The organism is Catellatospora methionotrophica (assembly GCF_011297335.1).
In the GTDB taxonomy this organism is placed as follows: Bacteria; Actinomycetota; Actinomycetes; order Mycobacteriales; family Micromonosporaceae; genus Catellatospora; species Catellatospora methionotrophica.
This window is the reverse complement of record NZ_JAAOTJ010000010.1, coordinates 1-57,671: the sequence shown is the minus strand read 5'-3', so window position 1 is coordinate 57,671 and position 57,671 is coordinate 1. Positions and strand designations below refer to the sequence as shown.

Annotated in this window: 47 protein-coding genes, 1 rRNA gene and 4 pseudogenes; 16 read left to right on the top strand and 36 right to left on the bottom strand. The window is 72.6% G+C overall.

Features of this window, described 5'->3' with window-relative positions; all coding sequences use genetic code 11:
• The first annotated feature begins 21 nt into the window (after window positions 1–21).
• The 4 genes from HAV40_RS22120 (at window position 22) to HAV40_RS22105 (ending at window position 4,231) form a co-directional block, all read left to right on the top strand.
• On the top strand, window positions 22–1,260 hold the full coding sequence (locus tag HAV40_RS22120; protein ID WP_166384259.1) for a sensor histidine kinase: 1,239 nt from the start codon (window positions 22–24) through the stop codon (window positions 1,258–1,260).
• Window positions 1,257–2,033 (top strand): LytR/AlgR family response regulator transcription factor, encoded by a 777-nt coding sequence (locus HAV40_RS22115; protein WP_166384257.1) that lies wholly within the window; start codon window positions 1,257–1,259, stop codon window positions 2,031–2,033. The genes HAV40_RS22120 and HAV40_RS22115 overlap by 4 nt, the downstream gene beginning before the upstream one ends.
• Before the next feature lie 201 nt (window positions 2,034–2,234).
• The gene (locus HAV40_RS22110; RefSeq protein ID WP_166384255.1) at window positions 2,235–2,591 is read left to right on the top strand and encodes a DUF485 domain-containing protein; all 357 of its coding nucleotides are present in this window, start codon (window positions 2,235–2,237) and stop codon (window positions 2,589–2,591) included.
• Window positions 2,588–4,231 (top strand): solute symporter family protein, encoded by a 1,644-nt coding sequence (locus tag HAV40_RS22105; RefSeq protein ID WP_166384253.1) that lies wholly within the window; start codon window positions 2,588–2,590, stop codon window positions 4,229–4,231. The genes HAV40_RS22110 and HAV40_RS22105 overlap by 4 nt, the downstream gene beginning before the upstream one ends.
• 57 nt (window positions 4,232–4,288) lie before the next feature.
• Here the strand turns inward: HAV40_RS22105 and HAV40_RS22100 are convergent, their stop codons facing one another.
• Both HAV40_RS22100 and HAV40_RS22095 read right to left on the bottom strand, forming a co-directional pair.
• The gene (locus HAV40_RS22100; RefSeq protein WP_166384251.1) at window positions 4,289–4,720 is read right to left on the bottom strand and encodes a CBS domain-containing protein; all 432 of its coding nucleotides are present in this window, start codon (window positions 4,718–4,720) and stop codon (window positions 4,289–4,291) included.
• A gap of 62 nt (window positions 4,721–4,782) precedes the next feature.
• Window positions 4,783–5,415, bottom strand: a complete 633-nt coding sequence (locus HAV40_RS22095) for a nucleoside/nucleotide kinase family protein (RefSeq protein ID WP_166384249.1) — start codon at window positions 5,413–5,415, stop codon at window positions 4,783–4,785.
• A 217-nt stretch (window positions 5,416–5,632) separates the two neighbouring features.
• On the opposite strand from HAV40_RS22095, the gene HAV40_RS38045 reads away from it, so the two are divergent.
• Both HAV40_RS38045 and HAV40_RS38040 read left to right on the top strand, forming a co-directional pair.
• Window positions 5,633–5,923, top strand: coding sequence for a hypothetical protein (locus HAV40_RS38045; RefSeq protein WP_203672121.1), 291 nt, complete (start codon window positions 5,633–5,635; stop codon window positions 5,921–5,923).
• Window positions 5,913–6,803 (top strand): NUDIX hydrolase, encoded by an 891-nt coding sequence (locus HAV40_RS38040; RefSeq protein ID WP_203672124.1) that lies wholly within the window; start codon window positions 5,913–5,915, stop codon window positions 6,801–6,803. Before HAV40_RS38045 ends, HAV40_RS38040 begins: the two co-directional genes overlap by 11 nt.
• Window positions 6,804–6,861: 58 nt before the next feature.
• Here the strand turns inward: HAV40_RS38040 and HAV40_RS22085 are convergent, their stop codons facing one another.
• Entirely contained in the window at window positions 6,862–7,680 is an 819-nt protein-coding gene (locus HAV40_RS22085) for an inositol monophosphatase family protein (protein ID WP_239087024.1), read from the bottom strand.
• Window positions 7,681–7,906: 226 nt separating this feature from the next.
• Here HAV40_RS22085 and HAV40_RS22080 point away from each other — a divergent pair, with 226 nt between their 5' ends.
• The 4 genes from HAV40_RS22080 to HAV40_RS22065 all read left to right on the top strand — a co-directional run bounded on the left by HAV40_RS22080 (window position 7,907) and on the right by HAV40_RS22065 (window position 12,548).
• Complete coding sequence (locus HAV40_RS22080) at window positions 7,907–9,577, top strand: stealth family protein (protein ID WP_166384245.1); 1,671 nt, start codon at window positions 7,907–7,909, stop codon at window positions 9,575–9,577.
• Window positions 9,578–9,579: 2 nt separating this feature from the next.
• Window positions 9,580–11,574, top strand: a complete 1,995-nt coding sequence (locus tag HAV40_RS22075) for a PIG-L family deacetylase (RefSeq protein ID WP_166384244.1) — start codon at window positions 9,580–9,582, stop codon at window positions 11,572–11,574.
• Window positions 11,571–12,173, top strand: coding sequence for a TIGR03086 family metal-binding protein (locus HAV40_RS22070; RefSeq protein WP_166384242.1), 603 nt, complete (start codon window positions 11,571–11,573; stop codon window positions 12,171–12,173). The genes HAV40_RS22075 and HAV40_RS22070 overlap by 4 nt, the downstream gene beginning before the upstream one ends.
• A 75-nt stretch (window positions 12,174–12,248) precedes the next feature.
• Window positions 12,249–12,548, top strand: coding sequence for a hypothetical protein (locus HAV40_RS22065; RefSeq protein ID WP_166384240.1), 300 nt, complete (start codon window positions 12,249–12,251; stop codon window positions 12,546–12,548).
• 66 nt (window positions 12,549–12,614) lie between these two features.
• Here the strand turns inward: HAV40_RS22065 and HAV40_RS22060 are convergent, their stop codons facing one another.
• Window positions 12,615–13,622 carry an ArsR/SmtB family transcription factor gene (locus HAV40_RS22060; RefSeq protein WP_166384574.1) on the bottom strand — a complete coding sequence of 336 codons (1,008 nt, stop codon included), beginning with the start codon at window positions 13,620–13,622 and terminating at the stop codon, window positions 12,615–12,617.
• Between the two features lie 61 nt (window positions 13,623–13,683).
• Here HAV40_RS22060 and HAV40_RS22055 point away from each other — a divergent pair, with 61 nt between their 5' ends.
• Window positions 13,684–14,967, top strand: coding sequence for an MFS transporter (locus HAV40_RS22055; protein ID WP_203672127.1), 1,284 nt, complete (start codon window positions 13,684–13,686; stop codon window positions 14,965–14,967).
• Entirely contained in the window at window positions 14,954–17,434 is a 2,481-nt protein-coding gene (locus tag HAV40_RS22050) for a DEAD/DEAH box helicase (protein WP_166384236.1), read from the top strand. Before HAV40_RS22055 ends, HAV40_RS22050 begins: the two co-directional genes overlap by 14 nt.
• A 154-nt stretch (window positions 17,435–17,588) precedes the next feature.
• Here the strand turns inward: HAV40_RS22050 and HAV40_RS22045 are convergent, their stop codons facing one another.
• Window positions 17,589–18,818, bottom strand: a complete 1,230-nt coding sequence (locus tag HAV40_RS22045; protein WP_239087032.1) for a threonine/serine exporter family protein — start codon at window positions 18,816–18,818, stop codon at window positions 17,589–17,591.
• A gap of 141 nt (window positions 18,819–18,959) precedes the next feature.
• On the opposite strand from HAV40_RS22045, the gene HAV40_RS22040 reads away from it, so the two are divergent.
• Entirely contained in the window at window positions 18,960–19,199 is a 240-nt protein-coding gene (locus tag HAV40_RS22040) for a hypothetical protein (protein WP_166384232.1), read from the top strand.
• Between the two features lie 31 nt (window positions 19,200–19,230).
• Here the strand turns inward: HAV40_RS22040 and HAV40_RS22035 are convergent, their stop codons facing one another.
• Complete coding sequence (locus tag HAV40_RS22035) at window positions 19,231–19,863, bottom strand: alpha-ketoglutarate-dependent dioxygenase AlkB (protein WP_166384230.1); 633 nt, start codon at window positions 19,861–19,863, stop codon at window positions 19,231–19,233.
• Between the two features lie 222 nt (window positions 19,864–20,085).
• Here HAV40_RS22035 and HAV40_RS22030 point away from each other — a divergent pair, with 222 nt between their 5' ends.
• Window positions 20,086–22,230: a protein kinase domain-containing protein gene (locus HAV40_RS22030; protein ID WP_166384228.1), complete on the top strand. Its 2,145-nt coding sequence runs from the start codon at window positions 20,086–20,088 to the stop codon at window positions 22,228–22,230.
• Between the two features lie 33 nt (window positions 22,231–22,263).
• Here HAV40_RS22030 and mscL read toward each other — a convergent pair whose 3' ends face one another.
• The 8 genes and pseudogenes from mscL to HAV40_RS21990 all read right to left on the bottom strand — a co-directional run bounded on the left by mscL (window position 22,264) and on the right by HAV40_RS21990 (window position 29,223).
• The gene (gene mscL / locus HAV40_RS22025) at window positions 22,264–22,698 is read right to left on the bottom strand and encodes a large conductance mechanosensitive channel protein MscL (protein ID WP_166384226.1); all 435 of its coding nucleotides are present in this window, start codon (window positions 22,696–22,698) and stop codon (window positions 22,264–22,266) included.
• A gap of 55 nt (window positions 22,699–22,753) precedes the next feature.
• The gene (locus tag HAV40_RS22020) at window positions 22,754–23,782 is read right to left on the bottom strand and encodes an NAD(P)/FAD-dependent oxidoreductase (RefSeq protein WP_166384224.1); all 1,029 of its coding nucleotides are present in this window, start codon (window positions 23,780–23,782) and stop codon (window positions 22,754–22,756) included.
• Complete coding sequence (locus tag HAV40_RS22015; protein WP_239087025.1) at window positions 23,779–24,297, bottom strand: isoprenylcysteine carboxyl methyltransferase family protein; 519 nt, start codon at window positions 24,295–24,297, stop codon at window positions 23,779–23,781. The genes HAV40_RS22020 and HAV40_RS22015 overlap by 4 nt, the downstream gene beginning before the upstream one ends.
• The gene (locus HAV40_RS22010; RefSeq protein ID WP_166384222.1) at window positions 24,294–25,376 is read right to left on the bottom strand and encodes a type III polyketide synthase; all 1,083 of its coding nucleotides are present in this window, start codon (window positions 25,374–25,376) and stop codon (window positions 24,294–24,296) included. Before HAV40_RS22010 ends, HAV40_RS22015 begins: the two co-directional genes overlap by 4 nt.
• A gap of 198 nt (window positions 25,377–25,574) precedes the next feature.
• Complete coding sequence (der, locus tag HAV40_RS22005; protein ID WP_166384220.1) at window positions 25,575–27,002, bottom strand: ribosome biogenesis GTPase Der; 1,428 nt, start codon at window positions 27,000–27,002, stop codon at window positions 25,575–25,577.
• Between the two features lie 76 nt (window positions 27,003–27,078).
• The gene (cmk, locus tag HAV40_RS22000) at window positions 27,079–27,747 is read right to left on the bottom strand and encodes a (d)CMP kinase (RefSeq protein ID WP_239087026.1); all 669 of its coding nucleotides are present in this window, start codon (window positions 27,745–27,747) and stop codon (window positions 27,079–27,081) included.
• 243 nt (window positions 27,748–27,990) lie between these two features.
• Window positions 27,991–28,564, bottom strand: a pseudogene (locus HAV40_RS21995) (endonuclease V).
• A 116-nt stretch (window positions 28,565–28,680) separates the two neighbouring features.
• Complete coding sequence (locus HAV40_RS21990; protein ID WP_166384218.1) at window positions 28,681–29,223, bottom strand: NUDIX hydrolase; 543 nt, start codon at window positions 29,221–29,223, stop codon at window positions 28,681–28,683.
• A gap of 216 nt (window positions 29,224–29,439) precedes the next feature.
• On the opposite strand from HAV40_RS21990, the gene HAV40_RS21985 reads away from it, so the two are divergent.
• Complete coding sequence (locus tag HAV40_RS21985; RefSeq protein WP_166384216.1) at window positions 29,440–30,309, top strand: hypothetical protein; 870 nt, start codon at window positions 29,440–29,442, stop codon at window positions 30,307–30,309.
• A gap of 42 nt (window positions 30,310–30,351) precedes the next feature.
• Here the strand turns inward: HAV40_RS21985 and HAV40_RS21980 are convergent, their stop codons facing one another.
• From HAV40_RS21980 to steA, 14 genes and pseudogenes are all read right to left on the bottom strand, one after another.
• The gene (locus HAV40_RS21980) at window positions 30,352–31,125 is read right to left on the bottom strand and encodes a TIGR03089 family protein (RefSeq protein WP_166384214.1); all 774 of its coding nucleotides are present in this window, start codon (window positions 31,123–31,125) and stop codon (window positions 30,352–30,354) included.
• Between the two features lie 194 nt (window positions 31,126–31,319).
• The gene (locus HAV40_RS21975) at window positions 31,320–32,126 is read right to left on the bottom strand and encodes a pseudouridine synthase (RefSeq protein ID WP_166384212.1); all 807 of its coding nucleotides are present in this window, start codon (window positions 32,124–32,126) and stop codon (window positions 31,320–31,322) included.
• Window positions 32,113–33,441, bottom strand: a complete 1,329-nt coding sequence (gene scpB, locus HAV40_RS39230) for an SMC-Scp complex subunit ScpB (protein WP_166384210.1) — start codon at window positions 33,439–33,441, stop codon at window positions 32,113–32,115. Before scpB ends, HAV40_RS21975 begins: the two co-directional genes overlap by 14 nt.
• Window positions 33,434–34,525, bottom strand: a complete 1,092-nt coding sequence (locus HAV40_RS21965) for a segregation and condensation protein A (RefSeq protein ID WP_166384208.1) — start codon at window positions 34,523–34,525, stop codon at window positions 33,434–33,436. Before HAV40_RS21965 ends, scpB begins: the two co-directional genes overlap by 8 nt.
• 52 nt (window positions 34,526–34,577) lie before the next feature.
• The gene (locus tag HAV40_RS21960; RefSeq protein WP_166384206.1) at window positions 34,578–35,507 is read right to left on the bottom strand and encodes a ParA family protein; all 930 of its coding nucleotides are present in this window, start codon (window positions 35,505–35,507) and stop codon (window positions 34,578–34,580) included.
• A 244-nt stretch (window positions 35,508–35,751) separates the two neighbouring features.
• Window positions 35,752–36,864 (bottom strand): alanine dehydrogenase, encoded by a 1,113-nt coding sequence (gene ald, locus HAV40_RS21955; RefSeq protein ID WP_166384204.1) that lies wholly within the window; start codon window positions 36,862–36,864, stop codon window positions 35,752–35,754.
• 228 nt (window positions 36,865–37,092) lie between these two features.
• Entirely contained in the window at window positions 37,093–37,683 is a 591-nt protein-coding gene (locus HAV40_RS21950; RefSeq protein ID WP_239087027.1) for an NUDIX domain-containing protein, read from the bottom strand.
• Between the two features lie 79 nt (window positions 37,684–37,762).
• Window positions 37,763–39,466 carry a CTP synthase gene (locus tag HAV40_RS21945; protein WP_166384200.1) on the bottom strand — a complete coding sequence of 568 codons (1,704 nt, stop codon included), beginning with the start codon at window positions 39,464–39,466 and terminating at the stop codon, window positions 37,763–37,765.
• Between the two features lie 40 nt (window positions 39,467–39,506).
• Window positions 39,507–41,828 carry a hypothetical protein gene (locus tag HAV40_RS21940; RefSeq protein WP_203672138.1) on the bottom strand — a complete coding sequence of 774 codons (2,322 nt, stop codon included), beginning with the start codon at window positions 41,826–41,828 and terminating at the stop codon, window positions 39,507–39,509.
• Window positions 41,794–42,991 (bottom strand): annotated as a pseudogene (locus HAV40_RS21935) (glycosyltransferase family 4 protein); the annotation flags it as partial. The pseudogene HAV40_RS21935 and the gene HAV40_RS21940, both read right to left, overlap by 35 nt.
• Window positions 42,988–44,628, bottom strand: coding sequence for a murein biosynthesis integral membrane protein MurJ (gene murJ / locus HAV40_RS21930; RefSeq protein ID WP_166384196.1), 1,641 nt, complete (start codon window positions 44,626–44,628; stop codon window positions 42,988–42,990). The gene murJ and the pseudogene HAV40_RS21935, both read right to left, overlap by 4 nt.
• A 485-nt stretch (window positions 44,629–45,113) precedes the next feature.
• Window positions 45,114–45,941 (bottom strand): annotated as a pseudogene (locus HAV40_RS21925) (hypothetical protein); the annotation flags it as partial.
• A gap of 6 nt (window positions 45,942–45,947) precedes the next feature.
• On the bottom strand, window positions 45,948–46,877 hold the full coding sequence (locus HAV40_RS21920) for a copper transporter (RefSeq protein WP_166384194.1): 930 nt from the start codon (window positions 46,875–46,877) through the stop codon (window positions 45,948–45,950).
• A 27-nt stretch (window positions 46,878–46,904) separates the two neighbouring features.
• A complete protein-coding gene (gene steA / locus HAV40_RS21915; protein ID WP_155391790.1) occupies window positions 46,905–48,083 on the bottom strand; it encodes a putative cytokinetic ring protein SteA in 1,179 nt (392 codons plus the stop codon).
• Between the two features lie 161 nt (window positions 48,084–48,244).
• Here steA and HAV40_RS21910 point away from each other — a divergent pair, with 161 nt between their 5' ends.
• A complete protein-coding gene (locus HAV40_RS21910) occupies window positions 48,245–48,568 on the top strand; it encodes a DMT family transporter (RefSeq protein ID WP_166384192.1) in 324 nt (107 codons plus the stop codon).
• 210 nt (window positions 48,569–48,778) lie between these two features.
• Here the strand turns inward: HAV40_RS21910 and recN are convergent, their stop codons facing one another.
• The 8 genes and pseudogenes from recN to rrf form a co-directional block, all read right to left on the bottom strand.
• On the bottom strand, window positions 48,779–50,524 hold the full coding sequence (gene recN / locus HAV40_RS21905; protein WP_166384190.1) for a DNA repair protein RecN: 1,746 nt from the start codon (window positions 50,522–50,524) through the stop codon (window positions 48,779–48,781).
• A 104-nt stretch (window positions 50,525–50,628) separates the two neighbouring features.
• Complete coding sequence (locus HAV40_RS21900) at window positions 50,629–51,534, bottom strand: NAD kinase (protein ID WP_166384188.1); 906 nt, start codon at window positions 51,532–51,534, stop codon at window positions 50,629–50,631.
• Complete coding sequence (locus HAV40_RS21895; RefSeq protein WP_166384186.1) at window positions 51,535–52,356, bottom strand: TlyA family RNA methyltransferase; 822 nt, start codon at window positions 52,354–52,356, stop codon at window positions 51,535–51,537.
• 5 nt (window positions 52,357–52,361) lie between these two features.
• Window positions 52,362–52,586: a hypothetical protein gene (locus tag HAV40_RS21890; RefSeq protein ID WP_166384182.1), complete on the bottom strand. Its 225-nt coding sequence runs from the start codon at window positions 52,584–52,586 to the stop codon at window positions 52,362–52,364.
• Entirely contained in the window at window positions 52,583–53,632 is a 1,050-nt protein-coding gene (locus tag HAV40_RS39105) for a hypothetical protein (protein WP_203672140.1), read from the bottom strand. The genes HAV40_RS21890 and HAV40_RS39105 overlap by 4 nt, the downstream gene beginning before the upstream one ends.
• A 90-nt stretch (window positions 53,633–53,722) precedes the next feature.
• Window positions 53,723–54,523: pseudogene (locus HAV40_RS21880) on the bottom strand (HAD-IIA family hydrolase); the annotation flags it as partial.
• Window positions 54,520–57,456 (bottom strand): hypothetical protein, encoded by a 2,937-nt coding sequence (locus HAV40_RS39225; protein ID WP_420837237.1) that lies wholly within the window; start codon window positions 57,454–57,456, stop codon window positions 54,520–54,522. The gene HAV40_RS39225 and the pseudogene HAV40_RS21880, both read right to left, overlap by 4 nt.
• Window positions 57,457–57,546: 90 nt before the next feature.
• A 5S ribosomal RNA gene (gene rrf, locus HAV40_RS21860) occupies window positions 57,547–57,663 on the bottom strand.
• Window positions 57,664–57,671: the final 8 nt, after the last annotated feature.

Here is a 57,671-nt window from a genome sequence, read left to right as displayed (position 1 = left end):
GGGCGTGGCACGATCGCTGCCATGTACCCAGCGCTGGGCGCCGCCGCCGTGGCGGCCGTCATCGCCGCGACCGCGGTGGTGATGATGCGCGGGCGGCGGCGCGTCGTGACGCCGGAGGAGCGGGCGACGTACCAGGTGCTGCACCTGGCGACGCTGGCCAGTGAACCGCTGCGGCAGGGGCTGCGCGACGAGACCGCGGCCGCCGCGCTCAAACACCTGCGGACACTGGTCGGGGCGGCGGGGCTGGCGCTGGCCGACGGCACCGGGTTCCTGGCCCACGACGGCGAGGGCGGCCACCACCGCGAGGCGCTGCTGGCCGCGGCGCAGCGGGCGCTGTCCACCGGGCGGCCGGTGCTGGTGCGGCCACAGGAGCTGACGTGTGTACGCCTGGACTGCCCGGTGCGCGGCGCGGTCGCCGCCCCGGTCTCCAAACCCGACGGGGGTACGGTCGGGGCGCTGGTCGCGGTCACCGAGGCGCGGCCGACGCCGGGCCTGGTCCGGGTGGTGCTGGAGACGGCGCACTGGGTCGGGTTGCAGCTGGAGCTGGCCGAGCTGCAGGAGGAGCGGGCCCGGACGGCACGGGCCGAGGTGCGGGCACTGCGCGCGCAGATCAGCCCGCATTTCGTGTACAACGCGCTGACGGCCATCGCCTCGTTCGTGCGCACCGACCCGGAGCAGGCCCGCGAGCTGATCCTGGAGTTCGCCGAGTTCACCCGGTACTCGTTCCGGGCGCACGGGGAGTTCACCACGCTGGCCGAGGAGCTGCGCTCGATCGACCGGTACCTGACCATCGAGCGGGCCCGGTTCGGTGAGCGGCTGCAGGTGCGGCTGCGGGTCGCGCCGGAGGTGCTGCCGGTCGAGGTGCCGTTCCTGTGCCTGCAGCCGCTGGTGGAGAACGCGGTGCGGCACGGACTGGCCCCGAAGCCGGGAGTAGGCACGATCCGGATCATCGCCGCGGACGCGGGCGCGGACTGCGAGATCATCGTGGAGGACGACGGCGTGGGCATGGACCCGGCGGTGCTGCTGAACGGCGACGGCACGGTGGACGGCGACGGCGGCCAGCACGTGGGGCTGGGCAACGTGGACGACCGGCTGCGGGCGGTGTTCGGGGACGCGTACGGCCTGGTCGTGGAGACCGCGCCGCAGGCCGGGACACGGGTGAGCCTGCGCATTCCGAAGTTCCGGGGCGGCGCGGTGATGAGCGAGCCGGCGATGCCGGGCGCGCGTCCGGCGGCGGCGCGCGACGGGCGGCGGGCATGACCGGCCGGACCCCGCCGCGGCTGCGGGTGCTCGCCGTCGACGACGAGCCCCCGGCCCTGGACGAGCTGCTCTACCTGCTGCGCAACGACCCGCGCGTGGAGTACGTGTACAGTGCCGCCGACGCGGCCGAGGCGCTGCGGGTGCTGCACGAGAACGACGTCGACGTGGCGTTCCTCGACATCCGCATGCCGGGCCTGGACGGCATGGACCTGGCCCGGGTGCTGCAGCGCTTCGCCCGCTCCCCCGCCGTCGTGTTCGTCACCGCGTACGACGACCGGGCAGCGGACGCCTTCGACCTGGGTGTCGTCGACTACGTACGCAAGCCGGTGCGCGCCGAGCGCATCGCCGAGTCGCTGCGCCGGGTGCTGTCCGAGCGCGCCGCCGTCGAGGAGCGTCCGGCCGCCCCACCCGAGGCCAGCCCGGCCGGCGGCGATCCGATGATCCCGGTGGAGCTGGGCGGGGTCGTACGGCTGCTGCCGCGCTCGTCGGTGTGCTGGGTGGAGGCGCAGGGCGACTACGCGCGCCTGCACACCACCGACGGCTCGCACCTGGTGCGGGTGTCGCTGACCCAGCTGGAGGAGCGCTGGACCGACGCCGGGTTCCTGCGCATCCACCGCTCCTACCTGGTGCGCCTGGACCTGGTCACCGAGCTGCGGCTGACCGGCTCCGGGTACGTCGTCACCGTCGGCGGGCACCAGCTGCCGGTGGCCCGGCGCCACACCCGCGTCCTCAAGGACCGCCTCATCCGGCCCGCGAAGCAGCACTGGGGCTGACGCACCCGCCGTTCGGCGCGTGGGAGCGCGCCGCTGGGCGCGGGAGGACGACCGCTCGGCGCGAACGGCGCACATGTCCCCTTCAGGCCGTTCACAGATCGACACGACGGTCCCTAGCCTGCGGGCAACCGCACTGTGACCCGTCGCACACACACGTCGACGTGCCACGTTGCTCCCTCCCCTCACCGAGGCTGGTGATTCATGAGCACCGACGCTCCCGACCGCTACGAGCGCATCGCGGAAAGCCCCGAGTTCAGCGGGCTGCGGCGCGCCCTGCGGCGCTTCGTGTTCCCGATGACGATCGCGTTCTTCAGCTGGTACGCCCTGTACGTGATCCTGTCGGCGTACGCGCGCGACTTCATGGGCCGGATCCTGTTCGGCAACATCAACGTCGCGCTGATCTTCGGCCTGCTGCAGTTCGTGACGACGTTCCTCATCGCCTGGCTGTACGCCCGCTACGCCGACCGCAAGCTCGACCCGGTCGCCGAGGACCTCAACACCCGCATCACCGCCGGCGAGTTCGACGCCGACGAGCAGCCGAAGGAGGTCGTCGCATGAGCTCTCGCACGCTAACGATCGTCCTGTTCGTGGTCTTCGTGGTCATCACGCTGGCGATCACGATCTGGGCGAGCCGGCAGACGAAGACCGCGGCGGACTTCTACGCCGGCGGCCGGTCGTTCTCCGGGTTCTCCAACGGCCTGGCGATCGGCGGCGACTACATGTCGGCGGCGAGCTTCCTGGGCATCGCCGGCATCATCGCGCTGTTCGGCTACGACGGCTTCCTGTACTCGATCGGCTTCCTGGTGGCCTGGCTGGTGGCGCTGCTGCTGGTGGCGGAGCTGCTGCGCAACTCGGGCAAGTACACGATGGCCGACGTGCTGGCGTTCCGGATGCGCCAGACGCCGGTCCGGGTGGCCGCCTCGATCTCCACCATCGTGGTGTCGATCTTCTACCTGCTGGCCCAGATGGTCGGCGCGGGCGCGCTGGTGGCGCTGCTGCTGGGCATCAAGCCCGGCGCGCACTTCCTGGGCATGGACGCCGACACCGCGAAGATCGCCACGATCATCTTCATCGGCATCCTGATGATCGTCTACGTGACCGTCGGCGGCATGAAGGGCACCACGTACGTTCAGATCGTCAAGGCGTTCCTGCTGATGGTCGGCGCGGCGCTGATGACCGTGCTGGTGCTGGCGGCGTTCAAGTTCAACCTGTCCGACCTGCTCGGCGAGGCCGCGACCAAGTCCGGCAAGGGCGCGTCGTTCCTCGAACCGGGCCTGCGCTACGGCAAGGAAGTGGCCGGGGACGCGGCACAGACCTTCTACAACAAGATGGATCTGCTGTCGCTGGGCATCGCGCTGGTGCTCGGCACGGCCGGCCTGCCGCACATCCTGATCCGCTTCTACACGGTGCCCAACTCCAAGGCCGCCCGTAAGAGCGTGCTCTGGGCCATCGGCATCATCGGCACCTTCTACCTGATGACCCTCGCGCTGGGCTTCGGCGCGGCGGCGCTGGTCGGCGGCGAGGCCATCACCGCCCAGGACAAGGGCGGCAACACCGCCGCCCCGCAGCTGGCACAGGTGCTCGGCGAGAAGTTCCTCGGCGGTGCCACCGGCGGCGCGGCGATGCTGGCCATCATCGCGGCGGTCGCGTTCGCCACCATCCTGGCCGTCGTCGCCGGTCTGACGCTGGCCTCGTCCAGCTCGCTGGCGCACGACATCTACGCCAGCGTCATCCGCAAGGGCCAGGTCAGCGAGGGCTCCGAGGTGCGGGTCGCCCGCATCGCGGCGTTCGCCATCGGCGCGGTCGCGATCGTGCTGGCCATCTTCGCGCAGAGCCTCAACGTGGCGTTCCTCGTCGCACTGGCCTTCGCGGTGGCGGCCTCGGGCAACCTGCCCGCGATCCTGTACTCGCTGTTCTGGAAGCGGTTCACCACCGCCGGGGCGACCGCCGCGATCTACGGCGGCCTGATCACCGCCGTGGTGCTGGTGTTCTTCTCGCCGGTCGTGTCCGGCAGCCCGACCGCGATGTTCCCGAACTCGGACTGGCACTGGTTCCCGCTGTCCAACCCCGGCATCATCTCGATCCCGGTCGGTTTCCTGTGCGGCTGGCTCGGCACCATCCTGTCCCGCGAGCCCGCGGACCCGCAGAAGTACGCCGAGCTCGAGGTGCGTTCGCTGACCGGTGTCGGCGCGCACTGACCATCCGGCACGTCAAGAGGGGCGCCCCGCATTCCGGGGCGCCCCTCTCCCGTCCGCTCAGCCGCGCGTCGGCGGCGCTGCCGTGATCGTGGCGACGAAATGCGCCAGCTTCTCGTTCGACAGGTGCTGGGCCAGGTCCGCCTCGCTGATCATGCCGATGATCTGGTGATCCTCGATCACCGGTACGCGACGGATCTTGTGCTGTTCCATGGTCTTGAGGATCTCGTCCTCGTCGGCCTTCGCGTCGACCCAGATCGGCGTGCCCTTGGCCATCTCGATGCAGGTCATCGTGTTCGGGTCGCCGCCCGACGCGATGCACTTGATCACGATGTCACGGTCGGTGATGATGCCGCGCAACTTGTCGTCGCTGCCGCAGATCGGCAGCGAGCCGACGCCCATGTCCCGCATCAGCTGCGCCGCGCGGGCCAGCGTCTCGTTCTCGGGCACGCACTGCGCACCCAGGTGCATGATCTGCTTAGCCGTGGTCATGATTACCCCCTGTAGCCAGTCCCCTGGGGTCATCCTGCGCTCTCGGCCCGTGGCGGCGCTGCCTAATCGACGGACATGATCGCCGGATGGCGGGCGTCGTCGACCTTCACCACCAGGTCCGCGAACGTCTGCGGGGCCACCTCGTCGGCATAACGGGCGTACGCGGGCAACGCCCAGTCCAGCTCCGGCGGGGTGTGCCGGGCCAGCGCACCCGCCGACATGACCAGGTGCGCGGTCAGCTCGAACGGCAGCCCAGCGCCGAGCAGCAGATCCCCGCTGACCAGCAACACCGCCCCCGGCGGCAGGGTCAGGTAGGCGGCGCGGGTCGCCCGGTCGCGCACCGGGTCACGCAGCGTCGGCAGCACCCGCCCGGAACCACCCGGCCCGAGCGGGTCGAGCACCTCCCGGCGCAGCCCCGAGTCGTCGAGCCAGCCCTCGTAGTAGGAGTCGGCGTTGGTCCGCCCGAACTCCCAGCGCACCGACTTCGGCCGCAGGAAGTCCTCGGTGCGTACGTGCAGCACCTCGTGTCCCAGCGCGCGCAGCGGCTCGACCAGCGCCTCGGCCAGCCGGTCCGGCCCGGCGGCGGGTGCCCCGTCCAGCGCGACCCGGGTGAACCCGTCCGGGTCCGCGATCGCCGCGATCCGCTCGACCAGCTCATCCACCAGCCCGTCAGGCGTCACCGACCGCACTCGCACCCGCTCACCCTACCGACACCCGCCCCGCCGCAGCCGCCCCGCCGGCACCCGCCCCGCCCGCCGCGCCCACCCCGCCCGTCATAGACGCTGGCCTATCTCATCGAATTTGACCTCCTTATTTTCGATGAGATAGGCCAGCGTCTATTAAAACCGGTGGGGCGGAGCGGGAGCCGGGCGGCAGGGCACGGCCACTGTGGACCGTGGGACGATCACCGGCATGGAGATCACGCGCGAGGTCATCCCCGTGTACGCAGGCGACCCGCCCCCGGACTCCTGGGCGGCGGCCCTGTTCCTCGCCGGGCCGACCCCGCGCTCGCCCGACGTCGCGTCCTGGCGGCCGCAGGCCGTGGAGAAGCTCCAGACGCAGTGGAAGGGTCCCGGCCGCCTGGTCGTGTTCGTGCCCGAGCGGCCCGAGGGCGGTATGCCGCACGGCTGGCTGGACCAGGTGCGATGGGAGGACGCCTGCCTGCACCTGTTCCGACACGGTCGTGTTCTGGGTGCCCCGTGACCTCGCCACACTGCCCGGCTTCACGACGAACGTCGAGTGGGGCCGCTGGGAGTCCAGCGGCCGGGTCGTGCTCGGCGCGCCCGCAGACGCCCCCGGCATGCGATACCTGGCGCACTATGCCCGGCTGCACGGCGCACCCGTCGCGGACACCCTCGACGGCGTACTCGCCGCCGGTCTGGCGCTGCTGCGCGGCGGGAGCACCCGGTCGGGAACGCACCGCGAGCTGCCCCTGCCACTGTGGCAGGACCAGACCGTACGCACCTGGCTGAGCGCGCAGGAGTCGGCGGGCAACCGGCTGCGCTCGGCCCGGGTCGTCTGGACGTGGCCGGGCGGGGACCAGCGACCGTTCTGGTGGGCGGCCCACGTCGGCGTCGAGATCGCCGCCGAGGGGCGCGTCAAGGACAACGAGGTGGTGCTCGGGCGGCCCGACGTGAGCGCGGTGCTCGCCTACCTGCCCGGCGATACCTTGGCGCAGACCCGGATCGTGCTGGTACGCGAGTTCCGATCCAGCGCCGTGACCACCGACGGCTACGTACACGAACTGCCCGGCGGTTCCCAGCCCGGCACAGCCGACCCACGGCAGACCGCCCTCGCGGAACTGGCTGAGGAGACGGGCCTGCACGTGGACCCGGCACGCCTGCACTCCCACGGCGTACGCCAGCCCGCGGCGACCGTGTCCGCGCACCGGATCCACCTGTTCAGCGTGCAACTGACCGAGGCGGAACTGGCCGCGCTGGAGACGGGCCCGCAGTCGCACGGCGTCACCGCCGACGGCGAGTCCACCACCCTGGAGTTCACCACCTACGCCGCCCTGCTGACCGACCCCGACGTCGACTGGACCACCATCGGCCTGATCACCGCCGCCCTCACGGCCCGCTGACCCGGCCCGGGCTCGGCGCGGCCGCAGAACCCCGAACCGGAGGACGCGGGCGCTCGGGTCAGGTGGGGTTGAGGGCGGAGAGGACGAGGCGGGCGGTTTCGGGGTCGGGGGCGACGAGGAACGGCAGGGCGTTGCCGCCGCCGATGCGGACCGGGCTGCCGTCGGCGGCCAGGGCGACGCCTCCCGCCTCGGCGTGCAGCAGCAGCCCGGCGGCGTGGTCCCAGGGCAGTTCCCAGGTGAGCACCATGGCGGTGCGCCGCCCGCTGGCGAGCTGGATGTACTCCAGCCCGGAGGTGTCGAAGAAGGACAGCGCCACGCCGCGCGCGCTGAGCCGGTGGAAGCCGTCGCGCTGCGCGGGTTTCCACCAGATCGGCGGGGACACGCTGACGTCGAGGTGGCGCAGCACCGGCTCGACGGGGCGCACCCGGACGCGCTGGCCGTCGACGTACGCCCCGCCGCCCGCGGTGGCGACCGCCATCAGGTCGAGCACCGGGGCGTACGTCCAGGAGGCCAGCAGGCGGCCGCGGTGGGCGAGCGCGACCAGGGTGGTGAACCGGGGGCTGCCGCTGACGAAGTTGTGGGTGCCGTCGATCGGGTCGACGATCCACACCGGGGCGTCGCCGTTGATCGCGGCCAGCAGCGAGGGGTCGGCGGCGACGGCCTCCTCACCGACCATGATCGAGCCGGGGACGGCGGCGGTCAGGTGTTTGGCCAGCTCCTCCTCGGCGGCCCGGTCCGCGACGGTGACGTAGTCGGTCTCGGAGGTCTTGAAGGCGATGTCGGCCGCGGTGAGGCGGCCGAACCTGGGCAGGATCTGCTCCTCGGCGACGCGGCGCACTGCCCGCTCGACCTCGGCCACCTCTGACGCGTCCAGCACGCCCCCACCCTCCCACCACCCCGCCACCGGCCTGCGGCCGCCCCCGGACGGCGTTGACAAGGTGCCCTTGCGGTACGGATAGCGATGGGAAGGTGCCCTTCCTTGCCATAACTCACAGGAGATGTACAGGCAGGCGTGGCGGATCGGTGATCACGATCGTTATTACGGCGTGATCTTCCAGGTGCCCGGACGGTCGGCCGTGTTGGCCGCGATATCCCGCAGGTCGGTGGACCTGCTCCTGCCGCGTGTCAAACGGGCCGGCGGACCGGCGGAACGGTGGGCGCGCTCGGCCGTGCGCTGGCACCTGACCAGCCGTTACGACACCAGCGAGCTGCGGCTCGTGCCGGGCCTGCACGGGCCGGTGCTGGCCCGTCCGCTGGCCGAGGCGACGCCCTTGGAGGCGCGGCGGCTCAACCTGGAGACGGTGCTGACGGTGCTGCGCGACGCGGGGGTGGACCACTTCTGCGTACGCGGCTACGACGACAAGGCGTCCGCGGTCGCCATCGGCTCGGGTGGGCGCAAGCAGGCGTGGGCGGCGCTGCGGCGCGAGGCGCTGCGGCGGCCGCTGTTCGTGGCCGCGGTGACCGAGCAGGGTGTGCAGAAGCCGATGCCCGCCACGTCGCACCACGCCTGGCGCACGCTGCACGGGCAGCGGGTGATCCGGCTGATCCAGTACGTCTGCGACCCGTCGGGCAACCTGCTGCTGGGTGAGGCGCACGGCTGTGACCTGGAGGTGTGGTCGCGTACCCCGCAGGGCCCGCTGCACGCGCCCCGGCCCAACCGGGTCGCCGACCGGGTCGCCGCCACCGGCCCGGCACGCACCCTCGACGAGTCCGCGTTCACCCGGATGACCTCGGCGTACGTGCCCGGCCAGCCGCAGCGCCCGACCCGGGCGGAGTTCGCGGGCACCCTGCTCGACGACATCACGTTCCCGGTCGACGTGGTCTACACCTGGGTCGACGACAGCGACCCGGCCTGGCAGGCCCGCCGTGACGCGGCGCTGGCCAGCGCGGACCGGCCGATGACGGCGCAGGCGGCGGGGGTGTCCCGGTTCGCCAACCACGACGAGCTGCGCTACTCGATGCGCTCGCTGCACCTGTACGCGCCGTGGGTGCGCCGGATCTGGCTGGTCACCGACGACCAGGTGCCGTCGTGGCTGGACGTGAGCCACGACCGGGTGCGGCTGGTCAGCCACAAGGAGCTGTTCGGCGACCACGGCCGCCTGCCGACGTTCAACTCGCACGCGATCGAGAGCCGGTTGCACCACCTGGACGGGCTCTCCGAGCAGTTCGTCTACTTCAACGACGACGTCTTCGTCGGCCGTCCGGTGAACACGCTGAAGTTCTTCCAGCCCAACGGGCTGTCCAAGCTGTTCCCGTCGCGCGGCAAGGTCGATCCGGGCCCGGCCGACGCCGCCGATCTCGCGCCGACGGTGGCGGGCAAGAACAACCGGGCGCTGATCGCCCGCGACTTCGGGCGGCACCTGACCTACAAGATGAAGCACGTGCCGCACGCGCTGCGCCGCGACGTGCTCGCCGAGATGTCCGACCGGTACGCCGAGGAGCTGGAGCGCACCGCGGGCAACCGGTTCCGGGACCCGACCGACGTCTCGCTGGTGTCCTCGGCGTACCACTACTACGCGCTGGCCACGGGCCGGGCCGCCATCGACCGGATCACCAGCACGTATGTGAGCCTGGCCGCGCCGGACACGAAACGTCAGCTGGCCCGGCTGCTGGCCGCCCGCAGCCACGACGTGTTCTGCGTCAACGACGAGGACGGCACGCCCGGGCAGCGCCAGTCGCGGCACGAGCTGCTGCGCGACTTCCTGACGGCCTACTACCCGGTCGCCGCGCCGTGGGAGCTGACCGCGCCGAACGGCGCGCGACAGGACGGTTGACCTTGCACCGTCGCACGGCACTGTCCGCCCTGCTGCTGACCGGCGGCGGGGTGATCGGGCTGGGCCTGACCCGGCCGTGGGAGCGGGTCTGGTCGGCGGCCGCGCCGCCGCGGCAGGCCGCGTTCCTCAACATCTGCGCGCACCCCGACGACGACCTGTACTTCCTCAACCCGGACGTGATGCAGGCCCTGGACCGCGGCAACGCGGTGACCAGCGTCTACCTGACCGCCGGGGAGGCCAACGGGGTCAACGCGCCGCTGGGTGACGGCCGCAGACCCGCGGCCGACTTCGAGGGGTACGCCGCGGCGCGCCAGTACGGGATCCGGTCGGCGTACGCGGCGATGGCGACCGGGAACCGGGACAGCGCCTGGCGACGGGAGGTCCGCCAGGTCGGCGGCGCGGTGTACGAGACCGCCACGCTGGCCGCCGCCCCGCACGTGACGCTGGGGTTCCTGAACCTGCGCGCGCCGCTGGACGGGCCGGGGTCGAACCGGCTGGAGTGGCTGTGGGACGGCCGCCGCGAGGCGCAGCCCTACCTGCGGCCCACCGACAGCCCGCTGGCCGCGGCCGGGGAGCTGACCCGCGCGCAGGTGCTGGCGATCCTGGCCTCGCTGCTGGACACGGCCGAGCCGACGGTGGTGCGCACCCTCGATCCCACGCCGGAGCACCTGAAGTACGCCGAGGGGCACGTCGACTACTCCGATCACACCGATCATCTCTACGCGGCCTGGTTCGCGTACGAGGCGGTGCGCCGCCACCGGCGGGCCGGTGCCGCCGTGCAGGTGCAGAGCTATCGGGGCTACTTCAACAAGTACTGGCCGCGCAACCTGAGCCCGGCGGTGTACGAACGCAAGTTCTCCTATCTGGACGTCTACGGCTGGGCCGACGAGCACCCGTGCGCGGTGCCGTACGGGTGCGGCGACCTGCAGGTGGGCACCCGCTCGCGGGCCAAGCGCTACGGCCGCAGCCAGACCCACCGGCACCCGGGCGGCACGGACTGGCTGATCCCGTACGGCGACGGGCTGGCCGCGTTCGCGGTGTTCGGCGGGACGGCGCTGATGTGGCGGCGCGGCGCGGACCCCGGTTCGTGGACCGCACCGGAGGCGATCGGCGGTGAGAACCTGCTCCCGCACCTGTGCGCGGTGTCCACGCCGGACGGCCGGACACACCTGTTCGGCGTACGCCAGGATCTGTCCGCGAGCGGCCCGCGCCTGGCCGTCGTGCACGGCGAGCAGGCCGCACCGGGCGGGTCGTTCACCTGGGCGGAGGTCGGCAATCCGGATGCGGGGGGCGACCCGGCGCGGGGCCGGGAGGTGGGTATGCCGGTCGCGGTGGCCCACCCCGACGGGGGCCTGAGCGTGTTCGCGCGTGACTTCGACCGGGACGCCGCGACGCGTACCCGGACCGCCGACGGGCGCTGGGGTCCGTGGATGCGGCTGGGCGGCAACGGCATCCGTGACGCGCTGGTCGCGGTGGCGGCCGGGCCGCGCACCGCGCTGTACGCGGTCACCAACGACCAGCTGCTGTGCTGGCGGCGCGACACCCCGGCGGGCCGGTTCGGCCAGCCGGAGGAGCTGATGCGCGGGGTGATGGACGGCGCGCTGTCGGCGGCCCGCACCGCCGCCGGGGCGGACGGGCCGGTGCTGGCCGGGCACGCCGACGGCGCGACGCTGACCGTGGTGCAGGCCGGTGTCTGCACGACGGTGCCCGCGGGCGGGGGTTCGGGCGCGTTCGCCGGGCTGTTCCGCGACGGCCGCCTGCGGCTGCTGCGCCGCGACGACACGGGCCGGGTGGGCATCACCGCCGCGCACCCGATCGGCGCGACCGCGGCGTGGCCCGCGTCGGGGGCGCTGTTCACGGGCGCGCCCGCGGTGGCCGTGGACCCTCGCGGTCGGGCGTACGCGGCGGCCGTCGGCGCGGACGGGCACCTGTGGACGTGTGCCCTGGACGGGGCCGAGGCCCGCTGGCAGGCCGCGCCCGCGCCGGTGCCGGCATGAACGTCACAGCGGCCGGGCAGGATCAGGGCATGGACGGTTATCTCACCCTGGACGACCCGACCGCCGCCTACGACACGATCGTGGACGAGGTCGGCGGGCTCATGGCCACGGTCACCCCGCAGCGGATGGACGACCCGACGCCGTGTGCGGACTGGACGGTCCGGCAGCTGCTGCGCCACCTGGCTTTCATCAACGACCGGTACGCCACGCTCGCCGAGGGCGGTCCGCTGCTGGAGGAGCATCCTGACTACGCCGACCCGGTGGCCGCGTTCGGCGAGCACGCGGTGCGGGCGCGGGCCGCGTTCCGGCGGCCGGGTTACCTGGCCGAGGTCGGGCCGACGCCGATCGGGCCGCAGCCGGGCGAGGTCACCGTGCAGCACGTCGTCAACGAGCTGACCACGCACGGCTGGGACCTGGCCCGCGCGCTCGGCGCGGACACCGACGTCGCCCCGGACCTGGCCCGCCGCGTGCGCGCGAGCTGGGCGTCCTACCTGGACGGGCAGCCCCGCGACGGCGGGCCGTTCGGGCCGGAGCTGCCCGCCCCGGCGGGCGCGACCGAGGCCGACCGGCTGGCGGCATACCTGGGCCGGGCAGCCTGACCTTCGTTACCGGCCGGTACGCCAAGAATGTCCATTCTGCCGCAGCGGCCGCCGCCGCTCTTCTAGCGTGGTGCCGTGGGTGTCAGCAAGGTGCTGAGGCCCGGCCCGAGGAGGCACGGCAGCATGGTGAAGAACAACCGACCCGAACGCGACCCGCGCGCAGCACAGCACGAGGACGCCCAGCACGTGGGCGGCCAGCAGGGTCACGCGGCCGGTGGCATGAACGCGCATTCCATGAACCACGCCGAGGGCGAGCATGAACATGCGGCTCCCACGGCGACGATGCCGCAGAAGAAGGACCAGGCGGGCAGCACGCCCACCTCGATGAAGGCCAAGAAGGGCAACCAGCCCAAGCACAACCAGCCGAAGCGGTAGTCCCTTGCCGGGGGTGGCGGGCCGCGTCGCGGTCCGCCACCCCCGTGTCGGCCGGTGCTCATCGCGTCACCGGCTCGATCGCGTCGCGGCCAGGGCGTCGCCCAGCGGGGTGCGTTCGTAGCGGACCGACCGGCCGGTCCGGACGCGGGTGACCAGGCCGGTGTCGCGCAGCACGGCCAGGTGACCGCCCACCGCGCCGAGGCTCAGGCCGAGCTGGCGCACCAGCTGCGTGGTCGTCGCGGGCACCGCCAGGGCCCGCAGCACGTCGGCCCGGTGCGGGCCCAGCAACCGGCCCAGGCACTGCCCGGCCACCTCGGCCGGCGGCGGCCCGATCAGGTCCGCGATCCCCCGTGCCGGATACACCAGGGCGTACGGCCACGGCGGCTCCACGTAAGTGATCATCGAGCCGAACACCGTCGGCATCAGCAGCAGCCCTTGGCCGCCCAGGCGGTGCCGCTCCCACGTGGTGCGCGAGCCGGTCCGCACCTCGATCGTCCCGGCGACGCCCTCCGAACGCCAGCTCACCCGAGCATCGAGATCGGACAGCGCGGCGGCCCAGCCGTACATCGCCAGGTGCCCGGCGCGGCGGACCAGGTCGCGCTCCAGCACGGTGCGCACCCGCGCCCAGTCGGGTGCGACCAGCGCGTGCCAGGCCGCTTCGATCGCGTCGGCGAGCCGGTCGACCACGTCCGGGGCGTCCAGGATCTGCTGCACGTAGCGCGGCGGCGGGCGCAGCCCGGCCAGGTTGCGGGCCAGCTCCGCGCGGGCCTGGGGCAGCGGCGTCGCGCGCACCGCGGCCAGCTCGGCGGTGAAGTCGCCGCCCGGACCGGACGGCGGCGGGTGGATGAAGTCGGCGTTGTAGCCGCCGCGCCGCATCAGCGCCGTCAGCGCCCCGACCGCGGGCACGTCGGCGCGTAGGCGCTGGTAGAGCGGGGCGATGCGCTCGGCCCAGGGGCGCAGCGCCCCGGCCGGCTGCGCGCCGGACGCCACCCGGAGCGCCTGCATCGTCTCGCCGAGCGGCGAGATCGCGTAGCGGGTGTGCGCCACGTCGACCGGGCCCACTTCGATGGCCAGCATGTTTCGCCTCCACGCGAAAGCTTAGCCAGGCCGGGCGGGGGCCGTGATGCTGGCGGGCATGACCGTCACCGCCGCGCCCCCGCAGGCCACCTACCGCGAGGTCTTCGCCGTACGCCAGTTCCGGGTGCTGTTCACCGGCTACACGCTGTTCCTGATCGGCGAGACGGTACGCATGCTCGCGCTGTCGGTGCTCGTGTACGCCGGAACGGGATCGGCGCTGCTGTCGGCGCTGGCGTACGTGTCGGGCTTCCTGCCGTACGCGCTCGGCGGGACGCTGCTGCTGGCGTACGCCGACCGGTGGCCGCCCCGCGCCGTGATGGTCGGCTACGACCTGCTGCGGGCCGTCGTCGGGGTGGTGCTGGCGATCGGGGTGCTGCCCGCCCCGGCCATGCTGGCGCTGGTGTTCGTCACCGGCATACCGAGCGCCGTCGCCGCGTCGGCGCGCACCGCGCTGCTGCCCGACCTGCTCGACGGCGACCGGTACGTGCTGGGCCGGGCCGCGTTCGGCATGGCCGCGGGCGGCACGCAGGTGCTGGGCTTCGCCGTCGGCGGGGTCCTGATCGCGGCCGTCGACGCGGCCGGGGCGATGTGGATCACCGTGGTGACGTGTCTGCTGTCCGCCGCGCTGATCCGGTTCCGGCTGGACGATCATCCGAGCCGGGGCGGGACCGGTGGCACGGGTGTCGCCGCGACCTGGCGGGTCAACCGGAGCCTGCTGGCCCGGCCCGAGGTCCGGTCGCTGCTGCTGGCGCAGTGGCTGCCGCCGTCGCTGATGGTCGGGGCGGAGGGCGTGCTCGTCCCGTACGCCGTCGAGGCGGGCCTGCCGGACGCGGCCGGGCTGCTGTTCACCGCCGTCGCGGCGGGCATGCTCGCGGGCAACCTGGTCGTCGGGCGGCTGCTCGCCCCCGAGCGCCGGGAACGGCTGGCCGCGCCGCTCGCGCTGCTGCTCGGTGCGCCGCTGCTCGGCTTCGCGCTGTTGCCCGGACCGGTGACCGCCTCGGCGCTGCTGGCGGTGTCCGGCTTCGGCATCGCGTACCAGCTGGGGTTGGCCCGCAGGTTCCTCGACGCGGTCCCGGAGGCGACCCGCGGCCAGGCGTTCGGCCTGGCCCTGACCGGCACCATGACCCTGCAGGGCCTGTCCGCCGCCGTCGGCGGCGCCCTGGGCGAGGTCCTGCCTCCCACCGCCGTGATCGCCCTGTGCGGCGCGGCCTCCCTGATCGCCGCCCTCGCGCTGCGCCGCACCCTCACTGCCCGCAGGTGGGATGCGCCACGCTCCGCGGGCACGGCAGCCGGGCTGCGGGCGGGCGACGTGAGACAATTTCCGGACCATGACGCTCACTGATCACCTCCCCCGCGACACCGATCCCGACTCCCTCTTCGACGCCTTCTCCGGCTGGGTGGCCGAACAGGGCATCTCGCTGTATCCGGCGCAGCAGGACGCGCTGATCGAGATCGTCTCCGGGGCGAACCTGATCCTGAGCACGCCGACCGGCTCCGGTAAGAGCCTGGTCGCGCTCGGCGCGCACTTCGCCGCGATGGCCGACAACCGGCGCACCTTCTACACCGCCCCGACCAAGGCGCTGGTCTCGGAGAAGTTCTTCGCGCTGTGCGCCGCGTTCGGCCCGGACAACGTCGGCATGATGACCGGCGACGCCGCCGTCAACCCGGACGCGCCGATCATCTGCTGCACCGCGGAGATCCTGGCCAACCTGGCCCTGCGCGACGGCGCGGACGCCGACGTCGGCCAGGTCGTCATGGACGAGTTCCACTTCTACGCCGAGCCCGACCGGGGCTGGGCCTGGCAGGTGCCGATCATCGAACTGCCCGACGCGCAGTTCGTGCTGATGTCGGCCACGCTGGGCGACGTCACCCGGTTCGTCGACGACCTGTCGCGGCGCACCGGCCGACCCACCGCCGTGGTCAGCTCCGGCGAGCGGCCCGTCCCGCTGATCCACTCGTACGTCACCACGCCGCTGCACGAGACCATCGAGGAGCTGCTGTCCACCAAGCAGGCCCCGGTGTACATCGTGCACTTCACCCAGGCCGCGGCCCTGGAGCAGGCCAGCGCGCTGATGAGCATCAACATGAGCACCCGCGCGGAGAAGGACGCCATCGCCGAGCTGATCGGCACGTTCCGGTTCACGGCGGGCTTCGGCAAGACGCTGTCGCGGCTGGTCCGGCACGGCATCGGCGTACACCACGCGGGCATGCTGCCCAAGTACCGCCGCCTGGTCGAGCAGCTCGCCCAGGCCGGGCTACTCAAGGTCATCTGCGGCACGGACACCCTGGGCGTCGGCATCAACCTGCCCATCCGCACGGTGCTGTTCACCGGCCTGAACAAGTTCGACGGGCAGCGGATGCGGCTGCTCAAGGCGCGCGAGTTCCACCAGATCGCGGGGCGCGCGGGGCGGGCCGGCTACGACACGCTCGGCACGGTCATCGTGCAGGCCCCCGAGCACGTGGTCGAGAACGAGAAGGCCGTCGCGAAGGCCGCCGGTGACCCGAAGAAGATGAAGAAGCTGGTGCGCAAGAAGCCGCCGGAGGGTTTCGTCGGCTGGGCGCAGCCCACCTTCGAGCGTCTGGTCTCCGCCGAGCCCGAGCCGCTGACGTCCAGCTTCAACGTCAGCCACGCGATGGTGCTCAACGTCATCGAGCGCGGCGGCAACGCGTTCGCCAACATGCGCCACCTGCTCACCGACAACCACGAGACGCCGACGGCCCGCCGCAGGCACATCCGCCGCGCCGTCATGATCTACCGGGCGCTGCGCACCGCGGGCATCGTCGAGCAGGACGGCGACGGCCGCATCCGGGTCACCGACGTGCTGCAGCTCGGCTTCGCGCTCAACCAGCCGCTGTCGCCGTTCGCCGTGGCCGCGATCGAGCTGCTCGGCAGGGACGACCCCGGCTACGCCATGGACGTCGTGTCGATCATCGAGGCGGTGCTGGAGGACCCCCGGCAGATCCTGTACGCGCAGCAGGACCGGGCCAAGGGCGAGGCCGTGGCGCAGATGAAGGCCGACGGCATCGAGTACGAGGAGCGCATGGCGCTGCTCGAGAACGTGACCTGGCCCAAGCCGCTCGAGGAGCTGCTGGAGGTCGCGTTCGAGTCCTACCGCAAGGGCCACCCGTGGGTCGACGACCAGCGGCTGTCCCCGAAGTCCGTGGTCCGGGACATGTTCGAGCAGGGCATGACCTTCACCGAGTACGTCAGCTTCTACGGCCTGACCCGCTCCGAGGGCCTGGTCCTGCGCTACCTCGCCGACGCGTACCGCACGCTGCGCCAGACCGTGCCCGAGGACAGCAAGACCGAGGAGCTGCACGACGTCATCGAGTGGCTGGGCGAGCTGGTCCGCCAGGTCGACTCCAGCCTGCTCGACGAATGGGAGCAGCTGAGCAACCCCGGCGACGCTCCCGTCGAGGCCGCGCCGCCCGCGGTCACCCGCAACGTGCGCGCGTTCCGGGTCCAGGTGCGCAACGCCCTGTTCCGCCGCGTCGAGCTGGCCGCCCGCAGGCGCTGGGAGGCGCTCGGCGAGCTGGACGCCGCCGACGGCTGGGACAGCGCCGCGTGGCGCGAGGCACTGGAGCCGTACTTCGAGCTGTACGACGAGATCGGGATCGGGCCGGACGCCCGCGGCCCCGCCCGGATCATCATCGAGCAGGGCAAGGACGTCTGGAAGGTACGCCAGATCCTGGACGACCCGGACGGCCACCACGACTGGGGCATCAGTGCGGAGGTCGATCTGGCCGCCTCCGATGAGCAGGGCCAGGCCGTCGTCACGATCACGGACGTCGGGCAGCTCGGCGGCTGACCACTCCCACGACTCGCCCCGTGCGCGGCACGTCCGCGACCCGCTTTTGCATAGACACTGGCCTATTACATCGAGTTTGATCTCGTCTGAGTCGATGTAATAGGCCAGCGTCTATGACAAACGGGGTCGGGCCGCACCCGTCGAGCGGGGTGGGTCAGGTGGAGCGGGAGGTCAGGAGGCGGGAGGTGGCGGTGACGTTGGAGAGGAGGCTGGAGCCGACGAGGACGCCGAGGGAGACGGCGACGACGGTCAGGAAGGCTGTGACCAGGTTCGAGCGGCCGGTGTCGGAGAGTTCGACCAGGCCCGTGACGCCGGTGACGCCGACGAGGCTGAGCGCGCCGGGGACCAGCAGCCAGAACGAGGGCAGGAAGACGACCTGGGCGGGCGGGCCGTGCAGGCGCTGCACCGCGTTGGCCAGCGGCACGATCAGCAGGCCGCCCGCGAAGGCCGCGAACAGGCCGCCGGCCCACAGCCCGGCGAGAAACTGTCCGGCGTACGCGATGACGAGCGTGACCAGCAGCCACGGCAGCGACCGGGGCGGCGCGGAGCTGTTGAGGTAGATGCCGACGCCGAAGACCAGCACCCCGACCCACGGCGCCCATACGCCCAGCGGCTCGGTCTCGGGCAGGCCCTGGGCGGGCCCGGCGATCTGCATCCCGGCGTAGATGCCGAAGGTCAGCAGGAGCAGCACGTACACGCTGGACACCAGGCGGCTCGCGCCGCTGATGATGGACCGGGTGACCATCTCCTGCGCGCCGAGCGTCAGCGCCGCCCCGGGCAGGAACGTGGCCAGCGGCGGGATCAGCAGGCTGGCCGGGTCGGCCCCCAGCTCGGGGCTGTACCGGTAGGCCAGCACCGTGACCAGCATCGCGGCGGCCACCGGCAGCGCCAACGACAGCACCTGCACCCGGTCGGCCAGCAGCCGCAGCACCCCGACCAGCAGCCCGAGCAGGGCGAGGCTGATCAGGGCCCGGCCGTCGCGGACGAACAGCAGGCCGATACCGACCGTCAGCACGCCGTGGCCGAACACGGTGACGAGCGCGTTGAAGCGCGGCGGCGCGTCGATGATGTCCTGCACCCGCTCGATGCCCTCGGCGGGCGGGATGGGATGGGCTTTGACCTGCTCGAACAGCGTGTACAGCCGGGCCACCTGGTCCAGGCGCAGCGGCGGGCCGTCGGCGTTGGCGAAGTCGACGGTGACCCCGCCCTCGCTGCCCGCCCGGACGAACACCCCCGTCGGCACGACCAGGAACTCGACGTCGCCGACCCCGTACGCGTCCGCGAGCGCGACCAGCTCCTCCGGGATGCGGTTGGCCGTCTCCCCGGCCAGGCACAGGGCGACCCCGCATTCACGAAGGAACGCGAGCAGATTGTCCGGCGGCATGGTCACCGCCGCAGTATGGATCACTCCACCGCCCCGCAGAAGCCCCGTCGCGCCCCCTGGGACGGGTTCGGGTCCGGGTGGCTCGCGTGTCGGCGTGGTGGAAGCGGCCTGTGCGGGTGGCCGGAAGCCGACAATGAACGCATGGGTGACGAGAATGCGATGCGGCGTGAGCTGGAGCAGGTCGACGCGATGATCGCCGAGTTGCGGGGTCAGGCGCGGCAGATCCGCGAGGAGGTCGGCAACCGCGAGGACGGGCCGGTCGATCCGGGCGACACGGCACTGCTGATCAGCAGTGCGGAGGAACAGGAGGCGCTGATCGAGGTGCTGGAGGACCGGCGCGGCAAGCTTCGCGAACGCCTCGGCATGGGCACGCAGGGCTGAACCCCCGCCCGCCGGGGTGACGGCTGGCGGGTCAGGCCACGTTCACCGGGCGGAACTGGACGCTGACCCGCGGCCCGACGTGGCGGGCCGTCTTCGGGACGCAGTGCTCCCAGGTGCGCTGGCAGGAGCCGCCCATCACGATCAGGTCGCCGTGGCCGAGCGGGAAGCGGATGCTGGACTCGCCGCCGCCGCGCGGGCGCAGCAGCAGGGGCCGGGGCTCGCCGAAGGACACGATGGCGACCATGGTGTCGGTGTGCGAGCCACGGCCGATGGTGTCGCCGTGCCAGGCCACGCTGTCGCGGCCGTCGCGGTAGAGGCACATGCCCGCCGAGACGAACGGCTCGCCCAGTTCGGCGGCGTAGTGCTCGTTCAGGGCGGTGCGGGCCTCGGTCAGCGCCGGGTGCGGCAGCGTCTCGTCGGGGCCGTACCAGCGCAGCAGCCGGGGCACGTCGACTTCGCGCTCGTACATCTCGCGCCGTTCGGCGCGCCAGTCGACCTGTTCCAGCAGCGCGCCGAGCACGTCTTCGGAGCCGTGCACCCAGCCGGGCAGGTGGTCGACCCAGGCACCGCGGGCCAGCGGGTGCCGGGTGACCGCCCCGGCCAGCGGGCCCAGGGTCGCCCGCTCATCAAGATCAAAGATCGACGGTTGGTGTACGTGCGCCATGACCAGGGATTCTATACCCGCTTCGAACACGGGTACCAATCCACGGGATTCGCTACCCTGGCTGGTCGGCCGACGGGACGGCAGGGCATGATGACTCCCGAAGCTCTCCCAGACGGCAAATCCGATCACGACTGTTGTATGTGGTGTCGAACCGCCCGCCGAGGATCGACGGCGATAGTATGCCGCGCGGGAACGTAACTGGGAGCCGACTTAAGGGGTCGTATGAGGCCGCTGGGAACCACCGACCCGCACTCCGTAGCAACGTACCGGCTGGTCGGCGTACTCGGCGGCGGCGGCATGGGCCGCGTCTACCTCGGACAGTCGCCGAGCGGCCGGTACGTGGCCATCAAGGTGATCCGCCCCGAGCTGGCGGCCGACCCGATGTTCCGGCGCCGGTTCAGCCGCGAGGTGGCGGCCGCGCGCCTGGTGAACCCGCTGTTCACCGCCGCGGTGGTGGACGCCGACACCGAGACCGAGTCGCCCTGGCTGGCCACCACGTACATCGAGGGGCCGAGTGTGGAGCAGCGGGTGCGCTCCAGCGGCCCGCTGTCGGTCACCGCCGTGCTCACCCTGGCCACCGGCCTGGCCGAGGCGCTGGCCTCGATCCACCGGGCGGGCCTGGTGCACCGTGACCTGAAACCGGCCAACATCCTGCTCGACGACACCGGCCCGCACATCATCGACTTCGGCATCGCGCTGGCCAACGACGCCGAACGGATGACCACCGGCGTCAACGTCGGCACCCCGTCGTACATGGCCCCCGAGCGCATCCAGGGCGAGGACGCCGGTTCGCCGGGCGACATCTTCTCCCTGGGCGCGACGCTGTTCTTCGCCGCCACCGGCCGCACCCTGATCAACGGCGGCAGCATGTTCGAGCAGATCAACCAGGTCACCCAGGGCCGGTTCGACCTGGCCGCGCTGCCGGTGCAGCTGCGCCCCTTCGTGGTGCGCTGCATCAGCCTGCGCCCGCAGGACCGGCCCACCGCCAAGGAACTGTCCCGCATCCTCATCGGCACGGGGGTGTCGACGCCGACGCCCGGCTGGTTCCAGCCGCTGATCGCGCTGCCCAGCGGCGAGCAGCCGCCGGTCCTGGAGCAGCCCGCGCCGACCTGGGGCACCCCGAAGGTCTGGCAGCGGCGGCCGGTGGTGGCGGGCGCCGTGCTCGGCGTGCTCGGCCTGGCCGCGGGCGGCGCGTGGGCGGTCACCCGCGGCGGCACGGGCACCCCGGCCGGCCCGGACCCGACCGGTCCGGCATCGGCGTCGCCGACCGGCCCGCTGCGGCCGGGTGCGCTGCGCTGGCGGGCCAACTCGGGCATGGCACCCGGACCGCTGCGCCGCGTGGTGACCGACGGCGGGCGGCTGATCGGCACCGACGGGCCGCGCGTGTTCGCCACCGACCCGCCCGGTCCGGGCCAGAACCAGGCCTGGAGCGTACGGATCGACGCCGAGCCGGTCGCCGTGCGCGACTGGGGACCGGCCGTGCTGGTCAGTGTGGACAGCCGGCTGTGGCGGGTGCAGAACGAGACCGGCAACGTGGAGTTCTCCGCCGTCGACGCGGGCGGGACGGTGGCCGACGTCGCGCTCGCCCCCGACCGGGCCTTCGTCGGGCTGCCCGACTCGGTACGCGCGTTCAACCGGGTCGGCGCCTCCGTGTGGCGGCAGGACGTGATCGAATCACCGCTGGTCGCCGACATGTCGTGGCTGGTCACCCGCCAGGAGCGCAACGGCACGGTGTGGATCACGCTGCGCGAGGCGGCGACCGGCAAGCAGAAGTGGCAGGTGACGCACAAGCTCGCGCCGCCGCCACAGGACGGCGGCCGGGGCGGGCCCGGCGGACCCGGTGGCGGACCGGGTGGGCCCGGCGGCCCGGACGGCGGGCCGCCGGAGGACGCCTGGGAGGCCGTCGAGGCCCGGCTGGGCACCACGCACCTGCTGCTGCGCGAGGGCGGCGACGTGCGGGTGATCCGCCTGTCCGACGGTACGACCCGGTGGAGCAAGCCCTGGCAGAAGCCGGTGACCAGTGTCGAACTGATCGGCGACACGGTGCTGATGGCCGCGGACCGCATCTACGGGTTCCGCACCGACACGGGCGTGGAACGCTGGAGCATCCAGGCGCGCGGCGGCCGGCTGGCCCCCGCGCAGGACGGCAGGCTGTGCTACGTGGTGGCCCAGCAGAGCATCGCCGCGGTCGAACCGGCGACCGGCCGCAACCTGTGGTCCGAGCCGCTGCCCACCGACGCGCGGGAGGAGAACGTCAGCGGGTTCGTGGTGCGGCATCCGACCGCGTACGTGCTGCTGCGTCCGCCGCCGTTCGACAACCCCGACATGCCGGACGTGCTCGCGCTCTCTCTGCTCACCGGACCGTGAGGGCGGGCGGCGGTGCGCCGCCCGCCTGCTGACTCAGCGCTCGGCGGGCTGGTCGCCGTCCTGGCGGACGGCCTGCGCGGGCACCCGGGCCGCGACCAGCGCGTCACGGATCTCGGTGAGCAGCCGGATGTCCTCGGTCACCGGCTTGGGCTCGGGCTCGACGCCCCGGTTGCGCCGCTCGGCGAGTTTGTTCATGGGCAGCACGACGAGGAAGTACAGCACCGCGGCGGTGAGCGCGAATGTGATCGCCGCGTTGAGGAACGCGCCCCAGGCGATGACGCTGTCGTCACCGATCCTCCACTCGCCGCCGACCTTGTCGCCGCCCGCGCCGACCAGGTTGATCACGGGTTTGAGGAACGAGTCCGTGAACGAGGTGACCAGGCCGGTGAAGGCCGCGCCGATGACCACACCGACCGCGAGGTCGATGACGTTGCCGCGCATGATGAAGTTTCTGAAGCCGCTTAGCATGTCCCACACCGTATCCGAGAGTCCGGCGCGACCCCCGGCGGCGACACGGTGACGCCTATCCCGCCAGCACGTTGACCGCGCCGCGGAACAGCGGCGGGACAGCGACGCACAGCGGCACCACCGCGCCGCGCACCGGCCGGGCCGAGGTCGCCAGCACCAGGGCGCGGGTGAGCAGGCGGTAGGTGCGGGTACGCCGCCGCCACTGCGTCTCGTATCCGGCGAGGTCGCCGCTGACCAGCGCGGACACCGCCGCCTCGGCCTGGTTCAGGGCGAGGCTGACCCCCTCGCCGGTGAGCGCGTCCTCGTAGCCCGCCGCGTCGCCGACCAGCAGCACCCGGCCCCGCACCCGCGCGGCGACCGTACGGCGCAGCGGCCCCGCACCGCGCACCGGACCGGCGGGCGCGTCGCCGAGCCGCTGTCTGAGCTCGGGGAACCCGTCGAGCAGCGTCTCGTAGCCCAGCCCGGAGCGGCGGTGCAGGATCGCGACCCCGACCAGGCCGGGCGCGACCGGGGTCACGTAGGCCTCGGCGTGCGGCGACCACCACACCTCGACCAGGTCCGACCAGGGCGCGACGGGATAGTGCCGCCGCTGCCCGAAACGGGCCGGGGCACCGGCCGCCGACGCGATGCCGGCCTCCCGGCGTACCCGCGAGTGCAGGCCGTCGGCGCCGACCAGCCAGCGGGCGCGTACGCCCGCCGCTTCGACGCCGTGGGCGTCCTGCCGCAGGTCGGCGACGCGGCCGGTGATCCACGCGATCCCGGCCTGTGCGGCGCGTTCGCGCAACGCGGCCTGCAGGGTGGTGCGGCGCACGCCGCGGCCCGGTCCGGCCGCGAAGCGGGCGTGGGCGCAGCGCCGCCCGGCGCGATAGGCGATGCCGTGCAGCGGCACCCCGGCCGGGTCGACGCCCAGGGCCAGCAGCCTGGCCAGCCCGCCGGGCATCAGGCCCTCGCCGCAGGCCTTGTCGATGGGGTCGGCGCGCGGCTCGACGACCGCCACCGACATCCCGGCTTGCCGCGCCAGCAGGGCCGTCGCCAGCCCCGCCGGGCCACCCCCGGCGACCAGCAGGTCGGCGTCGAAGCTCACGCCGTGGCCTCGGCCAGCGCGGCGTCCTCCACCCGGATGCGCACGGCCAGCAGGACGAAGTTGAGCAGGGTGAAGGTGAGCGCGGTCAGCCACGCGGAGTGCACCAGCGGCAGCGCGAAGCCCTCGACGACGACGGCCAGATAGTTGGGGTGCTTGAGCCAGCGGTAGGGCCCGCGGTCCACCAGCGGCAGCCCCGGCACCACGATGACCAGGGTGTTCCACCGCCTGCCCAGGGTCGTCACGCACCACCAGCGCAGGGCCTGGCTCGCGGCGACGAGGGCCAGCATGGTCCAGCCGAGCACGGGCAGGAACGGCCGGTCCAGCAGCCACACCTCGGCCAGGCAGCCGACCAGCAGGGCCGTGTGCAGCGCCACCATGTACGGGTAGTGCCCGCGCCCGAACTCGCGGCCCCCGCTGGCCAGCGCCCAGGCCGCGTGGCGCTTGGACACCACCAGCTCCACCAGGCGTTCGGCGGCCACCGCCACGATCAGCAGCGTGTACGCGAGCACGCTCACCACCCCAGCAGAACGAGTTCGGAGCAGAACCCCGGCCCCATGGCGATCATGAGTCCGGGCTGGTCTTCGCGGGGCGGGGCGGCCATCGCCTCGTGCAGCACGTCCAGCACCGACACCGACGACAGGTTGCCGCGCCCGGCCAGCGACCGGCGCGTCGGCTGCAGCGCCTCGGGCGGCAGGTCGAGGATCTTCTCGATGGTGTCGATGACCTTCGGCCCGCCGGGATGGCAGATCCACGTGGCCACGTCGGTCTCGTCGACGTCGTGATCGGCCAGGAATCCGCGCACGTCGCCGCCGAGGAAACGCTCGGCGATCGGGGCGACCTCGTTGGACAGCACGATCTGGAAGCCGGTGGACCCGATGCGCCAGCCCATCACCTGCTCGGTGTCGGGGTAGAGGCGGCTGCGGGTGGCCAGCACGCGCGGCCGTCCCGGCTGCGCGGTGGCGCGCTGCCCGCCGACCATCACGACCGCGGCCGCGCCGTCGCCGAACAGGCTGGAGGCGACCAGGTTGGCCGGTGTGGTGTCCTGCTGCTGCACGGTCAGCGAGCACAGCTCCACCGCGAGCAGCACCGCCACCTGGTCGGGAAAGGAGCGCAGGTAGTCGTGCAGCCGGGCCACGCCCGCCGCGCCCGCCACGCAGCCCAGCCCGAACAGCGGCAGCCGCTTCACGTCCGGGCGCAGGCCGACCCGTGCCGCCAGGCGCGCGTCCAGAGACGGCACGGCCAGGCCGGTGACGCTGGTGGTCGCGATGAGATCGACCTCGTCGGGGCGCACCCCGGCCGCGTCCAGCGCCTCGCGCAGCGCGGCCTCGCCCAGTTCCTGGGCCACCTCGATGAACGCGTCGTTGGCCTCGGTGAACCCGCTGAGCTTGGCGTACCGGTCCAGGGGCAGCGCCAGGTTGCGGGTCTGCACGCCGGTGGTCCGGCCGAAACGGGCGAACACCTCACGCCCGGGATGCTCGCCGGGCAGGCACATCGCGGTGAACTCGGCGACGATCTCCTCCTGGCGGTAGCGGTGCGCCGGAAAGGCCAGCCGCACCGCCGACACCTGCGGCGCCGACTCATCGATGTGAATCATGTACTGACAGTACCGTCCGCAGCTCCCCTTGCCCACGAACGCCGCGTCGCCCAAGAGGGCACATCGGAGGGTGCGCCCCTCCTGGGCCGTGCTACCGCCTGCGGGCCGCTTACGGACGATGATCGCTGTTTCGGGTCAGAACCTGCGGTCTAACCCGAGGTTTTGACACGAAACAGCGATCATCGAAGGTGATACGGGTCAGCCGTGGGTCTTGCCGCGGCCGCCGGGGCCCTTTTCCTTGCGGGGCTTCACGGCGATGTCGATGGGGCTGCCTTCGAAGCCGAACTCTTCGCGGAGTTTGCGCTCGACGAAGCGGACGTAGCCGGGGTCCAGCGGCTGCGTCGTGAACAGCACGAACTTCGGCGGCGAGATGCTGGGCTGGGTGGCGAACAGGATGCGCGGGGCACGGCCACCACGCACCGGGTGCGGGGTCGCCTGCACCAGCGCGGTCAGCCACTGGTTGAGCTGGCCGGTCGGGATGCGCTTCTCCCAGCTGACCAGGGCCTGGCGCAGCGCGGGGGCGAGCTTCTCGACGGCACGGCCGGTCAGCGCGGAGATGTTGACGCGCAGCGCCCACGGGATCCGCTTGAGCTCCCGGTCGATCTCCTTGTCCAGGTAGTGCCGCCGGTCGGCGTCGACCAGGTCCCACTTGTTGAAGGCGAGCACCACGCCGCGGCCGGCCTCGGACACCATCGACAGCAGGCGCTGGTCCTGCTCGCTGATGACCTCGCTGGAGTCCAGCAGCACGACGGTGACCTCGGAGGTCTCGATCGCGGCGGCGGTGCGCAGCGAGGCGAAGTACTCCGTGCCGCTGGCCTTGCCGACGCGCTTGCGCAGGCCCGCGGTGTCGACGAACTGCCAGGTCTCGCCGCCGATGACGACCAGGGAGTCGACCGGGTCGACGGTGGTGCCGGCGACGGAGTCGACGACCGAGCGCTCCTCCCGGGCGAGCCGGTTGAGCAGGCTGGACTTGCCGACGTTGGGGCGGCCGACCAGGGCCACGCGGCGCGGGCCGCGCGGGCCGGGCACGTGGTCCTCCAGCGGGGCCTGCTTCGGGAACGCGGCGAGCACCGCGTCGAGCAGGTCACCCGAGCCGCGGCCGTGCAGCGCCGACACGGGCCAGGGCTGGCCCAGGCCGAGCGACCACAGCGCGTGGACCTCGTACTCCATGTTCTGGTTGTCGGCCTTGTTGGCGACCAGCAGCACCGGCTTGGAGCTGCGGCGCAGCATCTTCACCGCGGCGGCGTCCTCGTCGGTCGCGCCGATGGACGAGTCGACCACGAACAGCACCACGTCGGCGGCGGCGATGGCGGCCTCGGCCTGCGCGGCGATGGCCGCGGCGCGGTCCTTGGCGTCGGGCTCCCAGCCGCCGGTGTCCACGACGGTGAACTTGCGCCCGGCCCAGTTGGCGTCGTATGCCACCCGGTCCCGGGTCACGCCGGGGATGTCCTCGACCACCGCCTGGCGGCGGCCGATGATGCGGTTGACGAGGGTCGACTTGCCCACGTTCGGGCGGCCCACCACCGCCAGGACCGGCTGCGGGGTGACGACGTGCGTCGCCGGAGGTGCCTCCGGCGTCGGCTGCTCGACGACCTCCAGCTCGCTCCACTCAGTGTTGCTGCTCATGCCGGTTCCTCGCTTCGCTCACAACCGTCATGAGCAGCCATGAGCACTGCGCCCATGATTCGCTCGCTGCGCTCGTTCATGCTGCCTTCCTTGTTGTCAGCAGGCGGTACAGCTCGCTGACAACCTCATCGATGCCCAGCTCGGTCGAGTCCAGCACCACCGCGTCGGCGGCCTGCTGCAACGGGTTGACCTTGCGGGTGGAATCCAGGTGATCGCGACGGGCCAGGTCGGCCTCGGTCGCAGCGTGGTCGCCGGCGGTCTCGGCGCTGCGGCGGCGCGCCCGCTCGGCGGAGGAGGCGGTCAGGAAGACCTTGAGGTCGGCGTCGGGCGCGACGACGGTGCCGATGTCGCGGCCCTCGACGACGATCCGGTCCGACTCCTCGATGATCGCGCGCTGGCGGGCGGTGAGCACCTGCCGGACGAACGGCACCGCGGACACGGCGGACACGGCCGCGGTGACCTCGCCGCCGCGGATCGGGGCGTCCACGTTCTCGCCGTTGACGCTGATCGAGGGGTGCTCGGGGTCGGTCATGATGAGCAGCTCGCAGTCGACGGCCACCTTGGCGATACCGTCGGGGTCGGTGAGGTCCACCCCGGCCTGCAGCACGGCCCAGGTCAGCGCCCGGTACATCGCGCCGGTGTCGAGGTAGCGTGCGTCCAGGCGGCGTGCCAGCCGGCGCGACACCGTCGACTTGCCCGAGCCCGAAGGCCCGTCCACCGCGACCACGCAGCGCAGTTCAGCCACGACACATCCTCCGCCCCTAGGTTTGATGCTCCCATTCTGCCCGGTCCGTCCGGACGCCGATCAGGCAGAGGGCCTCCAGGCGGTGCAGAACACGTCCCGGCGGCCCCGACCGCCCCTCGCGTCACACGGTGAGCTGCCCGAACACGGCCCGCCCAGCAGCCCCGACGTGCTCGGCGGCACCCTTGCCGGTGACGATGGACTCACTCATGTCGGGCACCCGGTGAGCCGCGTCACCCACTGCCGTCAGCGGGTCGCCGGCAATCCGCCGAGCAGCCGCCGGGAGATCTGATCGGCCTGCCTGGTCGTCTCGGGCAGCCGGAACCGCGGCGACAGCGTCAGGGTCAGCGCGGTGGCCGTGTCCAGGTCGACGCGGTGCCCGACGGAGACGAAGACCGGTTTCACCTTCGGCTGGGTGCGCAGCACCCGCCCCAGCACGTCGCCGTCCTCGGTCAGCGGGGACCAGTCGCCCCGGACCGGCCCCGGTGCGGCGAACGCGGCCGTGAACGGCGTCTTGGCCACCCCGAAACGCGGGCAGCCCGGTGAGCACGCCCAGGTGGCAGGCCAGCCCGAACCGGCGCGGGTGGGCCACCCCGTAGCCGTCGCAGACCAGCACGTCGGGGGTGACCGTCAGCCGCTCCAGCGCGTCTGCCAGCAGCGGAAGCTCCCGGAACGCCAGCAGGCCCGGCACGTACGGGAAGGCCACCGCCCCGGTCGCGGTCGCCGTCTCGACGACGGTCAGCGTCGCCAGGTCGAGCACCACGACGGCGGCGACGGCCCGGCCGGTCTCCCCGTCGTACGACACGTCCAGCCCGGCCACGGTCCGTACGGTGAACGGCCCGCCCGGCTCGACCCGCTCCCGCAACGCGAGCTGCTGGCGCAGCGCCTCGGCCTCGTCGGCGGGCCACGGCTCGTGCGGCACCCTCATCGCGGGGCTCAGCCGAGCCGGGCCATGGCGTTGCGCACCACGCGTGCGGTGTCCGCGCCCAGCGGGCTCGGCAGCGCGTCCGGGGCGAACCAGCCGAGCTCGTGGGACTCCTCGCTGACCTGCGCCACCGCGTCCGCCGGCGCGTACACCAGGAAGATCACGTCGTAGTGCCGGTTGGGCTCGCCCGCGCAGTTCACGTGGTGCACGTCGACGTCCACCGGCACCGGGTCCACGACCAGCCCCGCGATGCCGCTCTCCTCGGTGGCCTCGCGCAGGGCCGCCGCGGCGAGGTCGCCGTCCTCGGGCTCCAGGTGGCCGCCGAGCTGGCACCAGATGTCGTGCCTGCCGTGCAGGCAGAGCAGGATGCGGGAGCGGTCGTGCGAGACGATGACCGCGCTGGCGGTGACGTGGCCGTCGGGATGCGGCTTGGCCATGACCTCGGGCCCGTGCTCCAGCAGGGTTAGCGTCTGGGCGAGGTCGGCCTCCGCGTCGGCGGGCGGCTGCCACCCGGTCAGCAGGCGTACGGCATCGGCGTGCAGGGTCTGCGTCACCCGGCCGATGCTAGTGCCCGGTGCGCGCGGTACGGCGCAGGCCGGTGACGGCTCAGCCGATCGGGCTTCCACCAGCACGAACGGGGCTCACATAACCCCAGGTCAGAAACAATCTTGAGAACAAGTGCCAGCAATTCGGGCTAAATCAGCCCCACCCTGGGAGAAATCTAACAGCACCCCCTTTTACCTGGGCTTATGCCTTCTTAATATCGGCCAATGCCCCCGCATACCCCCCGTGATCAGCAACACCTTCGTTCCGATCGCACCGCCGACTCCCCCGCCACCGGCCGGCACCGTCGCGACGACGTCTGGCAGGCCCGTCACCGCCGCCCGCGGGCCGGGGCGCGCCGCCTGCTCGCGCCCGTACTCACGACCGCGGCACTCGCCGGAGTCGGCGTGGTGGCGATCCTGTCCGGCAACGCCCGGCCGGTCGTCGTCGAACCGCCGACCGCCTCCGGGCTGCTGCCCGGCAACGTGGCCTCCCCCGCCATGCTCGCCGCCAGCGACGTGACCAGCAGCGCCCTGCTGCACCGCATGCCGCAGCTGCGGGCCGCCAAGCCCAGCGCGCCCGTGGTCAAGCCGAAACCCAAACCGAAACCCCAACCGAAGCCGAAGCCGAAGCCGAAACCCAAGCCGGTGGTACGGGTCGTGCAGCTGGTCGCCGGCATGGACCGCCAGCAGATGGACAACGCCGCCGCGATCGTCAAGAAGGCGCAGTCCATGGGCCTGACCAAGTGGGCGATGATCGTCGGCGTGGCCACCGCCATGCAGGAGAGCCGCCTCTACAACGTGGCCAGCCACGTCGTGCCCGAGTCGCTGAACTACCCGCACCAGGGCACCGGTTCCGACCACGACTCCATCGGCCTGTTCCAGCAGCGCGCCAGCGGCAGCTGGGGCTCCGTCGAGGAGATCATGCAGCCGCAGTACGCGGCGGGCGCGTTCTTCCGGCGCCTCGTGCAGATCGACGACTGGGAGGACATGTCGCTGACCCGCGCCGCCCAGTCCGTGCAGATCTCGGCGTTCCCCGACGCGTACGCCAAGCACGAGGACAACGCCACGCTGATCGTCAACGCGCTGCTGAACTGAGTGCCGCGTCGCGGCGGCTCACCCGGCCGCCGCGACGGCCGCTCAGATGACGCGGGTGATGCCCTCGGCGGCGATCCGGGCGTCGAGGTTCGCGCGGTCCAGGTTGGCGCACAGCACCACGGACGCCCCCGCCGCCAGCGGCGTCAGCAGCCACATCACGGGCTGCTCGTGCTTGGCCACGTCGACCAGCAGCTTGTCGCCCGCACGCAGGCCGAGCTGGTCGGCGACCCCCTGCGCCAGCCCGCCCCACTGCCGGTAGGTGGTGCCGTCGGGGCTCGCGGCGTCCGCGCTGCCGATCCCGCCGTACGCGGGCAGGTGCGCCGGGTGGCGTCCGGCGTCGGCGACGAAGTCCCGGTAGCCGTCCGGCACCGCGTCGAGCGGCGCGCCACCCGGGGCGAGGCCGAGCACGTAGCGGTGCCGCGCCTCGGGCACCTGCTCCAGCCAGCTGTCCATCCGCTTACGGCTGACGAACAGCACGTCGAGCGGGTCGTTCTCGCCCACCCCGACCGGCGCGAGACCCGCGGTCGCCCACGGGCGGAAGGAGACGGCCGCCCCGATCGACCACGCGCCCAGCAGCACCGCGGCGGTCTGCCAGTGCGGCGGGAGCAGCACCGCCACCCGCGAGCCGGTGTCCAGGCCGCAGTCCTGCCGCAGCAGCCCGGCCGTCTGCGCGGCCAGCCCGCCGAGCTCGGCGGCGGACAGTTCGGTGCGCTCGCCGGTGGCGTCGTCGCAGTAGGTCAGCAGCGGACGATCAACTCCGGCCACCGCGTTCCCACCGAGCAGGGCGGGCAGGTCGGTGACGGTCGTCGGCTGCATCGAGCGGCTCCCAGCGGTAAACGGTCAACGGTCCCGCCCACCCTACCCACCGACCCTCAGCCCCTGCCCCACCCCGGCGCGCGCCGCGCCAACGACCCGTTTTGCATAGACGTTGGCCTATCTGGATCACTTTTTGCGGATCGAACTCATCCAGATAGGCCAACGTCTATTGACGGCGCGGGGCGGAGCGGCGGTCAGTCCTCGAAGACCTCGGGGGCCTCGCGGATGACGTCCTCCTGGGCCGCGGCGCGGTTCTTCCGATCGGTGATCTTGAACAGGGCGGCGATCTCGCCCGCGTTGAGGCGGCGGTGGCGGCCCGCCTTCAGGTCACCGAGCTTGATCGGGCCGATCGCGGTACGCACCAGACGCTGCACCGGGAAGCCGACGTGGTCGAACATGCGCCGCACGATGCGGTTGCGGCCCTCGTGCAGCACGACCTCGATCAGCGCCTGCTTGTCGATCGCCTGCTTGAGGCGGTAGTCGTCCAGCCGCGCGAGCCCGTCCTCCAGCTCCACCCCGGCCATCAGCTCACGGCCGACCACCCGCGGCAGCGGGCCCACGACCTCGACCAGGTACGTCTTGGGCACCTCGTACGACGGGTGCATCAGCTTGTGGGCCAGGTTGCCGTCGTTGGTGAGCAGCAGCAGGCCCTCGGAGTCGGCGTCGAGCCGGCCCACGTGGTAAACCCGGGCCGTGATGTTGCCGATGTAGTCGGCGACCGCCTCGCGGCCCTTGTCGTCGGCCATCGTCGAGACCACGCCACGCGGCTTGTTCATGGCCAGGTAGACCAGGTTCGCGTCGGTGACGATGCGCTGGCCGTCGACGTGGATGACGTCGACGAGCGGGTCGGCCTTGTCGCCCAGCTTGGCGACCTTGCCGTTGACGGTGACCCGCCGCGCGGCGATCAGGTCCTCGCTGGCCCGGCGGGAGGCGACCCCGGCCTGGGCCATGACCTTCTGCAGCCTCTCAGCGCCCTCAGTGCGTACTTCAGCGCTGCTCATCAGCGATCTCCTCGACGTTGTCAGGTAGGAACGGGGCCAGCGGCGGGAGCTGGCCGACGGAATCGAGGCCCAGCTTCTCCAGGAACAGGCTGGTGGTGCGGTAGAGGAAGGCGCCCGACTCGGGCTCGGTGCCGCACTCCTCGATCATGCCCCGGGTGACCAGGGTACGGATGACGCCGTCGCAGTTGACGCCCCGGATAGCGGAAATCCGCGAACGCGTCACCGGCTGCTTGTACGCGACCACCGCCAGGGTCTCCAGGGAGGCCTGGGTGAGCCGCAACTGCTGCCCGTCCAGCACGAACCGCTCCACGTACGGGGCGAACTCGGCACGGGTGTAGAGCCGCCAGCCACCGGCGGCGCGGCGCAGGTCGAAACCGCGGTTCTGCCGGGTGTAGGAGGCCGACAGGTCGATCAGCGTGCCCGCGATCAGCTCGGCGGGCACGTCCAGCACCTCGGCGAGGGTCAGCTCGCTGACCGGCTCGTCGACGACCAGCAGGATCGCTTCGAGGGTCGGCACGAGGTCGGCTTCGGCCAGGCCGGGGGGCGGGGTCGCGAGCTTCGATCCGGCGTACGCGACGGCGGCCTCGCCGCTGTCGTCCGCCCCGTCGACGTCGAACGCCCGAGCGGCCGCCGAGCCGTCCAGGCCCAGCGCCTCGGCGAGATCCTCGACCACCGCGATCTCGGCGACGTCCTCGGCCTCGTCCGCAGCCTCGTCCTCGGCGACCGGCCCGCCGTGCGCGGCAGGCACCGGCACGACCACGACATCCGCCACGGCCAGGTCCACCGCCTGGTCCAGCGTCAGCTCCTCGACCGGGGCCTCAGCTTCTCTGGATGCAGGTTCGCCGGCCAGAGCCTCGCTGAAGGCAGGTTCGCCGGCCACAGCCTCGCTGAAGGCAGGTTCGCCGGCGTCGGGTTCGCCGGCGTCGGGTTCGCCGGCGTCGGGTTCGCCGGCGTCGGGTTCGCCGGCGTCGGGTTCGCCGGCGTCGGGTTCGCTGGCGTCGGGTTGGGCGGCGTGCGGGTCCTCAGCGTCCGGCTCGTCGGCTGCGGGCGCATACGTTTCCAAGCCGTCCGCGTCCAGGGGTCCGGCCAGGTCGTCAGGTCCGCAGTCGAGCGGGCTGTCGGCAGCCGGTGACTCCTCCGCCGGGCCAGCGTCCAGCGAGCGCTCCGCGTCCGGGTCTGCCTCCGCGATGGGAAGGTGCCCTTCCTCGACGGAATCCGTCAGGAAGGAGCCCTTGCCCTCTTCGGGGGCGGGGGTACGGGCCCAGGGGGGAACCCAGGATGCGGCCTGTTGTTCCAGGGACTCGTTGTCAGTCATCGTCGTCTGCTCCCCCACCCTTGCCCGGCTGGCCCACCGAGATCTCGGCTTCGTCGGCCGTCTGCTGCGTACCCGGCTCGGCCGGGTCCTCATCCCGCTCGTCGGCAAGATCTCCGTCGTCAGGATCCTCGTCGTCAGAGTCATCGTCGTCGTCGAGGTCGTCGTCAAGGTCGTCGTCGTCGAGGTCGCCGTCGGGTGCGGCGCTGTCGGGGACCTCGGCGGCCAGGGCCTGCTTGGCCTCGTCGTCGCCGTCGTAGTCGTCGACCGCGAGGTCGCCCGCGGCCGTCTCGCCACCGGTCCAGTGCACGGTCAGTTCACCCAGCGCCAGCTCCTGATCGAAGCCGACCAGTCCCTCGCGATACAGCTCCAGCAGGGCGAGGAAGCGGGCGACCACCTCCAGGGTGTTCTCGCAGTCCTCGGTGAGCAGGCTGAACGTCGCGCTGCCGAGTTCGAACAGGCGGTTGCGCAGCATCTCGGCGTGCTCACGGACGCTGACCCGGACCTGGTGGATGTGCGCGACGGAGACCAGCGGCGGGGCGGCCTTGGGCGTGAACGCCTTGAGCGCCAGCTTGGCCAGCCGGTCCACCCCGATGCCCACGATCAGGTCGGGCAGCGCCTGGGCGTACCGCTCCTCCAGCGCGACCGACCGAGGCCAGCGGCGTCCGCCGGTGGTCTCCAGGTCGGCGATGAACGCGGCCGCCTGCTTGAACGCGCGGTACTGCAGCAGCCGGGCGAACAGCAGGTCGCGGGCCTCCAGCAGGGCGAGGTCCTCCTCGTTCTCGACCTGGGCGGCGGGCAGCAGCCGGGCGGCCTTCAGGTCGAGCAGGGTGGCCGCGATGACCAGGAACTCGCTGGCCTCGTCGAGGTCCCATTCCTTGCCCATGGCGCGGATGTGGGCGATGAAGTCGTCGGTCACCCGGTGCAGCGCGACCTCGGTGACGTCGAGTTTGTGCTTGCCGATGAGCTGCAGCAGCAGGTCGAACGGGCCCTCGAAGTTGGTGAGCCGCACGGTGAAGCGGCCTGAACCGGCAGGTTCAGCCGACTGCTCTCCGGCCGGGTCGGCCGTCACCACGGGATCGCTCACGTCGCCAGTATCCCAGCAGCTCAGTTCACCGGCGCACGCCGGTGGGCCGAGGTCACCTGCGGGCGGCCTCGGCGGCGATGACCTCGCGTGCGAGCTGCCGGTAGTTGCGGGCGCCCGACGAGGCGGGATCCAGCGACGTGATCGGGGCGCCGGCCACGGTCGACTCCGGGAACTTCACCGTCTTGGTGATCACGGTCTGGTACACCTTGTCGCCGAACGCCTCGACCACGCGCTGCAGCACCTGGCGGCAGTGGGTGGTGCGGCTGTCGTACATGGTGGCCAGGATGCCTTCGAGTTCCAGGTCGAAGTTGAGCCGCTCGCGCACCTTGTCGATGGTGTCCAGCAGCAGCGCGACGCCGCGCAGGCTGAAGAACTCGCACTCCAGCGGGATGAGCACGCCGTGCGCGACGGTGAGGGCGTTGATGGCCAGCAGGCCCAGCGACGGCTGGCAGTCGATGAGGATGTAGTCGTACTCCTTGCGCACCGACTTCAGCACCCGGGCCAGCGCCATCTCGCGGGCGACCTCGTTGACGAGCTGGATCTCGGCGGCCGACAGGTCGATGTTGGCGGGCAGCAGGTGCAGCCCGGCGACGTCGGTCTTGATGATGACGTCCTCGGCGGTGACGTCGTCCTGCATGAGCAGGTTGTAGATCGACAGGTCGAGGTTGTGCGGGTTGACGCCGAGGCCGACGGACAGCGCGCCCTGCGGGTCGAAGTCGACGAGCAGCACCTTGCGGCCGTACTCGGCCAGGGCGGCCCCCAGGTTGATGGTCGTCGTGGTCTTGCCCACGCCGCCCTTCTGGTTCGCCATCGCGATGATCCGGGAGGGACCGTGCCGATCGGTCGGCATCGGCTCGGGGATCTCCTTGCGGGCGGTGTAGGCCGACGGATCGGCCGGACCCAGGTCAGCGCCGAGGTCGAGGCGGGACTGTTCTGCCCGCAGCGTCGAGGTCCATGCCTCCGCGCGCCCGTTGCCTGCCATCTCCGCTACGCCCTTCCCGACGACATCCGACCGGCCGGATGAGGCACCGTCGTGGGTGGACCGCCAGCTCCCCGACCGGCCGCCTGGTGTCGTCGTCGTCGTCCGACTGTACGTCACCGACCACGCCGGTGTGCCGCCACGGCTCGGCGTGTCTTACGCAGACCGGCCGGACCGGGCGGGCGCGCGCTGTGAACAGCATGATGCCGGTGACGCTCCAGCGCCACCGGCATCAGGAAAGCACTGCTCAGAGCAGCGAGTCGACGTCCACGGCGGTGAGGCCGTGCGCCTCGGCCACCGGGCCGTAGGTGATCTCGCCCGCGTGGGTGTTCAGGCCCAGCTTCAGGGCGGGGTCGCGGCGCAGCGCCTCCTGCCAGCCGTAGTTGGCCAGCTCGACGGCGTACGGCAGGGTCACGTTGGTCAGCGCGTAGGTGCTGGTGTGCGGGACCGCGCCGGGCATGTTCGCCACGCAGTAGAAGATCGACTCGTGCACCTTGTAGACCGGGTTGGCGTGCGTGGTCGGGTGCGAGTCCTCGAAGCAGCCGCCCTGGTCGATCGAGATGTCGACGAGCACGCTGCCCGGCTTCATCCGGCTCACCAGCTCGTTGCTGATCAGCGTCGGGGCCTTCGCGCCGGGCACCAGGACCGCGCCGACGACCAGGTCGGCCTCCAGCACCGCCTGCTCCAGCTCGAACGCGTTCGACATGACCGTGCGGACCTGGCCGTGGAACTGCTGGTCGACCTCGCGCAGCTTCTTGATGTTCTTGTCCAGGACGGTGACCTCGAAGGCCAGGCCGTGGGCGATGGTGGCGGCGTTCATGCCGGACACGCCCGCGCCGATGACGACGGCCTTGGCCGGGCGCACGCCGGGCACGCCGCCGGGCAGCACGCCCCGGCCGCCCGCGAAACGCATCAGGTGGTACGCGCCGACCTGCGGGGCGAGCCGTCCGGCCACCTCGCTCATCGGGGCCAGCAGCGGCAGGGCGCGGTCGGCGGTCTCCACCGTCTCGTACGCGATGCCGGTGACCTTCTGGGTCATCAGCGCGTCGGTGCACTCCTTGGACGCGGCCAGGTGCAGGTAGGTGAACAGCACCTGCCCCTCGCGCATCCGGTGGTACTCCTCGGCGATGGGCTCCTTGACCTTGAGGATCAGCTCGGCACCGGCCCACACCTCGTCCGCGGTGGACAGGATGGTCGCACCGGCGGCGACGTACTCCGCGTCGGTGATGGACGAGCCGAGCCCGGCGCCGGTCTCGATGACGACGTCGTGTCCGTTGCGGACGAACTCGTGTACGCCCGCCGGGGTGATCGCCACCCGGTACTCGTGGTTCTTGACCTCGCGGGGGATACCGACCTTCACGACTGCACCTTCCTCGATCCTGCGCTGTGCGAGGGGGCCGAACGGCGCCGTTGCCGCTGGTCTACCCCCCGCGGCGGCAGTCTAGGCCCGGAAAACAGGCCCCAGTGCCTGACAGGATGACAGCCGATGACTGCTCGACTTGACATGGTGTCAACACGGCACCCCACCGCCCTGCGGTACCACCAAGGATAGTGCTGAATCGGATAATTGCCTCTTACCGCCCAGCCCTCACCGGGGTGGCAGGGGCGCGTCGGCGGGACGGAGGTCCTTGAAGTCCGTGTCACGGGCGCGAGCGGCGGCGAGCAGCCCTCCGACGGCGGGTCCGTTGCTGATCCGGCCGTCGAAGACCATGGCCAGCGCCTCGTCGAGGGGGACCCGGTCGACCGTCATGTCGGCCTCCTCCTCGGTGCGCACGTGCCGCTCGTGCTGCGGGATCTCGGCCAGGTCGCGGGCCAGGAAGACCCGGATCATCTCGTCCGAGCAGCCGGGGGTGGTGAACATGTCCACCAGCAGGTCGACGCGGCCCGCGGTCAGGTCGGCCTCCTCGGCCAGCTCGCGCAGCGCCGCGGCGGCCAGGCCCTCGCCCTGCACGTCGATCAGGCCGGCGGGCAGCTCCCACAGGTAGCGGCCGACCGGGTGCCGGTACTGGCGGACCAGCACCACGCGGCCCTGCTCGTCCAGTGCGACGACCCCGACCGCGCCGACGTGGCGTACCACGTCCCGCCCCGCGACCTCTCCCCCGGGCATCGTCACCCGATCGGTGACGACCCGGAAGATGTGCCCCTTGAACCGCTCGGTGCTGCCGACGACCTCGTACACACGATCTCCTGTCCTGCAAGACGACGCTGGCCGCAGGCAGTGCCTGCGACCAGCGTGGTTGTTCGGTTGTCCGGCCGGGTCAGCGCTTGGCGGCCACCGGCTCGGCCGCGTCCGCCACGCCGGGCAGCTGGTCGGCCTGAGCATAGGCGATCGCCGCTCCGACCAGACCCGAGAACAGCGGGTGCGGGTGTGTCGGGCGGCTCTTGAGCTCCGGGTGCGCCTGGGTGGCCACGAAGTACGGGTGCAGCTCGCGGTCCAGCTCGACGAACTCGACCAGCCTGCCGTCCGGCGACGTGCCGGAGATGTGCAGCCCGGCCTTGGTCAGCGCGGGCCGGTAGGCGTTGTTGACCTCGTACCGGTGCCGGTGCCGCTCGCTGACCTCGGTCGCGCCGTACACCTCGGCCACGATCGAGCCGGGTGTCAGCTTCGCCGGGTAGGCGCCCAGCCGCATGGTGCCGCCGAGGTCGCCCTTGCCCGCGACGATGTCCTCCTGGTCGGCCATCGTCGAGATGATCGGGTCCGGGGTCTGCTCGTCGAACTCCAGCGAGCTGGCCTTGACCACCCCGGCCACGTGCCGGGCCACCTCGATGGCCATGGTCTGCAGGCCCAGGCACAGTCCCAGGGTCGGGATGCGGTTCTCCCGGGCGTACTTCACCGCGCCGATCTTGCCCTCGATGCCGCGCACGCCGAAGCCGCCCGGGATCACGACGCCGTCGACATGCGCGAGCGCCTTGGCCGCGCCCTCGGCGGTCTGGCAGTCGTCGCTGGGCACCCACTTCAGCTTCACCTTGGCCCGGTGGCCGAACCCGGCCGCCCGGATCGCCTCGGACACCGACAGGTACGCGTCCGGCAGGTCGATGTACTTGCCGACCAGCGCGATGGTGACCTCGTGGACCGGGTGGTGCACCCGCTCCAGCAGGTCGTCCCAGGCCGACCAGTCGACGTCACGGAACGACAGGCCCAGCCGCCGCACCACGTACGCGTCCAGGCCCTCCCGGTGGAGGACCTTGGGGATGTCGTAGATGCTCGGCGCGTCCGGGGCGGAGACGACGGCTTCGGCGTCGACGTCGCAGTACAGCGCCAGCTTGCTCTTCATCCCGGCGGGGATCTCCCGGTCGGAGCGGCAGACCAGCGCGTCGGGCTGGATGCCGATGTTGCGCAGGGCGGCCACCGAGTGCTGGGTCGGCTTCGTCTTCAGCTCGCCCGACGGCGCCAGGTACGGCACCAGCGAGACGTGCAGGTAGAAGCAGTTGTCCCGGCCCACGTCGTGGCGGATCTGCCGGATCGACTCCAGGAACGGCAGCGACTCGATGTCGCCGACCGTGCCGCCGACCTCGGTGATCACCACATCGGGGGTGCGGCCGTGCTCGTCCGGCTCGGCCATGGCCCGGATCCGGGACTTGATCTCGTTGGTGATGTGCGGGATGACCTGGACGGTGTCGCCCAGATACTCGCCGCGCCGCTCCTTGGCGATCACCGCCGAGTAGATCTGTCCCGTGGTGACGTTGGCCTTGGCCGACAGGTCACGGTTGAGGAAACGCTCGTAGTGCCCCACGTCGAGATCGGTCTCGGCGCCGTCCTCGGTGACGAACACCTCGCCGTGCTGGAACGGGTTCATCGTGCCAGGGTCGACGTTGAGATAGGGGTCGAGCTTCTGCATGACCACCCGCAGACCGCGAGCGGTGAGAAGAGTGCCGAGGGAGGAGGCCGTCAGGCCTTTGCCCAGTGAGGAGGCGACGCCCCCCGTAACGAAAATATGCTTGGTCGTCCGCGCTGCTACCACGGGGTTTCACCCTAACACGGGTCCCGCGTTCACCTGCGGGCTACGGCCCCGAAACCGCTTCGGGGGTGTCGCCGCTCACCGGCGCGGGCGACGACGCCGCCTCCGGCGTGGCGACCCGCAGGGCCGGGGGCTGGGTCGCGGCCGGGTCGTCGCCCATCGTCGCGGGAGCGGTAGGCGTGTCCTCGGAGATCCGGGTGCGGTCCGCGGCGTGGCCGAGCACCCGCATCGCGCCCAGCGTGAGGATCGGGACCGCCGTGGCGGCCGCCGCGCCCATCACGTTGAGGGCCGCGCCGCCCAGCAGGCCACCCACGATCGAGGCGAGCCACAGCCCGGCCACCGCCGCCCGGATGGGCGGGTAGATGCCGTACAGCCGCTTCAGGCCGCCCCACGGGCGCATCAGCACCACCCACAGGAACACCGCCGAGACCAGTGCCAGCACGGTCAGCGGGCTGGTGAACAGCGCGATCCGGTTCGCGCCGCCGAGGCGGGCCAGGGTCGGGCCGGAGGTGCCGTCGGAGAGCTGGGTGAGGAAACGGCCCAGACTGCCCTGCTGGTCCACCGGCTGGCGTACGTCGATCAGCGCGAACACCACGGTCGCGGCCAGCCCGGCGAGCATGGCCAGGGCGAGCCGCCGGAAGGTGAGCCAGCCGCCGGGGCACAGCGCGGCGGTCAGGCATACCCCCGCGGTCAGCGCGACCGCGCCGCCCGCGTCCGCGCCGAGCGCGGGGATGCCGACCAGCAGCACGCCGGCCGCGCCGATCGCGGCGACCAGGCCCGGGCGGTTGCGCTGCGGCACGAGCTGGGCCAGCGTGCCGGCGGTCAGCAGCACCCCGGCGAAGAACACGCCCATGCCGACCATGCCGATGCCCGCATACCGGGTGCCTTCCAGCACCGAGTACCCGGCCACGCCGTTGAGCTGCAGCCGCGCGCCGGTGATCAGGTCGATGCCGACGACGGCGGCGGCGATCGCGGCGACCACGCCGACCGGGCCGAGGGTGCGTCTGCGGTACACCGGCAGCCGGACCGTGACGACGGTGAGGACCAGGGTGATACCGGCCGTGACCAGGCCGAAGATCAGTCCGCGGCGGCCGAAGCGCCACCACGGCACCACCCCGGCGATCAGCGCGGCGGGCAGCGCCAGCGAGGCCCCGGTCAGCAGCACCTCCAGCAGGCTCACCAGGCGCGGTGGGGGCGAGCTGGGCCCCGTCGGCCCGGCATGGCGGTAACTGCGCCGCAGTAGCGGCACCACGGCCGTGAACAGGCCGATCTGCACCAGCGCCAGCAGCCAGAAGAACCAGGCCGACACGGTACGCGAGGCGGCCGCGCGCCGGTCGGCGTCGGTGCCCGCGGCGGTCGCCTGGTCCAGGTCGGCCGGGCGCCCGTCGGTCAGCACCGCCGGGTGACCGACCATGATCCGCTTGGGCACGTCGCGGCCCAGCAGGTTCAGCGCCGTCGGCGCCAGGTCGACCAGCTGCAGGTATCCGGCGCGGCCGGTGGACGCCGACGTCAGGTAGCCGCCCTCCCAGCCCTTGCCGTCGGCGATGACCGCGTGCAGCCGGGAACTGGCCTCGGTGTCGGCGACCCCGGCGACCAGCAGCGTCGAGTTCTTCGGGCGGGCCGCGAGCAGCTGGCCGAGCTGCTTGTCGGCGGCGGCCGCCTGGCGCAGCCGCTGCGCCGGGGTGCGCCCGTCGATCGCACCCAGGTCGACGATGGTGAGCAGGCACTCGCTGAGCGCCTTCTTCGCCTCCTTCGCCGCGGGCAGCGCGGGGTGGTACCGGTCGACCCGGCCGAACGAGCGCGCCGCCGCGACCGCCGCGCCCTCACCGACCGCGGTCGTGCAGCGCACCGACTCGGCCAGCGCCCCGGGCACGGTGCCGTACGGCAGCTCGCGCTGGCGCTCCACGACCGCCTCCTGGTCGGGCAGGTACGCCCCGACCGCGTCCGGGCGCTCGATCGCCACGTCCAGCTTCTCGCACTGCACGGGCAGGTCGGGGTTGGGCTCTACCTGCCCGTCGGCGGGCTTCTCGCCGACGCCGGTCCGCTCGGCCAGGTTGCCCGCGCCCAGGGTCAGCCAGCCGTCGGCCGGGCAGGTGGGCGTATGCGCGGACCGGGTCGACAGCGAGCCGATCGAGCCGCGCTCGGCCAGCTTCCACAGGTTCGGGGTCCGGTCGGCGTCGATGTCGTCCCAGCGCAGCCCGGCCGCACCGGCGATGACCACGTAGTCGGCCTCGTCGTCCTCGACCGGCCCGGCCGCCGCCGCGGGCGCCGCGAACAGCGTCCCGGCCAGCGGCACGGCGAGGCCGAGCAGCGCCAGCAGGGTCAACAGGAGGGCCGTGGGGAGGGGAACCGGCCGACGGAGCATCAGGGGAGCTCCGCACGGTTCGGGGCGGCCAGCTCGGCGTACACGGCGCGCACGCCGTCGATGCTGGCCTGCTCGTCGGGCCAGGTGGCGGCCTGGGTCTGGCCGCGCTCGCCGAGCCGGGCCCGCGCCTGCCCGTCGCCGAGCAGCTTGCGCACCGCGCTGTCCAGCCCGTCGGGGTCGCTCGGCTCGATCAGGTGCGCGCCGTCGCCGACCAGTTCGGGGATGCCGCCGACGGAGGTGGCGACCAGCGGCAGTCCCCCGGTGAGCGCCTCCTGCGCGAACAGCTGGCGCGCCTCCCAGACGCTGGTGACCACGCCCAGGTCGGCGGCGGCGATCAGGTCGCCGATGTCGGTGCGGTGCCCGAGCAGGGTGACCGGGGCCCGCAGCTGCGAGATCTGGGCGGCGAGGTCGAGGTAGGCCGGGCCCTCGCCGGCGATCAGCACCCGCGGCACCGGGGACATGTCCCGCCAGCGGGCGGCGACGGCCACGAGCATGTCGTACGCCTTCTGCGGGTGCAGCCGCCCCACGGACAGCACCAGCGGCACGCTGTCGGCCAGGCCGAGCCCGGCGCGTACGGCGGCCCTGGTGCGGCGGCTGCGGCGCAGTCGGGGGGCGGCCACCGGGGCCAGCCGGGCGTCGCTCGCGCCGACCGCGTGTGCCCGCGCGACCAGGTCGCTGGACGCGCCGAGGGTGACCGCGGACGACCGCGCCACGATCCGCTCGACCAGGGTGTGCACCCGGCCGCGCAGCCCGGCTCGCAGCGGGGCGTTGTGCCAGGTCGTCACGAGCGGGCACGGCGGGCGGGACAGCGCTGCGGCGAGCCCGGCGCGCAGGCCGTGCGCGTGCACGACGTCGGGGCGCTGGGCGGCCAGGAACGCGCGCAGTGTGCGTACCGCCCGCATGTCACTGGGATGCAGTTCGGCGGGGATCTCGACGGGGTGGAAGCGCGCGCCGCGGTCGGTGAAGTGGAACTGCTGCTCGGTCGAGGCGGGACCGCAGACGGTCACCTCGCACCCGGCCCGGCTAAGCCCCTCGGCCAGCGCGGCCACATGCTGGCCGATGCCGCCCGTGCTGGAGGCGAGCAGCAGCACCACGCTGCCGGTCCATTCCGTCCCCGTGGTCAACGGTCCTCCTGCCCTCGCCCGCCGCGTCCGCCCGGTCATCCGCGTCGGCGGCTCAGCCGCTCGAGCAGCGGACGCAGGTCCGGCAGGTCGAGCAGGGCACACACGATCAGGAAGACGACGAGCGACACGCCACCGGACAGCATGCCCTGTCCGACCAGACCCATGATGCCTGGGGTCCCGGAGACGACCGCCCGGCCCGCCTCCACCCCGGCCACGGCACCGGCCAGCCCCGCCGCGCAAGCGGCCAGCCCGGCACGGAACAGGCCGGTCAGGGAGCTACCACCCGTACGGGCCCGGACCGCCACGGCCAGCAGCACCGCCATCACGATCATGCCGAGGGAGTTCGCCGCGCCCAGCGCCGCCGCCCGTTGCCCGTCCGGCAGCACCGCCGCCAGGATCACCGCGCTGACCAGGGTGACCGCCCAGCCGCCACTGACCCCGAGTGCGGCGAGCCGGTTCGCGCCCACGGCATACAGGGTCCGCTGGTGCAGGGCGGCCAGCCCGTAGCCGAGCAGGCCGGGCGCGAACGCCAGCACGGCCGTGGTCAGCGCCCCGGTGCCCTCGCCCTCGGTCAGGAACGCCGACGCGGGCGCGGCGACCGCGGCCAGCCCGGCCGCGCCGAGCCCGCTGAGCAGCAGCACCGCGCGGCTCGTCCGGGCGACCGTGAGCCGCAGCGCGCCGTGGTCGGCGGTGGCGAACGCGGTCGCGATCGCCGGGTACGCGGCCGTCGCGGCGGGCACCGCGAGCACCGCCCAGGGCAGCAGGTACAGCGTCATCGCGAAGTTGTAGAGCGCGTTGGCCGACGCCGCGTCCCCGGCCGGCACGACCCGCCCGGCCAGGATGATCGCGACCAGCAGCGCGACCTGCTGGGCCACCACGGTGGCCGCGCCCGCCAGCGCCAGCGAGCTCATCCGCCGCCGCTGCGCGGGCTCGACCCGCAACACCGGCCGCAGCCCCAGGCCCAGGCGGCTCACCGGTACGATCAGGCACAGGGTCAGCACGACCACGCCCAGGGTGGTGCCGACCGACAGGATCGCCAGCTCACCCGCGCTGACCGTGCCCGGCAGCGGATCGGACCCGGCCTCCGCGGCGAACAGCAGGTACGCGCCGATCACGGTCAGGCTGGACAGCAGCGGTGCGAGCACCGGCCAGGCGAACCGGCGGTGGGCGTGCAGCACGCCGGTGAGCACGATGCCGATGCCGTACAGCGGCACCTGCGGCGCGAACACCCGCAGCATCGACACGCCCGCCTCGTGCAACTCCGGGGTCGCCGTGGACTGCAGCAGCGTCACCACGGGGTCGGCGGCCAGCCACAGCAGCGCGGCCAGCGGGATCAGCGCCACCAGCGCCCAGGTCAGCAGCGCGGACACGGTACGGCGCACCTGCTCGCGGTCCCCGGCCGCCAGCGGCCCGGCCAGCAGCGGCACGACCAGCCCGGCCAGCGCCCCACCTGCCACGATCTCGAAGATGATGTTGGGGATGGTGTTGACGGCCAGGTACGTGCCGCCGAGCCCGCCGTCGCCGACGGTCTGCGAGAACACCAGGGTGCGGCCGAATCCGGCCACCCGGCTCAGCACGGTCAGCAGCGCGATCAGCGTCGCGGCGCCCGCGATCCGGGCCGCGGCCGGGCCGGTCCCCGCGGCGACCGAGGCCCTGTCGTCAGCGGTCACGGTCATGAAGCGGTACGGCGCGGCGCCCGTGCTCGTGGCTTCGGCTTGTCGGCGGCCGGGGCCGCATCCGTGGCGTGCTCGGCCTCCACCGCCTCCGCGACGGTCGCCGCCTCGTCAGCGGGGGCTGCCGGGACAGCCCGGACCGCCTTCCTGGCCGTCTTCGGTTTGACGGCTTCCTCACCAGTGGGGGTCATCGGCTCGCCCGCCGTCCCGCCCGTGAACAAGGGCAAGGGCGCGGCGGTCTCCCGCACGGCCGGTCGCGGCGCGATCGCCGAGTGCACGACACCGCCGCCGGGCCCGTCAGCCGGAACGACGTCCGCTGTACCACTGTGGTCAGTCTCATCCGGACCCAGGCCGCTGGGCGTGCCACCGGTCGGCGTGTGATCGGTCGGCGTGGCCGCCGCGATGATGCCGGTCGGCGTGTGATCGGTCGGCTTGGCCGCCGCGATGATGCCGGTCGGCGTGCCACCGGTCGGCCTGGCAGCCGGGATGCGGCCCCAGGCGTCGATCTCGCGGAGCACCGGGGTGCGTTCGATGACCTTGGTGAAGCTGACCTTCTCGCTGGCGGCGGTCAGCGCGGCGATGCCCGCGAGCAGGACGGCGCGGCCGAACAGGCCGGTGCGCGCGGTCGCGCTGACCCCGAGCAGTGCGCCGAGCGCGTTCGCGCCCGAGTCGCCGAGCATGATCTCTTCACCCAGGTCGGCGGGCAGCAGGCCCACGCTCGCGCCCACCGGACCGGCGGCCAGGCCGCCCGCACGGGTCGCGGTCAGCGGTGCGCCGACCAGCACACCGACCTTGAGCGCCCGGCCGGGGCGCAGGTCGAACAGGTTCATCAGGTTCGCACTGCCCGCGATCACGCCCGCGCCCAGCGCCACCTCGGCCGCCCGGCCGAGCCTGCCCCGCTCGTGGCGGTTCGGCAGCAGCGCGGCAGCGGCGAGCGCACCCGCGCCCACTCCGGCGATCTTGACCAGGCCGCTGGTGACGCGGCCTTCGCGTAGCGCCCGCAGGTGTCCACGGAAGCCCTTGTCGGCCTTCTGGTCGGGGCGTGCGCCGACCACGTCGTCGTACAGCCCGACCGCGCCGCCGGACAGTCCCGCCGCCAGCGCGGCGGCCGCCGTACGGGGGTCACCCGCGCCGAGGGCACTGGTGACGCTCGCGGAGACCGCCAGCGCGGGACCGCCGGCCAGGGTCAGCGTGCGCCCCCTGAAGTTCGTGCGCTCCAACTCCCTGGCCCGGGGCTGGTCGCGCACCACACGCAGTGCGGCCCGGGCGCCGTAAGCGCCCAGGCCGATCAGTGCCGCTCTGGCGAGCAATCCCACGTCAGCTCACTTCTGCAACTGCGGCAGCAGCGCGCTGGCGTTGGGCCCGACGCCGTAGTGGCCCGCCTTGCTGTCGGAGAACTGCTCGTACAGCGCCAGCGCCGCGGCGACCTGCCCCTGCACCGTCTCGGCGTTGTCGACGGTCGAGATGGTCTTGGCGAGGGTGGCGTCGTCGCGTACCTCGATCATGAGGTTGCCCTCACCGCCGAGCACGCCGCCGACGACCGCGACCCCGGCGTGGTCGAACTGCACCGCGGTGGTGACCACGGAGGCGTTCTTGCCCGCAGCCTGGCTGTCGGTGTACGGCGAGCCGCTGACCAGGACGACCGCCTCGGCGGGCCCGGTCACGGCCCCACTGGTGGTCAGGTAGCCGAGCTTGCTGTACGCGGCGAGCACCGCGGCGCGGTCCGGCGCGGGCACGGCCGGGCTGCGGTCCAGCAGCACCGCGGCCAGCAGCGCGCTGGACGACTCGACGCCGTCGCTGTTGGCCGGGATGGCCGTGGTCGGCACGCTGGCCGGCTCGGCCTTGTTCTCCAGGTCGAGCAGTTCGACGCTGTTGTCGGGGTTGAAGAACTTGTCGGTCAGCTCGACGGTGCCCGCGATCTTGGCTCCGGCGGTCTTGAGGATGTTCTCGACGCCCTCGACCTGGTCGCGGCCCGAGGGCAGCACCAGCAGCAGCACCCGGCGGTTGGTGAGCTTGCCGTTCAGCAGGATCGGCGCGGCCTCGGTGACGAACTGCTCCTCGCGGTTGGCCTGGTCGCGCAGGCCGGTGACCTGGTCACGCAGCTGCGAGTTGGTCGCCCGCAGCGCGTTGACGTTCTTCTCGAGGGCGTCCGCCGCCGGGCCGTTGAGCGCGGCGGTGCCGACGACCAGCCCGATCGCCAGCGCGAGGAACACCGCCGTCATGGACACCACGTGGTACCTAAAGTTGATCACGTCAGAGCCTCTTGATCGTCCGGGTTCCTAGAACAGCCGCTGCAGATGGAACATCACGTCGTCCCACCACTCCGCGGCCAGCGACAGGTAGGCCTTGCCGACCGTGGACACGGCGACAGCCGCGGCCATAGCCGCGATGGCGGACAATACCAGCAAAAGCAACGAGGAACCTGAAATGCTCTGCCGGTAGAGCCGGCTCACACCCTTGGCGTCGACGAGCTTGCCACCCACCCGCAGCCGGGTGAGGAACGTCGAAGCCATGCCCCCGCGGCCCTTGTCCAGAAACTCGACCAGCGTCGCGTGGGTGCCGACCGCCACGATCAGGGTCGCGCCCTTCTCGTCGGCCAGCAGCATCGCGATGTCCTCGCTCGTCGCCGCCGCCGGGAAGGTGATCCCCGACACACCGAGCTGGTGCACCCGGTCCAGACCCGGAGCCCGGCCGTCGGGATAGGCGTGCACGACCACCTCGGCACCGCAGCGCAGCACGTCGTCGGTCACCGAGTCCATGTCACCGATGATCATGTCGGGCGTGTAGCCCGCCTCGACCAGCGCGTCCGCGCCACCGTCCACACCGATCAGCACCGGCTTGAACTCGCGGATGTAGGGCCGCAGCACGTCGAGATCGGCCTTGTAGTCGTAGCCGCGCACCACGATCAGGCAGTGCCGGCCGGAGATCTGAGTCTTGATCTCGGGCACGCCGACACCGTCGAGCAGCAGCTCCCGCTCCTGCTTGAGGTACTCCATGGTGTTCGCGGCGAACGCCTCCAGCTGCACCGACAGACCCTCGCGGGCGTCGAGCATGGCCTTGGAGATGGAGTCGGCGTCCTGGCGCACCCCGTGCGCCACCGGCTCACCGCGGACGAAGACGGTGTTGCCCTCGACCCGGACCGAGTCGCCCTCGCGGATCTGCTGGAACACCCCCTCGCCGAGATCGTCGAGCAGGGTGATGCCGGCCTCGACCAGCACCTGGGGACCTAGGTTGGGGTAGCGGCCCGAGATGGAGGGCTTGGCGTTGAGCACCGCCGCCACCCCCACGGCCACCAGGGAGTCGGCGGCGACCCGGTCGATGTCGACGTGATCGATCACGGCGATCTCGCCAGGGCGCAGTCGGCCGACCAGACGTTTGGTCCGGCGGTCGAGCCGTGCGGTGCCGGTCAGGATCCCCGGTTCGGCGGGCCGGGTCCGGCGCAAGGTGGGAAGACGCATCGCAGCCATCCTGGCATGTCAGTCCGGTATTGGCGCGTACGACACCCCTTGATCGGCCCATACGGGCTGAATTGTGATGTCTGAAACCTCGCGCGCCGTCAACGGTAACCGCATCGCGCCGCTCGCGCCGACCTCCAAGATCGACGCTTACAGTGAGCCTCGTGATCTACCTCATGCTCGCCGGAGCCATCCTCGCCGAAGTCGTCGCGACCGTGTGCCTGCGGGCGTCCGCAGGCTTCACCAAGGTGTTGCCGTCCGTCGTGGTGGTCGTGGGGTACATCACCGCGTTCGCACTATTGAGCCAGGTGCTCAAGCGCGGCATGGCCCTCGGCCTGGCGTACGGCATCTGGGCGGGCATCGGCGTCGCCCTGGTCGCCCTGGCCGGCGTCGTCTTCTTCCAGGACCGCTTCAGCTGGCTCCAGGTCCTCGGCCTGGCCCTCGTCGCCGCCGGCGTAGTCGCCCTCGAACTAGGCCAACAACACTGACCCGACACCCCCCACACCCACACCCCCACCCGCCCCGCCCGCCCGCCAATCCCCCGCTTCGCATCGACGCTGGCCTATTACATCGAATTTGAGCTCAAAATAATCGATGTAATAGGCCAGCGTCGATGACATCGGAGGCCGCCGTGACAGACGACGAGGGCGGCGCGCGCCACGGGTGTGGGCGCACCGCCCTCGGCGGTGGGTACGGGGTCAGGAGGTGCGTTCGCGGGCCGCTACGGCCAGCAGCTCCTCGGCGTGGGCGATGCCCAGGTCGGAGTCGGGCAGACCGGCCAGCATGCGGGCCAGTTCACGGGCCCGCTCGGTCTCCTCGACGACGCGTACGCCGCTGGTGGTGATCGCGCCGCCGGTGTCCTTGGCCACCACCAGGTGGCGGTCGGCGAACGCGGCGACCTGCGGCAGGTGCGTGACGACCAGCACCTGGTGGTTACGCGCCAGGCGGGCCAGGCGACGTCCGATCTCGACCGCGGCACGGCCGCCGACACCCGAGTCGACCTCGTCGAAGACCAGCGTCGGCGGGCCGCCGACACCGGCGAAGACGACCTCGATGGCGAGCATCACCCGGGACAGCTCACCGCCGGACGCACCCTTCTGCAGCGGCAGCGCGGGTGCGCCGGGGTGCGCCAGCAGGCGCAGCTCGATGTCGTCGGCGCCGTCGGGGGTGATCCCGGACGCGACGCCGTCGACGACGAGGCTGATGTCACCGGCGGGGCGGGGCACGACCAGCACCGAGATGCGCGAGTGCGGCATGGCCAGGCCCGCCAGCTCGACGGTGACCTTGTCGGCGAAGCGGCCGGCGGCCTCCACCCGTGCCGCGCGCAGCTTCGCGGCCAGCTCGGCGACCTCGCCGGCGAGCCGGTTCATCTCCCGCTCCAGCTCGTCGAGCAGCTCGTCGGAGGTGTCCAGTGCGGCCAGGCGGGCCTTGGCGTTGTCGGCCCAGGCGATGACGCCGTCGACGTCGTCGGCGTACTTGCGGGTCAGCGAGCGCAGCGCGGCGCGGCGCTCGTAGATCTGCTGCAGCCGGGCCGGGTCGGCATCCAGGCTGGCCAGGTACGTCGACAGTTCGACGGAGACGTCGCCGAGCAGCGACGCGGCCTCCTCCAGGCGGGCGGCGTACTCCCCCAGCTTCGCGTCCACGCTGGACTGCGACTCCAGGGTGCGCCGCGCGGTGCCGACGAGGCTGGTCGCGTCCTCGCTGTCGGTCTCGCCGCCGCCGGCGATCGCATGGTGCGCGATGTGCGCGGCGGTGCGCAGGCCCTCGGCGTGCTCCAGGCGCTGGGCGTCGGCGCGCAGCTCCTCGTCCTCGCCCTGCTGCGGGTCGACCCGCGTGATCTCGTCGAGGCCGAGGCGCAGCAGATCGGCCTCCTGGGCCCGGGTGCGCGCGTTGGCCCGGCGGTCGGCCAGGTCGTCGGCGACGCCGCGCCAGCGGCCGAACAGCTCCTTGAACTCGACGAGCAGCTTCTCGTGCTCGGGCCCGGCGAACCGGTCCAGCGAGCCGCGCTGCTCGGCCGGGCGCAGCAGGCGCAGCTGGTCGGACTGGCCGTGCACGGCGACGACCAGCTCCCCGACGTCGCTGAGCAGCGACACCGGCACGGTGCGCCCGCCCACGTGGGCCTTGGACCGGCCCTCGACGGTGACGGTGCGGCTCATCAGCAGCGTGCCGTCGTCGTCGCCCTCGGCCCCGGCGTCGGCGACGCGGGCGGCCACGGCACTGGCCGCGCTGCCCGTCAGCCGCAGCCGGCCTTCGACGGTGGCCCGGCCCGGGTCGGCTCGCACACGGCCGGCGTCAGCACGCCCGCCGAACAGCAGCCCCAGCCCGGTGACGACCATGGTCTTGCCGGCACCGGTCTCACCGGTGATGACATTCATGCCACGGGTCAGCGGGAGGGTGGTGTCCTCGATCACGCCGAGACCGGTGATACGCAACTCTTCCAGCACAGCAGATGACAGTAGCCCGCACCTCCGACAGTGTCACGCCGGGCCGCCGTCGGGCCTGCCGATATGGGGACGTTACCCACCATGAACGCCCCGGATTCACCCCGTCAGTGGCCGGTCGCGTGCCGCTGGCCGTGCGCGCGCCAGCCCTCGACCGGCAGCCCGAACTTGGCCACCAGCCGGTCGGTGAACGGCTGCGGCCGCAGCCGCGCCACACGCACCGGCAGCACGCCGCGCCGCACCGTGACCCGCGCACCCGGCGGCAGCGCGAACACCCGGCGGCTGTCGCAGCTCAACACCGCCTGCTCGGTGTACGGGTCGACCGTGATCTGGATCGTCGAGTCCGGCGCTACGACCAGCGGGCGGCTGAACAGCGCGTGGGCGCTGATCGGCACCAGCAGCAGCGCCTCCACCCGCGGCCACACCACGGGCCCGCCCGCCGAGAACGCGTACGCCGTCGAACCGGTCGGGGTGGCGCACACCACACCGTCGCAGCCGTAGCGCGACAGCGGGCGGCCGTCGACGTCGACCAGCAGTTCGAGCATGCGCTCGCGGCTGCCTTTCTCGACGCTGACCTCGTTGAGCGCCCACGACTCGGCGATGACCTCACCGGCCAGCTCCGCGGTGACGTCGATGGTCAGCCGCTCCTCGACGCTGTAGTCGCGGGCGACCACGTCACGCACGGCGGTGTCCAGGTCGGCGATCTCGGCCTCGGCCAGGAAGCCGACCTTGCCGAGGTTGATGCCCAGCAGCGGCACACCCGCCGGACGGGCCAGCTCCGCCGCCCGCAGCAGGGTCCCGTCGCCGCCCAGCGCGAACACGATCTCCGCACCCTGGGCGGCACACGCGCCGGACATCGGCGCGACCCCGGACAGTCCGAGGTCCTCGGCCTCCTCGGCCACCACCCGCACGCTGAACCCCGCCGTGATCAGGTCCCGCGCGACGGTGCGGGCGTGATCGGTGGAATCCTTGCGGCCGGTATGGGTGACCAGCAGCGCCACGCGCTCCGCCATTCAGTCCTCCGTGTCGAGTGCGTTCGGCACCCCAGCCTCCACCACGGTGCGGATGTCGTCCACCGCGGGGGCTGGGGCGTCACGCCGGAACCATACGAAGAACTCCACATTGCCCGACGGGCCCGGCAGCGGGCTCGCCGTCACCCCGGCCACGCCCAGCCCGAGCGTGCCCGCCGCGGCGGCGACGTCCAGCACCGCCTCGGCGCGCAGAGCCGGGTCGCGGACCACGCCGCCGGTGCCGACGCGCTCCTTGCCGACCTCGAACTGCGGCTTGACCATCAGCACCAGGTCGCCGTCGGTGCACGCGGCCAGCGCGGGCAGCACCAGCCGCAGCGAGATGAAAGACAGGTCGGCCACGGTCAGCTCGACCACGCCGCCGATCGCCTCAGGGGTGAGCGTGCGCACGTTGGTGCGCTCGTACACCTTGACCCGCTCGTCGGTCCGCAGCGACCACGCCAGCTGGCCGTAGCCCACGTCCACGGCGGCGACCTCGGCCACCCCGTTGCGCAGCAGCACGTCGGTGAAGCCGCCGGTCGAGGCGCCCGCGTCCAGGCAGCGGCGACCGGTCACGGCCAGCCCGCGCGGCATGAACGCGGCCAGCGCCCCGGCCAGCTTGTGCCCGCCCCGGGAGACATACTCCTCGCCGGTGGGCTCACCGACGACCCGCACCGCGTCGGCCGGGTCGACCATGGCCGCGGCCTTGTGCGCCACGGAACCCCTGACCTCGACCCGGCCCGCGGCGATCAGCTCACCGGCCTGCTCGCGGGAGCGGGCCAGCCCGCGTCGGACCAGTTCCGCGTCCAGGCGCGTACGACGTGCCATGTGCCTCAGGCCTCGATCGCGGTCAGGACTTCCCGCAACGTCTTGTGCGCCGCCTCGTACGCCGCCAGCTGCTCTGCCAGCGGCAGGTCGGTGGCGTTGGCCACCCCCCGCACCGCGGCGTCGACCGCGTGGTGGCCGGTCGGGCCGGGCATCAGCGTCGCCGGGGACGGCATCGGACGAGGTCCCGGCACCGACGGCGAGAACGACAGCGGCAGCTGCGGTGAGGTCACGCGCCGGCCGCCCTGCGCGCGGAAGCCTTCTTGGCGGCGGCCTTCTTGCCGGGAGCCTTCTTCGCGGCCACCGGCACGTCCGGAGCATCGCTGAACGCGACCGCGGCGACCGGCTCGTGGGCGGCGATCGCCTTGGTGGCGTCCGTCACGGTGACACCCTTGGCGGCCACGGCCTTGACCGGCGCCTTCTTCGCCACGGCCTGGCCCGGCTTGCGGGCCGCCGCGGCACCCTTGATCGGGGCGTCGGTGGCGGGCTCGGCCGCCACGGCGGCCGTCTTCCGTGCTGCCGCCTTCTTCGCCGGGGCTGCCTTCACCACGGGCGCGGCCTTCTTGACACGCTTGGCGACCGCGGCGGGCGTGGTCGTGACGGGCTCCGCCGTCGCGGCTGGTTCGCCGGCGGCGTCGGCCGGTGCGGATGCGGCCTCAGCGGATGCGGCAGGCTTCGCGGGGCTGGTGGCCTCAGCCGGTGCGGCAGGCGCGGCGGGCTTCGCCGGGCCGGTGGCCTGCGCCGGAGCGACCGTCTTCTTGGCCACGGCCTTCTTCGCGACCGGGGTCGCCACGGCCGTCGCGGTGCCGTTGCTGCCCGACGTGCCGTTGCTGCCGGACGTGCCGTTGCTGCCGGAGGTGCCATTGCTGCCGGAGGTGCCGTTGCTGCCCGAGGTGCCGTTGCCGGCTGCCGTGGCAGCGGCGGACGCGGGCCGGGTGTCGGCCCTGGCGTCGCGCAGCTGGCCTTCGAGGTCCTCGATGCGGGCGGTCAGCGTCGCGACCTCCTCGGCGGTGGCCAGACCGACCCGGCCGAGCGCACGGTCGAGCTCCAGGCGCACGATGCGGGTGATCGCCTCACGGTTCTGTAGACCGGTGGAGACCAGCTCCTCCGCCACGGTCTGCAGCTGCGCCGCGGTCGCGCCGCCCTTGCCGAGCAGACCCTTCGCCGCCTTCTTGACGGTCTTCTCCGCCTTCTTCTTCGACGCCTCGGTCAGCCCGAAGGCCAGCTCCAGGTACGCCTTCACCACGTCCTGCATCGGTTCGCCCGACTTGCTCGCCACAGCGGTCGCCACCTCTCCTACCGACTGATGTCCGGTACGCGGCGCCGACAGCGCCCCGTACCGTTTCGCGGACCAACGCTACAGTGCCGGAACCGCAGGTGCCGTGAACAGGCCCCCCAGATCCGCCGACACGTATGTCGGACGCAGTGCCCCGCTCGCCGCGGCCGCCTCGACAGCCGTCGAAACCCCGGTCAGCACCAGCAGGCTGTCCATTCCGGCACGGTGCGCACCGGCGATGTCGGTGTCCAGCCGGTCGCCGACCACCAGCGCCCGCCGCGCGGACGCCTGCGCCGCCGCGGTCGCGAACAGGCCCGGCTCGGGCTTGCCCACCACCACGTCGGGCTCCCGCTCCAGGGCGTGCGCCAGCAGCGCGACCAGGGAACCGTTGCCCGGCAACGGCCCGCGCAGCGTCGGCAGGGTGCGGTCGGTGTTCGTCGCCACCCACCACGCCCCGGCCCGGATCGCCACGCACGCCTCCGCCAGCTGCTTCCAGCCCAGGTCAGGGCCGAAACCCTGGACGACCGCGCGGGGGTTGTCGTCGGCGCTGTCCACCGGCCGCAGCCCCACGTCGGTCACCTCGCCACGCAGCGCGGGCGCGCCCAACACCAGCACCGGCGCGCCCGGCTCCAGCCGCTGCGCCAGCAGCGCCGCGGCGGCACCGGCCGACGTCAGCACCTCCTGCGGCGTGGCAGCGATGCCCATGCCCCGCAGCAGCGCCGCGACCTCGGCCGCGCGACGCGAGGCGTTGTTGGTCGCGAACCGTACGGCCATGCCCTGATCCCTGAGGCGTGCCAACGCATCGACCGCCCCGGGAATGGGGCGGTCGATGAGGTAAAGCACGCCGTCGAGATCGAATATGACCAGGTCATACTTCTCGACGAGCGATGTCACTTGTCTGCTTCCGCCTTCGTGGCAGGGGTCTCGCCGGCAGCGGGCGCGGGCTTCTCATCGGAGTCCGCGAGGTCGTCGTCCTCGCCGCCGTCACGACCCTCATCTTCGTCGTCGTCCTCGTCGAGGTCGTCGTCGTCCTCGTCATCGTCGTCGTCGTCGAGGTCGTCGTCCTCGTCATCGTCGAGGTCGTCGTCATCCTCGTCGTCGTAGTCCTCATCGTCATCGTCATCGTCGTCGGAATCCGAGTCGGAGTCGGTGTCGGAGTCGGTGTCGGAGGCCTCAGCCGAGGCGGGACGGGCACGGTCGGCGGACTCGTCGTCGCCCTCGTCCTCGTCCTCGATCTCCACGCCGTCGAGTTCGAGCAGCCGCTCGGCCGCGTCGGTCACCGCGTCGGAGTCGGCGGCGGCCGCCTTCGCGAACCACTCCCGCGCCTCCTCGGTACGACCCGACGCCAGCAGCGAATCGGCGTACGCGTACCGCAGCCGCGGCGACCAGTCCTCGCTGGACTCCATGGTCAGCTCCCGCACCTGCAGCATCGCCGCAGCGGCCTCGTGCTGGCCCATGTCACCCCGCGCGCCCGCGGCCACGATCAGCAGCTCCAGGGCCTCGCCCTGGCTCAGCTTGTCGCGCTCGACACCCCGGAACAGGTCGATCGCCTTCTCCGGACGGCCCAGCGCGCGCTCGCAGTCGGCCAGCACGGCCAGGTGCGTCTGCCGCCCGGTCATCCGGTGGTACGTACGGATCTCCGCGATCGCGCTGGCCCAGTCACCCGACTGGTACGCGGCCAGGCCGACGGCCTCACGGACGACGGCGATGCGCGACGCCAGCCGGCGGGCGGCCAGCGCGTGCTCCAGCGCCTTCTCCGGGTCGTCGTCGATCAGCTGACCGGTCGCGACCAGGTGCCGCGCGACGGTCTCCGCGACCGGCTTGGCCAGCGACAGCAGCTCGGCGCGCACGTCGTTGTCGAGGTCCGCGGCCGTGATGCTGTCCGGCAGCTCGGGGCCGGGTCGACCCGTACCCTCGAATTCGCGGGTCTGCTCGCCCTCGCGGCTCGCGGCGGGCCGCTCACGGTCGCCACCGCTGAAACCGCCCTCACGGCGGTCGGCACCGGCACGGTCCCGGTCACCGCCACGGAAGCCACCCTCACGGGCAGCGCCACGGTCGTCGCCACCACTGCGGAAGCCGCCCTCGCGGCGCTCGCCACCGGCGCGCTCGCCCGCACCGCTGCGGAAACCACCCTCACGACGGTCGCCGGACGCGGGCCGGTCGCCGCCGGAGAACCCGGCGCGGTCGCCGCCGCCGGAACGGAAGCCACCCTCACGGCTGTCGCCGCCACGGCTGTCGCCACTGCGGAAGCCGCCCTCGCGGCTGCCCCCGGAGTTGGGACGGTCGCTGCGGAAGCCACCCTCACGACGGTCGCCACCGGCACGGTCCCGGTCACCGCCACGGAAGCCGCCTTCACGGCTGCCACCGGTACGGTCGCCGAAACCGCCGCTGCGGTAACCACCGCGGTCATCGGACGGACGGCGGAAGCCGCCCTCGCGGCTGCCACCGGAACGGTCGCCGTAGCTCGGACGGTCACCACCGGTACGGCTGTCGCCGCCACTGCGGAAGCCACCCTCACGGCTGCCACCGGAACGGTCGCCGTAGCTCGGACGGTCGCCGCCGCTGCGGAAACCACCACGGTCACCACCGGCACGGTCGCCACCACTGCGGAAGCCACCCTCACGGCTGCCACCCGAACGGTCGCCGTAACTCGGACGGTCGCCGCCGCTGCGGAAACCACCACGGTCACCACCGGCACCGCCACTGCGGAAACCGCCCTCGCGGCTGCCACCGGAACGGTCGCCCGAACTGGGGCGGTCGCTGCGGAAACCGCCCTCGCGACGGTCGCCGCCGGAACGGAAGCCACCCTCACGGCTGTCGCCGCCACGGCTGTCGCCGCCACTGCGGAAGCCGCCTTCACGGCTGCCACCGGAACGGTCGCCGTAGCTCGGACGGTCGCCGCCGGAACGGAAACCGCCTTCACGGTGGTCGCCGCCGCCGAAGCGCTCACGGTCGCCACCGGAGCGGAAACCGCCCTCGCGGCTGCCACCGGAACGGTCGCCGTAGCTCGGACGGTCACCACCGGAACGGAAACCACCACGGTCGCCACCGGCACGGTCGCCACCACTGCGGAAACCACCCTCACGGCTGCCACCCGAACGGTCGCCGTAACTCGGACGGTCGCCGCCACCACTGCGGAAGCCACCTTCACGGCGGTCGCCACCGGAGCGGAACCCGCCCTCACGGCTGCCACCGGTGCGGTCACCGCTGCCCGAGCGGAAGCCACCCTCGCGGCTGCCACCGGAAGCTCCGCCACTGCGGAAGCCGCCACGGTCACCACCGGTACGGTCACCGGCGCTGCGGAAGCCGCCTTCACGGCTGCCACCGGGACGGTCGCCGTAGCTCGGACGGTCGCCACCGCGGGAGAACCCACCACGATCGGCGCCACCGGAACGGAACCCGCCGCCACTGCCTTCACGGCTGCCGCCGGAACGGTCGCCATAGCTGGGCCGGTCGCCACCGCGGGAGAAACCACCACGATCGCCACCCGCACCACGGTCCCGGTCACCGCCACGGAACCCGCCGCGGTCGCCACCGGTGCGGTCGCCTGCACCACTGCTGCGGAAGCCGCCCTCACGGCGCTCGCCGCCGGCGCGGAAACCGCCGCGGTCGTCGCCGCCGGTACGAGGTGCGCCACGCTCACCGGCGCCGCGCGGCTTCTCGTAGCCGCCGTCGAAACCACGGGCGCGGTCGCCGTCGCGCCGGAAACCCTCACGCTTGCCGTGAGAACGGTCGTACCCGCCCTTTTCGGAGCGAGACCCGCCGCCTCCGCGGCCGGCCTGGCCGGACGAGTCCTGTCCGGGCTTGTCGTTGGAACTCGAGTTCACGGGTACATCCTTCCTGATGCCGCCGTGAATCGGCGGCACAACGCATACGAGGGCCTACCCCTCGCGGGGTGGCCCTCGTATGGAACGTTTGTCCGGCGGTGTCCTACTCTCCCACAACGTCCCCGTTGCAGTACCATCGGCGCTGGAGGGCTTAGCTTCCGGGTTCGGAATGTTACCGGGCGTTTCCCCTCCGCCATGACCGCCGTAACTCTATC

Bases quoted from the DNA above. Each gene is read 5' to 3' on its own strand.
- HAV40_RS22115 (WP_166384257.1), top strand. From the start codon at position 1,257: ATGACCGGCCGGACCCCGCCGCGGCTGCGGGTGCTCGCCGTCGACGAC.
- HAV40_RS22120 (WP_166384259.1), top strand. From the start codon at position 22: ATGTACCCAGCGCTGGGCGCCGCCGCCGTGGCGGCCGTCATCGCCGCG.
- HAV40_RS21940 (WP_203672138.1), bottom strand. From the start codon at position 41,828: ATGCTCCGTCGGCCGGTTCCCCTCCCCACGGCCCTCCTGTTGACCCTG.
- scpB (WP_166384210.1), bottom strand. From the start codon at position 33,441: ATGACTGACAACGAGTCCCTGGAACAACAGGCCGCATCCTGGGTTCCC.
- HAV40_RS22100 (WP_166384251.1), bottom strand. From the start codon at position 4,720: ATGACCACGGCTAAGCAGATCATGCACCTGGGTGCGCAGTGCGTGCCC.
- HAV40_RS21985 (WP_166384216.1), top strand. From the start codon at position 29,440: ATGCCCCCGCATACCCCCCGTGATCAGCAACACCTTCGTTCCGATCGC.
- HAV40_RS22035 (WP_166384230.1), bottom strand. From the start codon at position 19,863: ATGGCGCACGTACACCAACCGTCGATCTTTGATCTTGATGAGCGGGCG.
- HAV40_RS21900 (WP_166384188.1), bottom strand. From the start codon at position 51,534: ATGGCGGAGCGCGTGGCGCTGCTGGTCACCCATACCGGCCGCAAGGAT.
- HAV40_RS22010 (WP_166384222.1), bottom strand. From the start codon at position 25,376: ATGATTCACATCGATGAGTCGGCGCCGCAGGTGTCGGCGGTGCGGCTG.
- HAV40_RS22105 (WP_166384253.1), top strand. From the start codon at position 2,588: ATGAGCTCTCGCACGCTAACGATCGTCCTGTTCGTGGTCTTCGTGGTC.
- HAV40_RS21980 (WP_166384214.1), bottom strand. From the start codon at position 31,125: ATGCAGCCGACGACCGTCACCGACCTGCCCGCCCTGCTCGGTGGGAAC.
- HAV40_RS22040 (WP_166384232.1), top strand. From the start codon at position 18,960: ATGGGTGACGAGAATGCGATGCGGCGTGAGCTGGAGCAGGTCGACGCG.
- HAV40_RS22055 (WP_203672127.1), top strand. From the start codon at position 13,684: ATGACCGTCACCGCCGCGCCCCCGCAGGCCACCTACCGCGAGGTCTTC.
- HAV40_RS22110 (WP_166384255.1), top strand. From the start codon at position 2,235: ATGAGCACCGACGCTCCCGACCGCTACGAGCGCATCGCGGAAAGCCCC.
- HAV40_RS22070 (WP_166384242.1), top strand. From the start codon at position 11,571: ATGAACGTCACAGCGGCCGGGCAGGATCAGGGCATGGACGGTTATCTC.
- steA (WP_155391790.1), bottom strand. From the start codon at position 48,083: ATGCGTCTTCCCACCTTGCGCCGGACCCGGCCCGCCGAACCGGGGATC.
- murJ (WP_166384196.1), bottom strand. From the start codon at position 44,628: ATGACCGTGACCGCTGACGACAGGGCCTCGGTCGCCGCGGGGACCGGC.
- HAV40_RS22045 (WP_239087032.1), bottom strand. From the start codon at position 18,818: ATGCCGCCGGACAATCTGCTCGCGTTCCTTCGTGAATGCGGGGTCGCC.
- der (WP_166384220.1), bottom strand. From the start codon at position 27,002: ATGAGCAGCAACACTGAGTGGAGCGAGCTGGAGGTCGTCGAGCAGCCG.
- HAV40_RS21895 (WP_166384186.1), bottom strand. From the start codon at position 52,356: ATGGCACGTCGTACGCGCCTGGACGCGGAACTGGTCCGACGCGGGCTG.
- HAV40_RS22050 (WP_166384236.1), top strand. From the start codon at position 14,954: ATGACGCTCACTGATCACCTCCCCCGCGACACCGATCCCGACTCCCTC.
- HAV40_RS22030 (WP_166384228.1), top strand. From the start codon at position 20,086: ATGAGGCCGCTGGGAACCACCGACCCGCACTCCGTAGCAACGTACCGG.
- HAV40_RS21960 (WP_166384206.1), bottom strand. From the start codon at position 35,507: ATGGCAGGCAACGGGCGCGCGGAGGCATGGACCTCGACGCTGCGGGCA.
- HAV40_RS21975 (WP_166384212.1), bottom strand. From the start codon at position 32,126: ATGAGCAGCGCTGAAGTACGCACTGAGGGCGCTGAGAGGCTGCAGAAG.
- mscL (WP_166384226.1), bottom strand. From the start codon at position 22,698: ATGCTAAGCGGCTTCAGAAACTTCATCATGCGCGGCAACGTCATCGAC.
- HAV40_RS38045 (WP_203672121.1), top strand. From the start codon at position 5,633: ATGGAGATCACGCGCGAGGTCATCCCCGTGTACGCAGGCGACCCGCCC.